Origin of the sequence: Streptomyces capillispiralis (genome assembly GCF_007829875.1) — a bacterium.
In the GTDB taxonomy this organism is placed as follows: Bacteria; Actinomycetota; Actinomycetes; order Streptomycetales; family Streptomycetaceae; genus Streptomyces; species Streptomyces capillispiralis.
In genome coordinates, this window is sequence record NZ_VIWV01000001.1 from 1,823,783 (window position 1) to 1,881,453 (window position 57,671).

General features: G+C 72.9%; 46 protein-coding genes and 1 pseudogene (2 of these 47 running past the window's edge). 25 read left to right on the plus strand and 22 right to left on the minus strand.

Annotated elements, in window-relative coordinates; all coding sequences use genetic code 11:
* The 4 genes from FHX78_RS07390 to FHX78_RS07405 all read left to right on the plus strand — a co-directional run.
* Positions 1-333, plus strand: partial view of an NAD-dependent epimerase/dehydratase family protein gene (locus FHX78_RS07390; RefSeq protein WP_145866660.1) — the end only. It extends 690 nt beyond the left edge of the window; only the last 333 of its 1,023 coding nucleotides appear in the window; the start codon falls outside the window, past its left edge; it ends in the stop codon at positions 331-333.
* A 9-nt stretch (positions 334-342) separates the two neighbouring features.
* Entirely contained in the window at positions 343-1,269 is a 927-nt protein-coding gene (locus FHX78_RS07395; RefSeq protein WP_229923964.1) for a UbiA prenyltransferase family protein, read from the plus strand.
* Positions 1,270-1,340: 71 nt separating this feature from the next.
* Complete coding sequence (locus tag FHX78_RS07400; protein WP_145866661.1) at positions 1,341-2,345, plus strand: glycosyltransferase family 2 protein; 1,005 nt, start codon at positions 1,341-1,343, stop codon at positions 2,343-2,345.
* Positions 2,342-3,556, plus strand: coding sequence for an endonuclease/exonuclease/phosphatase family protein (locus tag FHX78_RS07405; protein ID WP_145866662.1), 1,215 nt, complete (start codon positions 2,342-2,344; stop codon positions 3,554-3,556). The genes FHX78_RS07400 and FHX78_RS07405 overlap by 4 nt, the downstream gene beginning before the upstream one ends.
* 66 nt (positions 3,557-3,622) lie before the next feature.
* Here the strand turns inward: FHX78_RS07405 and FHX78_RS07410 are convergent, their stop codons facing one another.
* On the minus strand, positions 3,623-4,390 hold the full coding sequence (locus FHX78_RS07410) for an AfsR/SARP family transcriptional regulator (protein ID WP_145866663.1): 768 nt from the start codon (positions 4,388-4,390) through the stop codon (positions 3,623-3,625).
* 345 nt (positions 4,391-4,735) lie between these two features.
* On the opposite strand from FHX78_RS07410, the gene FHX78_RS07415 reads away from it, so the two are divergent.
* The 11 genes and pseudogenes from FHX78_RS07415 to FHX78_RS07460 all read left to right on the plus strand — a co-directional run bounded on the left by FHX78_RS07415 (position 4,736) and on the right by FHX78_RS07460 (position 15,818).
* Positions 4,736-6,259, plus strand: coding sequence for a glycoside hydrolase family 3 protein (locus FHX78_RS07415; RefSeq protein WP_145866664.1), 1,524 nt, complete (start codon positions 4,736-4,738; stop codon positions 6,257-6,259).
* Between the two features lie 118 nt (positions 6,260-6,377).
* Positions 6,378-7,409, plus strand: a complete 1,032-nt coding sequence (locus FHX78_RS07420) for a phytanoyl-CoA dioxygenase family protein (RefSeq protein ID WP_145866665.1) — start codon at positions 6,378-6,380, stop codon at positions 7,407-7,409.
* Positions 7,406-8,737, plus strand: coding sequence for a DUF6271 family protein (locus FHX78_RS07425; RefSeq protein WP_229923965.1), 1,332 nt, complete (start codon positions 7,406-7,408; stop codon positions 8,735-8,737). Before FHX78_RS07420 ends, FHX78_RS07425 begins: the two co-directional genes overlap by 4 nt.
* Positions 8,734-9,897 (plus strand): annotated as a pseudogene (locus tag FHX78_RS07430) (type III PLP-dependent enzyme); the annotation flags it as partial. The gene FHX78_RS07425 and the pseudogene FHX78_RS07430, both read left to right, overlap by 4 nt.
* Before the next feature lie 15 nt (positions 9,898-9,912).
* Positions 9,913-10,431 (plus strand): GNAT family N-acetyltransferase, encoded by a 519-nt coding sequence (locus FHX78_RS37360; RefSeq protein ID WP_229923975.1) that lies wholly within the window; start codon positions 9,913-9,915, stop codon positions 10,429-10,431.
* 6 nt (positions 10,432-10,437) lie between these two features.
* Entirely contained in the window at positions 10,438-11,640 is a 1,203-nt protein-coding gene (locus FHX78_RS07435) for an MFS transporter (protein WP_145866667.1), read from the plus strand.
* A 36-nt stretch (positions 11,641-11,676) separates the two neighbouring features.
* Complete coding sequence (locus tag FHX78_RS07440; protein ID WP_145866668.1) at positions 11,677-12,306, plus strand: DUF4291 domain-containing protein; 630 nt, start codon at positions 11,677-11,679, stop codon at positions 12,304-12,306.
* 242 nt (positions 12,307-12,548) lie between these two features.
* Positions 12,549-13,064, plus strand: coding sequence for a toxin-antitoxin system HicB family antitoxin (locus tag FHX78_RS07445; protein ID WP_145866669.1), 516 nt, complete (start codon positions 12,549-12,551; stop codon positions 13,062-13,064).
* 84 nt (positions 13,065-13,148) lie between these two features.
* Complete coding sequence (locus FHX78_RS07450) at positions 13,149-13,985, plus strand: DUF4097 family beta strand repeat-containing protein (protein WP_145866670.1); 837 nt, start codon at positions 13,149-13,151, stop codon at positions 13,983-13,985.
* Between the two features lie 64 nt (positions 13,986-14,049).
* Positions 14,050-15,033: an ATP-binding cassette domain-containing protein gene (locus FHX78_RS07455; protein ID WP_145866671.1), complete on the plus strand. Its 984-nt coding sequence runs from the start codon at positions 14,050-14,052 to the stop codon at positions 15,031-15,033.
* A complete protein-coding gene (locus tag FHX78_RS07460) occupies positions 15,030-15,818 on the plus strand; it encodes an ABC transporter permease (RefSeq protein ID WP_145866672.1) in 789 nt (262 codons plus the stop codon). The genes FHX78_RS07455 and FHX78_RS07460 overlap by 4 nt, the downstream gene beginning before the upstream one ends.
* Before the next feature lie 84 nt (positions 15,819-15,902).
* Here the strand turns inward: FHX78_RS07460 and FHX78_RS07465 are convergent, their stop codons facing one another.
* The 4 genes from FHX78_RS07465 to FHX78_RS07480 form a co-directional block, all read right to left on the minus strand.
* Complete coding sequence (locus FHX78_RS07465; protein WP_145866673.1) at positions 15,903-17,321, minus strand: Nramp family divalent metal transporter; 1,419 nt, start codon at positions 17,319-17,321, stop codon at positions 15,903-15,905.
* 96 nt (positions 17,322-17,417) lie between these two features.
* On the minus strand, positions 17,418-18,377 hold the full coding sequence (locus tag FHX78_RS07470) for a phosphoglycerate dehydrogenase (RefSeq protein ID WP_145866674.1): 960 nt from the start codon (positions 18,375-18,377) through the stop codon (positions 17,418-17,420).
* Positions 18,374-19,153 (minus strand): HpcH/HpaI aldolase family protein, encoded by a 780-nt coding sequence (locus FHX78_RS07475; RefSeq protein ID WP_145866675.1) that lies wholly within the window; start codon positions 19,151-19,153, stop codon positions 18,374-18,376. Before FHX78_RS07475 ends, FHX78_RS07470 begins: the two co-directional genes overlap by 4 nt.
* Before the next feature lie 50 nt (positions 19,154-19,203).
* Positions 19,204-20,241: an aldo/keto reductase gene (locus FHX78_RS07480; RefSeq protein WP_373313038.1), complete on the minus strand. Its 1,038-nt coding sequence runs from the start codon at positions 20,239-20,241 to the stop codon at positions 19,204-19,206.
* A gap of 301 nt (positions 20,242-20,542) precedes the next feature.
* On the opposite strand from FHX78_RS07480, the gene FHX78_RS07485 reads away from it, so the two are divergent.
* The 3 genes from FHX78_RS07485 to FHX78_RS07495 are packed head-to-tail and all read left to right on the plus strand — an operon-like array spanning position 20,543 to position 23,812.
* Positions 20,543-21,979: a four-carbon acid sugar kinase family protein gene (locus tag FHX78_RS07485; RefSeq protein ID WP_229923967.1), complete on the plus strand. Its 1,437-nt coding sequence runs from the start codon at positions 20,543-20,545 to the stop codon at positions 21,977-21,979.
* Positions 21,976-22,980: a 4-hydroxythreonine-4-phosphate dehydrogenase PdxA gene (gene pdxA, locus FHX78_RS07490; RefSeq protein ID WP_145866676.1), complete on the plus strand. Its 1,005-nt coding sequence runs from the start codon at positions 21,976-21,978 to the stop codon at positions 22,978-22,980. Before FHX78_RS07485 ends, pdxA begins: the two co-directional genes overlap by 4 nt.
* Positions 22,981-23,005: 25 nt before the next feature.
* Positions 23,006-23,812, plus strand: a complete 807-nt coding sequence (locus FHX78_RS07495) for a DeoR/GlpR family DNA-binding transcription regulator (protein WP_145866677.1) — start codon at positions 23,006-23,008, stop codon at positions 23,810-23,812.
* Between the two features lie 55 nt (positions 23,813-23,867).
* Here the strand turns inward: FHX78_RS07495 and kdpC are convergent, their stop codons facing one another.
* The 11 genes from kdpC to FHX78_RS07545 form a co-directional block, all read right to left on the minus strand.
* Positions 23,868-24,500 carry a K(+)-transporting ATPase subunit C gene (kdpC, locus tag FHX78_RS07500; RefSeq protein ID WP_145866678.1) on the minus strand — a complete coding sequence of 211 codons (633 nt, stop codon included), beginning with the start codon at positions 24,498-24,500 and terminating at the stop codon, positions 23,868-23,870.
* Positions 24,501-24,506: 6 nt separating this feature from the next.
* Complete coding sequence (gene kdpB, locus FHX78_RS07505; protein WP_145866679.1) at positions 24,507-26,636, minus strand: potassium-transporting ATPase subunit KdpB; 2,130 nt, start codon at positions 26,634-26,636, stop codon at positions 24,507-24,509.
* Positions 26,636-28,297: a potassium-transporting ATPase subunit KdpA gene (gene kdpA, locus FHX78_RS07510; protein ID WP_145866680.1), complete on the minus strand. Its 1,662-nt coding sequence runs from the start codon at positions 28,295-28,297 to the stop codon at positions 26,636-26,638. Before kdpA ends, kdpB begins: the two co-directional genes overlap by 1 nt.
* 8 nt (positions 28,298-28,305) lie before the next feature.
* Positions 28,306-28,395 carry a K(+)-transporting ATPase subunit F gene (gene kdpF / locus FHX78_RS07515; RefSeq protein WP_145866681.1) on the minus strand — a complete coding sequence of 30 codons (90 nt, stop codon included), beginning with the start codon at positions 28,393-28,395 and terminating at the stop codon, positions 28,306-28,308.
* On the minus strand, positions 28,392-28,535 hold the full coding sequence (locus tag FHX78_RS36715) for a hypothetical protein (protein WP_167531646.1): 144 nt from the start codon (positions 28,533-28,535) through the stop codon (positions 28,392-28,394). Before FHX78_RS36715 ends, kdpF begins: the two co-directional genes overlap by 4 nt.
* Positions 28,536-28,691: 156 nt before the next feature.
* The gene (locus FHX78_RS07520) at positions 28,692-29,615 is read right to left on the minus strand and encodes a class I SAM-dependent methyltransferase (RefSeq protein WP_145866682.1); all 924 of its coding nucleotides are present in this window, start codon (positions 29,613-29,615) and stop codon (positions 28,692-28,694) included.
* Between the two features lie 121 nt (positions 29,616-29,736).
* On the minus strand, positions 29,737-30,306 hold the full coding sequence (locus tag FHX78_RS07525; protein ID WP_189908593.1) for an XRE family transcriptional regulator: 570 nt from the start codon (positions 30,304-30,306) through the stop codon (positions 29,737-29,739).
* 297 nt (positions 30,307-30,603) lie between these two features.
* Positions 30,604-31,581 (minus strand): NAD(P)H-dependent flavin oxidoreductase, encoded by a 978-nt coding sequence (locus tag FHX78_RS07530; RefSeq protein ID WP_145866684.1) that lies wholly within the window; start codon positions 31,579-31,581, stop codon positions 30,604-30,606.
* A 9-nt stretch (positions 31,582-31,590) separates the two neighbouring features.
* The gene (locus tag FHX78_RS07535) at positions 31,591-32,733 is read right to left on the minus strand and encodes an acyl-CoA dehydrogenase family protein (RefSeq protein WP_145866685.1); all 1,143 of its coding nucleotides are present in this window, start codon (positions 32,731-32,733) and stop codon (positions 31,591-31,593) included.
* 35 nt (positions 32,734-32,768) lie between these two features.
* Entirely contained in the window at positions 32,769-33,389 is a 621-nt protein-coding gene (locus FHX78_RS07540) for a TetR/AcrR family transcriptional regulator (protein ID WP_194734454.1), read from the minus strand.
* Positions 33,390-33,427: 38 nt separating this feature from the next.
* On the minus strand, positions 33,428-35,245 hold the full coding sequence (locus tag FHX78_RS07545) for an AMP-dependent synthetase/ligase (RefSeq protein WP_145866686.1): 1,818 nt from the start codon (positions 35,243-35,245) through the stop codon (positions 33,428-33,430).
* Between the two features lie 344 nt (positions 35,246-35,589).
* Here FHX78_RS07545 and FHX78_RS07550 point away from each other — a divergent pair, with 344 nt between their 5' ends.
* From FHX78_RS07550 to FHX78_RS07575, 6 genes are all read left to right on the plus strand, one after another.
* Positions 35,590-36,798: an acetyl-CoA C-acetyltransferase gene (locus FHX78_RS07550; protein ID WP_145866687.1), complete on the plus strand. Its 1,209-nt coding sequence runs from the start codon at positions 35,590-35,592 to the stop codon at positions 36,796-36,798.
* Positions 36,799-36,864: 66 nt separating this feature from the next.
* Positions 36,865-39,030, plus strand: a complete 2,166-nt coding sequence (locus FHX78_RS07555; protein ID WP_145866688.1) for a 3-hydroxyacyl-CoA dehydrogenase NAD-binding domain-containing protein — start codon at positions 36,865-36,867, stop codon at positions 39,028-39,030.
* A 202-nt stretch (positions 39,031-39,232) separates the two neighbouring features.
* Positions 39,233-40,462, plus strand: a complete 1,230-nt coding sequence (locus tag FHX78_RS07560; RefSeq protein ID WP_145866689.1) for an oxygenase MpaB family protein — start codon at positions 39,233-39,235, stop codon at positions 40,460-40,462.
* A 68-nt stretch (positions 40,463-40,530) separates the two neighbouring features.
* Positions 40,531-41,754 carry an oxygenase MpaB family protein gene (locus FHX78_RS07565; protein ID WP_145866690.1) on the plus strand — a complete coding sequence of 408 codons (1,224 nt, stop codon included), beginning with the start codon at positions 40,531-40,533 and terminating at the stop codon, positions 41,752-41,754.
* 104 nt (positions 41,755-41,858) lie between these two features.
* Positions 41,859-44,222, plus strand: a complete 2,364-nt coding sequence (locus tag FHX78_RS07570) for a molybdopterin cofactor-binding domain-containing protein (protein ID WP_145866691.1) — start codon at positions 41,859-41,861, stop codon at positions 44,220-44,222.
* Positions 44,223-44,238: 16 nt separating this feature from the next.
* Positions 44,239-44,715, plus strand: coding sequence for a (2Fe-2S)-binding protein (locus FHX78_RS07575; protein WP_145866692.1), 477 nt, complete (start codon positions 44,239-44,241; stop codon positions 44,713-44,715).
* Positions 44,716-44,769: 54 nt separating this feature from the next.
* Here the strand turns inward: FHX78_RS07575 and FHX78_RS07580 are convergent, their stop codons facing one another.
* The 6 genes from FHX78_RS07580 to eccD all read right to left on the minus strand — a co-directional run bounded on the left by FHX78_RS07580 (position 44,770) and on the right by eccD (position 54,121).
* Positions 44,770-48,936, minus strand: coding sequence for an AAWKG family protein (locus tag FHX78_RS07580; RefSeq protein ID WP_145866693.1), 4,167 nt, complete (start codon positions 48,934-48,936; stop codon positions 44,770-44,772).
* A 128-nt stretch (positions 48,937-49,064) separates the two neighbouring features.
* Positions 49,065-49,535 (minus strand): type VII secretion system-associated protein, encoded by a 471-nt coding sequence (locus FHX78_RS07585; protein WP_145866694.1) that lies wholly within the window; start codon positions 49,533-49,535, stop codon positions 49,065-49,067.
* A 252-nt stretch (positions 49,536-49,787) separates the two neighbouring features.
* The gene (locus FHX78_RS07590) at positions 49,788-50,096 is read right to left on the minus strand and encodes a WXG100 family type VII secretion target (protein ID WP_145866695.1); all 309 of its coding nucleotides are present in this window, start codon (positions 50,094-50,096) and stop codon (positions 49,788-49,790) included.
* A gap of 92 nt (positions 50,097-50,188) precedes the next feature.
* On the minus strand, positions 50,189-50,524 hold the full coding sequence (locus tag FHX78_RS07595) for a hypothetical protein (RefSeq protein WP_142192605.1): 336 nt from the start codon (positions 50,522-50,524) through the stop codon (positions 50,189-50,191).
* Positions 50,525-51,056: 532 nt separating this feature from the next.
* The gene (eccB, locus tag FHX78_RS07600; RefSeq protein WP_145866696.1) at positions 51,057-52,667 is read right to left on the minus strand and encodes a type VII secretion protein EccB; all 1,611 of its coding nucleotides are present in this window, start codon (positions 52,665-52,667) and stop codon (positions 51,057-51,059) included.
* Between the two features lie 44 nt (positions 52,668-52,711).
* On the minus strand, positions 52,712-54,121 hold the full coding sequence (gene eccD / locus FHX78_RS07605) for a type VII secretion integral membrane protein EccD (protein ID WP_145866697.1): 1,410 nt from the start codon (positions 54,119-54,121) through the stop codon (positions 52,712-52,714).
* 455 nt (positions 54,122-54,576) lie between these two features.
* Here eccD and eccCa point away from each other — a divergent pair, with 455 nt between their 5' ends.
* On the plus strand, positions 54,577-57,671 hold the 5' portion of the coding sequence (gene eccCa, locus FHX78_RS07610) for a type VII secretion protein EccCa (RefSeq protein ID WP_145866698.1). 910 nt of this gene lie beyond the right edge of the window; 3,095 of the gene's 4,005 nt are visible here — the first part of the coding sequence; its start codon is at positions 54,577-54,579; its stop codon lies off the right edge, out of view.

Sequence of the window (57,671 nt, forward strand, 5' to 3'; positions counted from 1 at the left end):
GCCGTCCTGGACGCCGCCGGCCACGGCAAACGGGTCGTCGGGCTGCCCGCCCGGCCCGCGCTCGGGGTGCTCGCGGCGCTGCAGAGGGCCAGGCTGTCCCCGGTGTACGGGCGGCTGCTGCACAAGCTGATGGACGACTCGTACGTCAGCATCGACAAGGCGTCGCGGCGGCTGGGGTTCACGCCCAAGTACTCCAACCGGGACGCCGTCCTGCTCACCTACGAGTGGTGGCGCACCGCCCGGCACGAGACCCCGGCGGGCGGGGCCACCGGCCGCACCAGCCGGGATCCGTGGCGCCAGGGCGTGCTGTCCGCGGCCAGAGTCTTCTTCTGAGGAGGGGCCATGACCTTCGTCGACGAACGGGCGAAGTCCGCCCCCGCCGGGAGCACGGGCGCGCGGACCGGGGCGCGGCCGGCGCGGGGCGTGGCGGCCGGGCTGGCCGCCCTGACGCGCCCCGGCCAGTGGCCGAAGAACGTCCTGGTGGTGCCGCTGCCGCTGCTCGGCGCCCCGTGGGACTGGGGCACGGCCGGACGGGTCGCCCTCGCCACCGCCGCCTTCGTACTGGCGTCCTCCCTGGTGTACCTGGTCAACGACCTCGCGGACCGAGAGCGCGACAAGCGCCACCCGGTGAAACGGCACCGGCCCCTGGCCTCCGGGCAGGTGCGGCCGCCGGCCGCCGTGGCCTTCGGCGGTGTGCTGGCCCTGGCGCTGGTGGCGCTGCTCGCCCCGCTCGGCCCGGAGGGCACCTGGACGGTCCTGCTCTACCTGGCCGTGAACGCCGCCTACAGCTGGCGGCTGAAGCACCTGCACCTGCTGGACGTGTTCATCGTGGCCACCGGGTTCGTGCTGCGGCTGCTGGGCGGGTACGAGGCGAGCGGCCGGCCGGTGGCGGGCTGGCTGGTGCTCACCGTCCTGACCCTGTGCCTGCTGCTGATCCTGGGCAAGCGCCGGCACGAGCTGGGGGTCTCCGGCACCGGGCACCGGCCCGCGCTGGCCGGCTACTCCGCGCACTTCCTGGACCTGGTGCTGGTGATGTGCGCCGCGCTCACCATGGTCAGCTATCTGCTCTTCCTGCGCACCGAGTCCGGCTACGCGCCGGCGGCCCTGCTCACCGCCCCCTGCGCGCTGTTCGCGCTCTTCCGCTATCTGCAGATCGTGGTCGTGAAGAGCGAGGGCGGCAGCCCGGTGCGGGTCCTGCTGCGGGACCCCGTCATGCTCACCAACTCCTCCGTGTGGGCCGCGCTGCTCGTGGTGTTCCAGGCCGTCTGACCACTCCCCCCGTCCACCCCCGTCACGTACCGCGCGTCCCGACCGAGGACCCGAAGGACACAAGGACCCCCATGGCCGCACCTCTCGTGTCGGTGGTCGTCCCCCTCTACAACGACCGCCGCACCGTCGACCTCTGCCTGCGCTCCGTCCTGGAGCAGACCTACCGGAAGCTGGAGGTGATCGTCGTCGACGACGCCAGCACCGACGGCTCCGCCGAGATCGCCGCCCTGCACCCCGTCACCGTGGTGCGGGCCGGGCGCAACGGCGGCCCCGGCGCCACCCGCAACCTGGGCGTGAGGCACGCCCGGGGGGAGATCGTGTTCTTCCTGGACGCCGATGTGACCCTGCACCCCGAGGCGGTGGCGCGGGCGGTGGAGCTCTTCGAGGAGAAACCGTCGTACGGCGCCGTCTTCGGCATACCGGACAAGGAGCCGTTGTTCGACGAGGGACCGGTCTGCGACTACCGCATCCTGCAGTACCACTACTGGCGCAAGAGCGCCGAGGGCCTGGTCAGCGGCGGCTTCTACGCGCTGGGCGCGGTGCGCCGGTCCGCCTTCCTGGAGGCGGGCTGGTTCAACTCCGCGCTGCGGCAGACCGAGGAGATCGACCACGCCGAACGGCTCGCCGCCCGCTCCCCGATGCTGCTCACCTCCCGCGTCCGCGGGCGGCTGTCCGACGAGACGCGGATGCGGCCGCTGCTGCGCAAGGCGTTCGTCCGCAGCCGGCTGCGGGTGCCGTTCTACCTGGACCGGGGGCGGGCGATGCAGGGCATGGAGACCGGCGGCCGGGCCGCCGCCTCCGTGCTGGCGGCCCTCGCCCTGGTGACGCTGCCCCTCGCCCTGGTGTGGCCGGCGACCGCGCCGGTGCCCCTGCTGGCGCTGGCCGCGTGTGTCCTCGCCGACCTGGGCCAGTACGTCTTCGTCGCCCGCGAACGCGGCCCCGCGTTCCTGGTGTTCTTCACCGGCTGCCACCTCCTGATGAACACCGCGGTGGTCGCCGGGCTCGCCGTGGGCCTGGTCCAGTGGGCCGTCAGCGGGCGCTTCCGCCGTATGTACCGCACGGAGGTGGCCGCATGACGACCCAGTCGCCGCCCGCCGGACCGCCGACGCTCCCCGTGCCGGACGGGGTGGGGCGGACGGCGGGCACGCCGGGACGCGCCCGCCGGACGGCCCGGGCCCTGCGCCTGTGGTACGGACGCGTGCTGGTGGCCGTCACCGGCGTCTGGCTGCTGTACGCGGTCGTGCGGTGGCTGGTCAGCGGCCGCTGGCACTGGAGCATCCTGCTGGACGCGGCCCCGCCGGTGCTGCTGGTGTCCGTCCCGGCGGTGCTGCTCCTCGCCGGTGCCGCGGCCTGCGGGCGGCGCCGGCGGTGGAGCGCGGGGCTCGCCTCGGCGGCGCTGCTGCTGGCGCTCACCACCGGGTCCGGCATCAACTGGCCCGCGCTGTGGCGGGATCCCGGGCCGGTGCCGCCGGGCGCGCTGCACGTGGTGTCGCTGAACACGCAGTACTGGGGCCAGAACTCCGGGACGGACAAGGTCTACGAGCTGCTGCACGAGCACCCGGCCGACGTCTATCTGCTCCAGGAGCACGTGGCCTGGCGGGCGGGGCTCGGTGAGGAGGGGTACAGCGAGGTGGACGACGACGACCGGCTGCGCGCCGAGTTCCCGGGGTACCACATCGCCCGCCGCGGTGAACTGCTCACGCTGTCCCGCTTTCCCGTCGTGGCGAGTCCCCCGGTGGGTCCCGCCGTCGAGCTGGACGCGCGCCCGGACACCACGTTCAAGCGGGTCTTCGAGCGGGACAAGGTGATGCGCACGGACCTGTCGGTCCACGGCCGGGTGCTCAGTGTCTACAACGTGCACATCACCGTGCCGCTGGCCGTCGACAACCTCGACCTGTTCTCCGGCTACGACCACGACTCCTACTTCAAGCGGAAGTTCGACTGGCGCCTCGAGGAACTGCGCGGTCTGGAGGAGGACCTGGACGACAACCCGTACCCGACGCTGATCTCCGGCGACTTCAACTCCACGGAGTCGATGCGGGAACTGGACGGGATCCGCGAGCGGGCCGACGACGCGCTGCGCGCCAACGACGAACTGCTGCCGATGACCTGGAGGTACGCCGCCCCGGCCGCCTTCGAGTGGGACAGCGTGTTCAACCGGCCGCTGCCGCTGTGGCGGGTGGACTGGAGCTTCACCGTCCACGGCGTGCGAGTGCACCGCTACGACCTGCTGTCCACCGGCGGTCTGTCCGAGCACCGGTTGCAGGACCTGTGGGTGTCGCTGTGACCCCCGGGCGGGCGCACGGCCGGGGCGGGGCGGTCCTGGCCGCCCTCCCCGGCGCGGGCGCCGCGCTCAGGCCACCCCGCGCACCGGCTGGTTGCGCTCTGTGCCCAGCAGGATCGCCTGTTCCAGCTCACCGAGTTCGGGGCCGGGCTCGATGCCCAGCTCCTCGACCAGGGTCGAGCGGATGCCGCGGTAGACCTCCAGGGCCTCCGCGGTGCGCTGCGACCGGTACAGGGCGAGCATCAGCTGGGCGTGCAGGTGCTCGCGGTAGGGGTGTTCGGCGGTCAGCTGCATCAACTCGCCGATCAGGTCCTGGTGGCGGCCCAGTTCGAGGTCGAGGCGGATCCGTTCCTCGGTGGCGCGCAGCCGTGCCTCCTCCAGGCGGCGTGCGCCGGATTCGACGGGTCCGCCGGACAGGCCCGACAGGGCGGGACCGGTCCACAGGGACAGGGCCCGGCGCAGGGTGTGGACGGCCTCCTCGGTCAGCCCGGCCTCCGTGAGGGTGCGCGCGCGGCGTACCCGGGCGTCGAAGACGGAGGCGTCGAGCTGGTTTTCGTCCAGGCAGAGCCGGTAGCCCTGCGGATGGGTTTCGATGAGGCCGGCCGGACCGGCGGCCGCGAAGCCCCGGCGCATGGTGGAAATGCAGATGCGAATCTGCGTACGCGCGCTGGCGGGCGGCGAGCCACCCCACACGGCGTCCACGAGATCGTCGATGGGCACCACCCAGTTGACTTCCAGGGCCAGCACCGCGAGGACGATCTTCGTTCGTCTGCCGCCGAGCGGGACCTCCTTTCCGTCGCAGAGGACACGCAGCGGCCCGAGAAGGTGGACTAACACGCCAGAAACCCCCGTTAGCTTTCTTCGCGCATCGCACCGGTCCACCCGACGACTGAAGTCCCCACACCCCCGGGCGGTGATGACCGTGCGCTGTTCGAGAATGACCGTGAGCCACCTTGGTATGGACCAAGCAGGGTGTCAAGAAGAATTCACACTCTCCGAAACCGCCGGGAATCACCGTCGCTTCTGCAACGGAAACCGCTCCGAAATCGGGCCACTTGGATTCCACAATTCCTTGACATCGTCTATTGGTATAGGCCAATATGCGGTCTGGTCTGAACCAATCCTGGCGCGATCCCGCCCGTCCGGGGAGCGCGTGCTCGACATCTGTCCGGAGGTCCCCGCATGGCCGAGAGCAGCCACCCGCGCCTGTCGCGGCTGGCCCACACCGTGCTCCAGCCGGGCTTCGAGGGGACCACCGTGCCGGACTGGGTGCGCCGCCGGATCTCCGAAGGACTCACCTCCGTCGTCCTGTTCGCCCGCAACATCCACGGCCCCGAACAGGTCGCGGCGCTCACCACCGCCCTGTACGCGGAGAACCCCGCCCTCGTCGTCGCCGTCGACGAGGAGGCGGGCGACGTCACCCGCCTCGAAGCCCGCACCGGGGCCTCCCGCCCGGGCAACCTGGCACTGGGCACCCTCGACGACATCGATATCACCGAGCAGGTCGCCCGGGACGTCGGACGGGAACTGCACGGCCTCGGCATCACCCTGAACTACGCGCCGAGCGCCGATGTCAACACCAACCCGCTGAACCCGGTCATCGGGGTGCGCTCCTTCGGCTCCCGCACCGACGTCGTCTCCCGGCACGCCGCCGCGTGGGTGCGGGGGCTGCAGTCGGCGGGCGTCGCCGCGTGCGCCAAGCACTTCCCCGGCCACGGCGACACCGTCGTCGACTCCCACGACGGACTGCCGCAGGTCTCGGCGGACGCCGGCACCCTGGCGCTGACCGCGCTGCCGCCGTTCATCGCCGCGATGGACGCGGGCGTACGGGCCGTGATGACCGCGCACCTGCTGGTCCCGGCCTACGACAGCCGGTGGCCGGCGACCCTGAGCCGCCCCGTCGTCGGCGACCTGCTGCGCGGCGAACTCGGCTTCACCGGGCTGGTGGTGACCGACGCCGTCGAGATGGGCGCCGTGGCCGACCGCTACGGCCTGACGGGCGCGGCCGTCCGGGCCGTCGCCGCCGGTGCGGACGCGGTGTGCGTCGGCGGCGCGCACGCCGACGAGGCGACCACGGCCCGGCTGGCCGACGCCCTGGTGGCCGCCGTGACCGACGGACGGCTGCCGGAACGGCGGCTCGCCGAGGCCGCCGCGCGGGTGACGGAGTTCGCCGGGTGGGCGGGCGCGCTGCGCCGCCGCGCGCCCGGGCCCCGCGACAGCCCCGGCATCGGTCTGACGGCGGCCCGGCGGGCCGTCCGCGTCCACCACGGGCCGGACCGCGCCACCGAGTTCCCGCTCGTGGGCACCCCCCACGTGGTGGAACTGTCCCCGGCCACCACCCTCGCCATCGACCCCGGAACCCCGTGGGGCGTGGCGGAACCGCTGAAGACGCTGCGGCCGGGCACCACGTCCGTCCGGCTCGGCGAGCGCCAGCTCCAGGACGGCGACGAGGTGCTGGAGCGGCTGGCACTGCGCCCGGCGGACGGCCGTCCGCTGGTCGTGGTGGTCCGGGACGCCGTCCGCTACGGCTGGATGGCCCGCGCGCTGGCCGGCCTGGTCCGCCGGCGCCCCGACGCCCTCGTCGTCGAGATGGGCGTCCCCGCGGGTGAGCGCCCCGGAGCGGTGTACCTGGCCACGCACGGCGCCACGCGGGTGTCGGGCATCGCCGCGGCCGAGGTGCTGGTGGGCCGCACCGGGCCGTCGTAGCACCACCCGGCGCCCTTTCCTTCTCCTCCCTTCCGTCCGTCCTTCCTTCCTTCTGTCCTTCCGTCCTTCCGTCCTTCTGTCCGCATGCCGTGAGTGAGCCCGATCTCCGGAGTACCGCATGACGACGAACCACCGCTTTTTACACCGCGCCGCCTCCGAGCGCCCCTACTTCAGCGCCGACGGGGAGACCTACCTCGCCGAGACCCAGTTGCGGCACCTGCGCAAGGACCTGCCCCTGCGGGTGCTCTCCGAGGAGCAGTTCGCCTCCTGGCAGAACCACGGCTACGTGGTGGTCCCCGAGGCGATCTCCCCCGACGCGGCCAAGCTGCTGCTGGAGTTCGCCTGGGAGTTCCAGGGCCTCGACCCGCAGCGCCCCGACACCTGGTACCCGGAGCGCGTCTTCCGCTCGGACCTCGACCGGGACCTGTTCGTCTACGGCTTCGTCGAGGCGTACCACCACCAGCTGATGTGGGACAGCCGGCAGAGCCGACGCGTCTACGACGCCTTCGTGGACGTGTGGGACTGCGAGGAGCTCTGGGTCACCCTGGACCGCCTCAACCTCAATCCGCCCAATGTGGGGAACCGTTCGCGCTCGTTCATCGAGCCGACGGACGAGGGCTTCGACATCGAGCTGCACTGGGACGTGGACACCACGGCGAGTGTGCCGCCGCAGCGGGTGCAGGGCATCATCGCGCTCACCGACACGGAGGCGGACCACGGCGGCTTCCAGTGCTCCCCGGAGCTGTTCCGCCGGTTCGAGGAGTGGAAGGTCGCCCAGCCCGTCGGCCGGGACCCGATCCGGCCCGGGACCGACCGCGCGGAGTTCCCCGTGATCCGGCCCCGGCTCAAGGCCGGTGACCTGCTGATCTTCAACGGGATGCTGGCGCACGGCGTGGCCCCCAACACCTCCGCCGACGGGGTGCGGGCGGTGCAGTACCTGTCGATGATGCCCGCGCTGGAGGAGCACGAGGAGCTGCGCCGCTCCCGGGTGGAGTCCTGGCGCACGCTCGGCACCCCGGAGTGGAACGCGACGCTGCTCGGCGACGCGGTCCGGCACGAGTCCCTGCGGTACGGCACCGCCGAACTCGACGACCTGGGCCGCCGCCTGCTCGGTCTCACGCCCTGGCACGGGCCCGAGCGGACACGATGAGACGGGGAACCGACGTGCACCGGATATGCCTGACGCTCCCGACCAACCGGGAGTGCTCCGCGACCATCACGGCCGTCGCCGCCGAAGCCGACCACGCGGCACGGCACTTCGACGTCGAGGTGCATCTGCTGATCCTCGACTCCTCCGACGAGGCGACCCTCGCCGCGCACGCCCGGACGGTCGCCGCACTGCCCGGGGCGCCGCACGTGGTGGTGCACCACCTCGACGAGTCCGCGCAGCGGGACTTCCTGCGCGCCGCGATCGCACGGGCCGCGCTGCCCGATCCGGAGCGGGTGCTCGGCCTGATGCTCCCGGACGCGGTCTCCTACGGCGCCTGCACCAACCGCGCCTTCCTGATCGCGGCGGCGCTGGGCTGCCGCTCGGTGCACCGCCGGGACTCCGACTCGCGCTACCAGCTGTTCGACGGCGAACCGGTCTACCCGGTCCACCACGAGCTGACCTCCCTGGGCAGGCGGGCCGCGGACGCCGCCGCCGGGGTGTCGGAGGTGGTCCTCGACCCGGCGGTCGCGCACCGCCCGGTGTCGATGGTCGGCGCCTCCTTCATCGGGGAACTCTCCGTCGACATCGGCGGCATCCAGGAGCTCGACAAGGAGGTCTACGACGAGGTCGTCGGCCTGTGGGCGCCCGGCCACTGGTCGGACGAGCAGCGGCGGGGCCTGGCCGAGGAGTCCTTCAAGGGCGCCGGGCTGCTGCCCTTCGCGGGTGACCACGCGACGCTGACGGTGGTCGACCCGATGCGTGTCGACATGTGCAACATCGCGTTCCTCGGGGACGTGTACGAGCGGCTGCCGCTGCCGCCCGCCACCGCGACCATCGGCAGCGACTACTTCCTCATCCACGCCGTGCACGACGCCGCGCTGCCCGGTGTGCTGCACAACCGGCACATCGAGAACTACTACACCGGGGAGCGCCGCACCCACGCCGGCTTCCTGGCGTACCAGACGCGGTTCGTGAAGTTCCTGCTGTCGATGCTGTACTTCCACTTCGTCTACGACCGGATGGCCGAGGCGGGCGCCGGGCTGCTGGACGGCGACGGGCGGCTGGACCCCGCGCCGTTCGCCGCGTTCCTCGCCGAGAGCGTGGGGCTGGACCGCACGGAGAACGAGCGCCGGCTGGACACGGTCGAGGCCGCGTACCGGCGGCTGGGCGGGAGGTACGCCGAGTTCGCGCGCGCCGTGGCGGCGGACCGGCAGCGCCTGCTGGACGGGGCCGCGCGCGACACCGAGGACTTCGTGCTGCTCATCGGGGCCTGGCGGGCCCTGGTGGACGCGAGCCGGGACGCCGGGCCGCGGAGCGCCCTCCGGTGAGGCCGTCCCTGCGCGCCGCTCTCGCGGCCGCCACCGAGGACGCGCTCGTCTACGACCTGGACGGGATCGCCGGCCGGTACGACGCGCTGACCGCTGAACTGCCGGGCGTCGACGTGCGGTTCGCCATGAAGGCGTGTCCCGTGGAGGAGGTCCTGGCCTGCCTGGCGGGCCGGGGCGCCGGCTTCGACGCGGCGAGTCCCCGGGAGGTCGCCCGGGCACTGGCGACCGGTGTGCCCGCGCGGCGGATCCACTACGGCAACACCGTCAAGTCCGACCGGAACATCGCGCAGGCGTACCGGCTCGGCGTCCGCGACTTCGCCACCGACAGCGTGGAGGACGTGGCCGCGCTCGCCGGACACGCCCCCGGGTCACGGGTGTTCTGCCGCCTGGCGACCAGCGGCGAGGGGGCGCTGTGGGGACTGAGCCGCAAGTTCGGGTGCTCGGTGGACGACGCCGTACGGGTCCTGGAGGCCGCGCGGGACGCGGGGCTGGTGCCCGCGGGGCTGTCGGTGCACGTCGGCTCGCAGCAGATGACCACCGAGGCGTGGCAGCAGGTCTTCGCGACCCTGGCCGACGCGCTGACGGCGCTGCACGGCCGCGGGATCGTGCCGGACCACGTCAACCTGGGCGGCGGGCTGCCGGCGCTCGGCTACGTCGACCGCCGGGGCAGGCGGCTGGAACCGCCGCTGGACAAGATCTTCGCCGTGCTGCGCGAGGGCATGGAACGGCTGGCGGACCTCTCCCCCCGTCCCCTGGACTTCGTCCTGGAGCCGGGGCGCCATCTGGTCGCCGACCAGGGCGCGGTCCGGGCGCACGTGTCCCGGCTGACGTCCCGCCGGCAGCCGGACGGGGAGCGCGCGTACTGGCTGTACCTGAGCTGCGGCAAGTTCAACGGCCTGTACGAGATGGACGAGGTGCAGTACCCGCTCGTCTTCCCCTCCCACCCGGACGTCTCCGACGACGACCTGGTCCCCGCCGTCGTCGCGGGTCCCACCTGCGACAGCGACGACGCCTACGCCCACGAACACCGCCGGGTGCGCGTGCCGAGGGCCCTCGTGTCGGGCGACCCGGTGTGGGTGCTGTCCAGCGGCGCCTACGCCGCCAGCTACATGACCGAGGGGTTCAACGGCTTCGCCCCGCTCCCCCGGGTCTGCGTCCGCGGTGACGCCCCGGACGTGCGCGTCCGCACCGTCGCCGAGGACGACTGGCCGCGCATCGCCGCCCTGGAGGCCGAGGTGTACGCGCCGGCCTCGCTGTCCGAGGGGATCGAGGCGCTGCGCTCCCGGGGCCGGGCCTCCCCGTCGACCTGCTTCGTGCTGGAGACCGGCGGCCGCGTCGCCGGGTACGTGCTCGCCCTGCCCTACCCGCGCTTCCGCTCCCCGGACCTGGCCCGGCCGGAGGAGGGGACCTTCGACTCGCGCAACCTGCACCTGCACGATCTGGTGATCGCCGGCGACCTGCGCGGCCGGGGGCTGGGCAGCAGGCTGCTGCGGCACCTCACGGCGACGGCGGAGCGGTCGTCCTTCGAGCGGATCTCCCTGGTCGCCGTGGGCGGGACGGAGAGCTTCTGGGCCGGGCACGGCTACCGGCCCGACCCGGGCGCGCACCTCCCCGGGGGGTACGGCGACGGCGCCGTCTACATGTCCTGCCCGGTCCAGTCCCACCGCCACGGCGGCCCGGAAGAAGGGTCCTGACACCTGATGCTGCCCACCCTCGGCGACTTCCGCCGCGACCAACTGGCCACCGCCGCCCTGTTCTTCTTCCTCGGCTTCCAGTACGCCACCTGGGCCTCCCGGCTGCCCGCCCTGAAGTCCCGCTTCGGCCTCGGGGAGACCCAGCTGGGTCTGCTGCTGATGATCTGCGGGGTCGGGGCAGCGGTGGCCTTCCCGCTGATCGCCCACCTGATGCGCCGGCTGGGCTCGCGGCGGCTGGCGCTCTGGTCCGCGCTGGGCCTGGTGGCGGTGCTGCCGGCGCTGTCGGCGGCCGGGGGTTACCCGCTCGTGCTGCTGGTGATCTTCCTCGACGGTGTGGCCGTCGGCTGTCTGAACGTCGCCATGAACGCGCAGGGGGCCGCCCTGGAGTCCCGGCACGGGCGGGCCGCGATGGCCCAGTTGCACGCGTCGTTCAGCGCGGGGTCGCTCGGGGGCGCGCTGCTGGCCTCCGGCATGAACACGGTCACGCACTCCCTGACCGCGCACTTCACGGTGGCGGCGGTGCTGTCGGTGCTGCTGCTCGCCGGTGCGCGGACCCGGCTGTCGGCCGACGACCCGGCGGCTCCCGGACCCGGGGAGGAACAGGCCGCGCAGAGGAAGAAGGGCCCCGGGATCCTGAACGGCGCTTCCCGCGCGGCTGTGGTGCTGGGCTGCGCCATGGTGTTCGGCACGGTCACCGAGGGCGCCATGAACGACTGGTCGGCGCTGTACCTGACGGAGGAGACGGGTGCCTCGGGGCAACTGGCGCCGCTGGGCATCGCCGTCGTCTCGGTGATGATGGTGCTGGCCCGCCTGGTGGGCGACGGCTGGCGCAACCGCTGGGGCGACGCGCGCATGGTGCGGGTGGGCAGCACGGTGGCGGGGACGGGCCTCGCCCTCGCCCTGCTGACGGGCGGCACCTGGCCCGCGCTCATCGGCTTCGCCTGCGTCGGCCTGGGCATGGCGACGGTGACCCCCTGCCTCTACGTCGCCGCCGCCGCTCAGGGCCCGAACGCCCTCGCCCTGGTCGCCGCCATGGGCACCACCGGCCTCCTCGCCGGCCCGGCGCTGATCGGCTTCGTCGCCGGGTACGCGGACCTGACGGTCGGCATGGCGGTGGTCGCGGCGTCCGCCGTGCTGGTGGCGGTGTGCGCGCGGTGGATCAGCTGGACGGAACGGACGAGCGGGGCCTCGGTCGCCTCGGGGGCGTGACCCCGGCCCGGCGACGGGCCGCTCCCCGGTAATTCGATGGCGCACGCGAGGACGGGTGACCACTCTGATCCGGTGACAGAACCCACGTACCGGATCAGAGCCCTGCACACGGACCGCACGATCACCGTCTACCAGGCGTACGCGCCGGCGATCGGCCTGGCGGCGGCCCGGGACGGCCGCTTCCCGGCGGAGTGGAAGCGGGACCGGATGACGTGGATCAAGCCGTCGTTCCTGTGGATGATGCACCGCTGCGGGTGGGGCGGCAAGGAAGGGCAGGAGACGGTCCTCGCCGTCGAGATCACCCGGGACGGTTTCGAGTGGGCGCTGCGCCGCGCCTGTCTGTCCCACTACGAGCGGGGACTCCACACCGACCGCGCCACGTGGCAGCGCCTGTTGAGGCGAGCTCCCGCCCGCGTGCAGTGGGACCCCGAACGCGACCTGCGCCTCCAGCCGCTGGCCCACCGTTCGCTCCAGCTCGGCCTCACCGGCGAAGCCGCACAGCGCTACGCCGACGAGTGGATCGTCTCCATCGCCGACGTCACACCGCTGGCCCGGGCGGTCCACGCCCATGTGCGGGACGGAGAGCCGGACCTCGCCCGGCAGCTCCTGCCGCGCGAGCGGCCCTACCCCGTGAGCGGGGACGCCCTGGCCCACCTGCACCGGTAGGCCGGCGCCACGCCGGACGCCGTATGGCGCCACCTGACACCGTCCCGCACCATCAGGTGCCACGTGGCGCCACTGCGGCGCCATTCCGTGCCATCGAGAGCGGATACCGGCGTCTGGGATCGCACCGCACCACCCGAATCCCCGCACGTTTCCGCAGCTCAGGGCGGTTGAGGACCAGTTCGACACCCCCGAGACGCCAAGAGGGCTTGCATGTGGCGCCACGATGGTGCCATGATGGCGTCATGGACCTCACCCCGTATGTCGACACCCTCCGCCGCGAGCTCGCGGTGGCCGCCGAGGCCGGCGGCGAGGACGCCCGTGAGCTGGCCGAGCGGCTGACCGCCCCCCTGGAGTCGGCGGCCCGGCTGACCATGCTGCACGTGCTCTCCGCCGCGATGGACGAGATCACCCGCGAACTCGCCCCCGGCTCGGTCGACGTACGGCTGCGCGGGCTCGACCCCGACTTCGTCGTGACACCGCCGCCCGTCGACGGCGGTGCGCACACCGAGCCGCAGGCCGCGCCCGTCGAACCGTTCAGGGCCCCGGCGGAGGGCGACGAGGGCGGCACCGCCCGCGTCAACCTGCGCCTGCCGGCCCACCTCAAGGCCCGGGCCGAGGAGGCCGCGAGCCGCGAGGGCCTGTCGGTCAACGCCTGGCTGGTGCGCGCCGTGTCGGCCGCGGTCGACGGCGGCACCAGGCCGCGGCCGGCGGAGAAGACCCGCACCGTCGGACAGAGCTTCACGGGCTGGGTGCGCTGACCGCGCCCCACCCGCACCACTCCACCCACCACATCACGTCCCCACCTGCGGGGACGCCCCAAGACCCCGGAGGACGGGACAGCCATGCCTTCTTTCGACACCCCCGAACCGATCTCGGCCACGACCCACGTGGAGGCCGGATCCCTGCAGTTCACCGCGGGCGACCGCGCCGACACCGTGGTCGAGGTGCGGCCCCGCGACCCGAAGAAGGACCTGGACGTGCGGACGGCCGACCAGACCGAGGTCACGTACACGAGCGGCGTACTGACCGTCAGGACGCCCAAGCCCAACCTGTTCGGCCGCACCGGCGTCGTCGACGTGACGGTCGAACTGCCCACGGGCTCGCACATCGACATGACCGGTGCCTGGACCCAGGTGCTCGGCGAGGGCCGGCTCGGCGACGTCCGCGTGAAGACCTCGTCCGGCGACGTCCGCCTCGACACGACCGGCCCGCTGCGGCTGACCGCCTCGCACGGCTCCATCACCGTGGACCGGGTCGAGGGCAGGGCGGAGATCACCACCAGCTCCGGCAGCCTGCGCGTCGGCGTCGTCGACGGCCCCGCCGTCCTGAAGAACTCGCACGGCACCACGACCGTCGACGCCGCGACCGGCGAGCTGCGGGTGAGCGGCGCCAACGGCGACATCGAGATCCGGCGCGCCGAGGACTCGGTCACCGCCACCACCGCCCACGGCACCCTGCGCGTCGGCGAAGTGGCGCGTGGCACCGTGCAGTTGGAGACCAACTACGGCGCCATCGAGGTCGGTGTCCGCGAGGGCACGGCCGCCTGGCTGGACGTCGACTCGGGCTCGGGGCAGGTGCGCAACGCCCTCACCGCGTCCGGCACCCCGGAGCAGACCGAGGACACCGTCGAGGTCCGCGCCCGCACCCGGCACGGCAACATCGACATCCGCCGCGCCTGAGCGCCCGCATCGCCGAAGCGACCCCACCTCCCACACCCCCTCAGCCCTTCCACCGGAGGACCCCATGCCTCTTTCTGTCATGCCCATGCCCGCACACGGGGCGTCGTCCGCCGCCGTCTCCGCCCTCGGACTGCGCAAGTCCTACGGCGACCGGACCGTCCTCGACGGCGTCGACCTGACCGTCCCCGCCGGATCGGTGTTCGCCTTACTCGGGCCGAACGGCGCCGGCAAGACCACCACCGTCAAGATCCTCTCCACCCTCGTCACCGCCGACGGCGGGCAGGCCCGGGTCGCGGGGCACGACCTCGCCACCGACCCGCAGGCGGTGCGCGCCGCGATCGGTGTCACCGGTCAGTTCTCCGCCGTGGACGGGCTGATCACCGGCGAGGAGAACATGCTCCTCATGGCCGACCTGCACCACCTGTCCAAACGGGAGGGGCGGCGCGTGGCGGCCGGGCTGCTGGAGCGCTTCGACCTCACCGAGGCCGCGCGGAAGCCCGCCTCCACCTACTCGGGCGGCATGAGGCGCCGCCTCGACATCGCCATGACCCTCGTCGGCAGCCCGGAGGTGATCTTCCTCGACGAGCCGACCACCGGTCTCGACCCGCGCAGCCGCCACAGCGTGTGGGAGATCGTCCGTGAGCTGGTCTCCGCCGGCACGACCGTCCTGCTCACCACCCAGTACCTGGAGGAGGCCGACGAACTCGCCGACCGCATCGCGGTCCTCGACGACGGAAGGATCGTCGCCGAGGGCACCGCCGAGGAGCTGAAGCGGATCGTCCCGGGCGGGCACGTCCGGCTCCGCTTCAGCGACCCGGCCGCCTACCGGTCCGCCGCCTCCGCCCTGCGCGAGGCCGGCCGGCACGACGACTCCCTCACCCTCCAGGTGCCCAGCGACGGCAGCCAGCGCGAACTGCGCTCCCTGCTCGACTGGCTGGACGCGGCCGGCGTCGAGGCCGACGAGCTGACCGTGCACACCCCCGACCTCGACGACGTCTTCTTCGCCCTCACCGACCGGACCCACCAGACCGAGGAGACCGCCCGATGAGCTCCCTCTCCCTCGCCGTACGCGACTCGCACACGATGCTGCGCCGCAACCTCCTGCACGCCCGGCGCTATCCGTCCCTCACCCTGAACGTGCTGCTCACCCCGGTCATGCTGCTACTGCTCTTCGTCTACGTCTTCGGCGACGTGATGAGCGCCGGCATCGGCGGCGAGGCGGACCGCTCCGCGTACATCGCCTACCTGGTCCCCGGCATCCTGCTGATGACCATCGGCGGCACCACGATCGGCAGTGCCGTCTCCGTGGCGATGGACATGTCCGAGGGCGTCATCGCCCGCTTCCGCACCATGGCGATCCACCGCGGGTCGGTGCTCATCGGGCACGTCGCCGGCAGCGTGCTGCAGTGTGTGCTGAGCGTGGTCCTCGTGGGGGCCGTCGCCGTGGCGATCGGGTTCCGGACCACGGACGCCACCGTCCTGGAGTGGATCCTGGCGGTCGGCCTCCTCACCCTGGTCTCCCTGGCGCTCACCTGGATCGCGGTCGGGATGGGCCTGTCGGGCCCCAACGCGGAGGCGGCGAGCAACAGCGCGCTGCCGCTGATGATCCTGCCGCTGCTGTCCAGCGCCTTCGTGCCGGTCGACGCGATGCCGGGCTGGTTCCGGCCGTTCGCCGAGTACCAGCCGTTCACCCCCGCCATCGAGACCCTGCGCGGACTGCTCCTCGGCACCGGGATCGGCCACAACGGATGGCTCGCCGTGGCCTGGTGCCTGGGGCTGGCCGCCCTGGGGTACGTCTGGTCCCGCTCGCTGTTCGACCGCGACCCGAAGTAGCGCCCGCGCACGAATTGGGGGCGGCGTACACCGACACCACGTCGGTGTACGCCGCCCCGTCGGCGCGTCCGCGGGGGGCGTCGGCTACTCCGGCACCGCGCCCAGCGTCTTGAGCACGCCGTACACGCCGACGCACAGGATGGCGACGCTGCTCAGGACGAGCGCGGCGGTCAGCCACGGGTTGCCGCGGAAGCGCTTGGGCACTCCGGTGTGGCGCAGCCGCCAGACCGCGACGACCACGGCGAGCAGGAAGACGCCGCCGCCGATGCCGCCGATCTGCACCATCAGCACGGGCGACTGCATCCACAGGAAGAAGCAGGTCCACAGCAGCGGCAGGCACCAGGTGAGGATGCGGATGGTGCGGGTGCGGGCGCGGACGTCGCTCCAGTCGATGACGCCGAGCAGGCCGAGCGTGTTGGTCCACAGCCGGGGGACGGAGGCCGTGGAGCCGATGAGGGTGGAGAAGAGGACGGCGAAGGCGCCGACGAGGAACAAGTACTCGGCCCAGGGGCCCATCGTGTCCGTGTAGATGCGGGACAGCGTGGTGATCATCTCGTTGCCCTCGGGCACCAGTCCCTGCGGGTGGAGGACGGCCGCGCCGATGACGTAGAAGGACAGGGTGCACAGCACGCAGACGGCGAGGCCGGTCAGGGCGTCCAGGCGCATCACCTTGATCCAGCCCTCGGCGCGGCGGGCCCGCTCCTCGCTGCCGTCGTCGGGACCGGTCCAGCGGGCGTAGCCCTTCTCCATGCACCAGTAGGTGTACGTCGTCATCTCGTCGGCGCCGACACCGGTGATGCCGAACACGGCCAGGGCGATGCCGACGGTGCCGGCCGGGATCTCGAAGCCGAAGCCGCTGCCCAGTTCGCTGCCGCCGTAGCCGAACTGGGTGCCGGGCAGGCCGACCGCGAGGCTGACGGTGACCAGGGTGAACACCACGACGGAGACCAGGCAGGCGCGTTCCACCAGGCTGTACTTGCCGGACTGCAGCAGCAGGATCGCGGCGACGGTGACGACGACGGCCCACAGCGCCAGGGAGCCCCAGCTCAGCGGTTCGCCGATGATCGGCCACAGCACCGAACAGGCCGCCGCCGTACCGCCGATGATGCCTCCGCGCTGGAACATCTTGGCGAAGTCCATGCCGATCCAGAGCCAGTTGATCCAGCTCAGCCGGCCGATGCGCGGGCCGACCTCGCGGTAGCCCTCCAGTGCGGTGCGCCCGTTGAGGATGGTCCACTGGGCCAGTTCCATCTGGACCCAGACCTTGACCGCGGTGGAGACGATCACGAGCCACAGCAGCGCGAAGCCGGCCTGGGCGCCGAGCGCGGTGGTGGTGATCAGCTCCCCGGAGCCGACGACGGCGGCCGACAGCACGAAGCCGGGGCCGAGATGGCGGATCCGGTCCCGGAAGGCCGTCGGCGCGGGACGGGCGTCCTCGGGGCGCAGGGCGTACGGATCGGCCTGCGCGTGCTCCGCCGCTGGGGCGGTGGCGGTGGTCGACATGGCGGTGTTCCTTTGCTTGTTCCGGCGCCGTCGCCGGAGCGGAAGGCAGTGAGGGCGGGAGAAGGCAATGGGGGGTGACGTGGGTGGGGGCCGGGGTCAGCCGGCCGCGTGGTGCGGGGGCTCGCCGGCGAGGACGCGCAGGACGTCCTCGGCGACCATCAGGCCCATCGCGCGGTTGGCCTCCGGGGTGCAGGCGGCCATGTGGGAGGTGAGGGTCAGCCGGGGTGCGGCGCGCAGGACGTGGCCGTCGGGAAGGGGTTCGACGGCGAAGGCGTCGAGCGCGGCCGCGGCCAGGTGCCCGGAGTGCAGGGCGGCGGCGAGGGCGGTGTCGTCGATCAGGCCGCCACGGGCGGCGTTGACGAGGATCGCGCCGGGTTTCATCGCCGCCAGCCGGGCGGCGTCCAGCAGCGGCTGCCCGGCGGGCGGCAGGTGCAGGGTGACGACGTCGGCGCGGGCGAGGAGGGCGTCGAGCGCGGCGGGTTCGGCGTCGGCCGCGGTGACCGCGTCGTCGGGGACGTACGGGTCGTGGGCGAGGACGTGCATGCCGAAGGCGCGCGCGTAGCCGGCGACCAGCCGGCCGATCCGGCCGAAGCCGACGACGCCGATCGTCCTGCCGTGGAGTTCGGGACCGAAGAGCTTGGGCCAGGCGCCTTCGGTGACGGCGGTGTGGGAGGCGCTGATCCGGCGGGCGGCGTCGAGCACCATCCCGAAGGTGAATTCCGCGACGGCCCGGGAGTTGGAGCCGGGCGCGAACACGACGGGGATGCCGCGCTCGCGGGCGGCGGCGACGTCGATGGTGTCGGTGCCGACGCCGTGCTTGGCGATGACCTTCAGGCGCGGGGCGGCGTCCATGACCTCGGCGGTGACCGGGTCCATGCCGGCGATGAGCGCGTCGGCGCCGGTGATGCGCTCCAGCAGTTCGGCGTGCGGCAGGGCGCGGTCGTCGTACGGGCGGACCGGGCCCGCGCCGCCGTCGGCGAGCAGGGTCCAGGGGTCACTGGAGTGCCGCGCGAAGGTGGGGGTGGTGATGAGGGTGGTGCGGGCCGGAGTGCTCATGCCCGGTCCTCCCCGCGGGCGGCGGCCAGGTGGGCGGTGGCGACCTGCTGGAGGTGGACCACGTCGGCGGCGACGGAGGCGAAGGTGAAGCCCTCGTCGAGCCGGCGGGCGGCGCTCGCGCCGTCGCCGTTGTGGATCCCGGCGGCGATGCCGGCGGCCTCGGCGGCCTCGCGGATGCGGGTGAGGGCGTGCTCGAACTCCTCGGCGACGTCCGGGTCGGTGGAGGTCCTGCCGCCGATGGCCAGGCGCAGGTCGGACGGGCCGACGTAGATGCCGTCGAGGCCCGGGACGGCGCAGATCTCCTCGACGTTGGCGAGCCCGTCGGCGGTCTCGATCATGGCGAGGACGGCGGTCTGCTCGTGGGTGTCGGCCGGGTTCGGTCCGATGCGCAGCTGGGCGCGCATCGGGCCGTAGGAGCGGCGGCCGTGCGGCGGGTAGCGGACGGCGGCGACCGCGTCGGCCGCGTCCCGCGCGGTGTCGACGAGCGGCACGATGACGGCGGCGGCGCCCGCGTCGAGCGCGCGGCCGATGTACGTGGGGTCGTTGGCCTCGACGCGGACCATGCCGACGGCGGTGGAGCCGCGGGTGTCGGTGGCGATGAGGTTGTTGAGCAGGCCCTGGTAGCCGAAGAGGCCGTGCTGGGCGTCGAAGGCCAGGTAGTCGTAGCCGAGGCGGGCCAGTCGCTCGGCGGCGACGGGCGAGTCGAGCAGCGACCAGTAGCCGATGAGGCGCTGACGGTCGCGCAGTGCGGCGGTGAAGTGCGCGGCGGTGGTCATGAGGGGTCTCCGGACTGCTGGGGTGTGCGGGTGCGGGCGGCCGTACGGGGTCAGCGGTTGTAGGCGGGCATCGGGCCGCGCAGCGTGGCGCCGACGGCGTCGCAGGCGGCGGTCACGTCCGCGGGCAGCGGGCCGGCCTGGGCGGCGGCGATGTTGGCCCGCAGGTGTTCCGGCCGGGAGCCGCCGAGCAGCAGCGCGTCGGTGGAGGGGCGGTCCAGCAGCCAGCGCAGGGCGAGTTCGGTGAGCGGCAGGCCCGCTTCGTCGGCGATCGCGGTGAGCTGGGCGACGGCGGCGAAGAGGTCCTCGTTCCAGTAGCGCTCCCGGTACATCGCGGCGAGCTTGGAGTCGCCGAAGCGGCCGGTGGCGGGGTCGGCCTCGAAGCGGTGCCGGCCGGTGAGCAGGCCGCCGCCGAGCGGGTTGTAGACCATGGTGCGCAGTCCGCTGACGGCCGCGTACTCGACGTACTCCTCCTCGACGCGGCGGGCGAGCAGGTTGTGCAGCTGCTGGGCGACGACCGGGCGCGGGGCGCCGGTCTCGTCGGCGGCGCGGGTCAGCTCGGCGATCTGCCAGGCGGCGAAGTTGGAGACGCCGAGCGCGCGGATCTTCCCCTCCGCGACGAACTCGGCGACGGCTCCCAGGGTCTCGGCGAGCGGCGTACGGCGGTCTGGCTGGTGCAGGTAGAAGAGGTCGACGTGGTCGGTGCCGAGCCGCTGGAGGCTGCCGTCGAGGGCGGCGCGCAGGCCGGCCGGGGAGAGCGGGGCGTGCTCGCCCTGGTCGGGGTGCGGGATGCCGGCCTTGGTGGCGAGCACGATCCGGTCGCGGCGGCCGGGCAGCAGCTCGGCGAGGATGCGCTCGCTCTCGCCGCCCGCGTAGCCGTTGGCCGTGTCCACTCCGGTGAGCCCGGCGTCGAGGGCGGTGTCCAGCATGGCGGCGGCGCCCGCGCGGTCCACGGTGTCGCCGAACGTCATGGTGCCCAGGACCAGCCGGGACAGCGGCACGGGGACGTGCGGGAGCTCGATTCCCTGCGGGCTTCCCTGCGGGCCTCCCTGCGGGCTTTCGTGCGGGCCGGGGCGGGTGCCGGTGCTCACGAGCGGTTCCTTCCGGTACGGGTGCCGTGCTGCCGTCGTGCCGTCCGGGGAGCGGCGGTGCGGGGCGACGTGCTTCTCGGTGGTTCTCGGTGGTGCGGGGTGTCTTCAGGTGCTGCTCGGTGGTGCGGGGTGTCCCTGGTCTCTCTCGGTGGAGGAACGCTCGCACGAACTGCGCGTTACGCGCAAGAGTCTCGCGCGAATCACGCAAGCTATGCCATCATCGGAGCACTGCGGGCGCCCCGACGAGGGGACGCCGCGCGGCCCGTGCACGCCGGTGCCGGGCTCTGTGGAGGAGGTTCGCGTGTGCCGTCGGGACGACACCTCGGTCGTTGCGCTCGCCGATGACCTGTCGGGCGCGGCGGAGGTCGCCGCGCTGCTCCGGCTGCCCTCGCGGCTCCTGCTGCACCCCGCCGACCTCGCGGTCTCCGGCGTCCCCGGGGAGTGTCCGGTGGTGGACCTGGATTCGCGCTACCTCGGCGACGCCGCCGCGGCCGAGGCCGTACGGGCCGCGCTGGCCGGGGCGGGCGCGGCCGACGGGACGCCCGCCGACGGGCACCGCGGCGCAGCCGGCGCACCGGCGGACGGACCGGAGCGGCCCGGTGCGGAGCCCGCCCGCTCCGGTGCGCACGAGCCCGGAAGCCGCGCGTTTCGCGCAGTCAACTCCCTCCGGGGGGAGGGCCGTACGCTCTGGTACAAGAAGTGCGACTCGCTGCTGCGCGGACCGGTGGGCGCCGAGGCCGCGGCCTTCGCGGAGGGGGCCGGGGTCGTGGTGATCGCGACCGCCCTGCCCGCCGCACGGCGCGTGGTGCGCGGCGGCACGGTCCTGGCCGACGGGGTGCCGCTGCACGAGCACCCGGCCTGGCGGGCCGAGGAGCGCCCCGCGCCCCGGTCGGTCGCCGAGGCCCTGGCACCGCTGCCCACCGCCGACGTACCGCTCGACACCGTCCGTCAGGGGCCCATCGCACTCGCCGGACGGTTCCGGGAGGTGGCGGCGCTCGGGCGGCACCCCGTGTGCGACGCGGAGACCGACACCGACCTGACGGTGATCGCCGCCGCCGCGGCCCTGCTCGGCCCGGACACCCGGCTCCTGGGCAGCGGTGGTCTGGCCGCCGCCCTCGGCCGCCGGCTCGGCTCCCCCGCGCCGGGGCCCGCGCGGCACTCACCCGCGCCGGGGCCCGCGCGGCACTCACCCGCGCCGCCCGTGCGGTCCGAGCCGCCGCTGCTCGTCGTGGCGGGGAGCGCGGAACCCGGAGTGGTCGAGCAGGTGGCGCGGCTGGTCGCGGCGGGGGCACAGCATGTGGCACTGTCGCCCGGCCTCTTGGCCGGGCCGGACCCCGTCGCCCTGCCCGAGCCCGCCCCCGGCACGGTCACCGTGGTGTCCGTCGACGGGTCCGGTGGTGTGCGGCCCGGTTCCGCGCGCCGCATCGTCGCCGGACTGGCGCGCACCGTGTCGGCGCTGCCCGGCCGTCCCGACCTCGTCCTGACCGGGGGCGAGACGGCCCGCCGGGTCCTCGACGCGATCGGCGTCACCACGCTGTGGCCGGCCGGCGAGATCCACCACGGCGCCGTGCACAGCCGGACCGCGGACGGCCGCTCGGTCGTCACCCGCCCCGGGAGCTTCGGCGGCCCGGACTCGTTCCTCCGTATCGCGGCGGCGCTCCGCCCCCGCCTCCTGTCCTCGCCCCCGCCGCCGGCCTCCGCCGCCACGGCACCCTCTCAGCAAGGAGTCACCCAGTGAACGCGCAGCAGCCCCTCCCCCTCATCGGTGTCACCATGGGCGACGGCGCCGGTATCGGGCCCGAGGTGATCGTTCCCGCGGTGCTGGACGCCGCGACCCTCGGCCGCTGCCGGCCGGTGGTGATCGGTGACGCCGCACGGCTGCGGGAAGCGGCCCGGATCCTCGGGACCGACTGCGAGATCGTGACCGTCGAGGCGCCGGCCGCGGCCGAGTCCGTACCGGGCCGGATCAACGTCATCGACCTCGGTCTGCTGCCCGCGGACCTGCCCTGGGGCGTGCTGTCCACCGAGGCGGGCAACGCCGCCTACGAGTACATCCGGCTGGCCGCCCGGCTGGCCCTCGCGGGCGAGATCGACGGCATCTGCACCGCGCCCCTCAACAAGGAGGCGCTGCACGCCGCCGGGCACGTCTTCCCCGGGCACACCGAACTGCTCGCCCACTTCACCGGGGTGGAGGAGGTGTCGATGATGCTGTCCACCGAGAAGGTGAAGGTCATCCACGTCACCACGCACATCGGTCTGATCGACGCCGTCAACCGGATCGAGCCCGGCCTGGTCGAGCGGACCGTGCGCCGCGGCCACGAGGCGATGGTCCGGGCGGGGGTGCCCGAACCGGTCATCGGCGTGTGCGGCATCAACCCGCACGCGGGCGAGAACGGCCTGTTCGGGTACGGCGAGGAGGAGGAGAAGATCGTCCCGGCGCTGGAGACGGTGCGCCGCGACGGCATCGACGCCCGCGGCCCGCTCCCCGCCGACACGGCCTTCTTCCTGGCCTCCCGGGGCGACTACGACCTCATCGTGGCGATGTACCACGACCAGGGGCACGGCCCGGTGAAGGTGCTCGGCATCGAGGCGGGCGTCAACCTCACCGTCGGCCTGCCGGTGATCCGCACCTCCGTCGACCACGGCACCGCCTTCGACATCGCCGGTACCGGCAAGGCCGAGGCCGGTAGCATGATCGAGGCGCTGCGGCAGGCCGCCGAGATGTCCACCGCCCGCTGAACCGACGTACCGCGAAGGACACTTGATGCCGCCCAACGGATCCCAGGCTCGGCGCGAGGAGATCCTCCGACTCGCCACCACCACCGGCCTGGCCAGCGTCGAGGAGCTGTCACGGCACTTCGGCGTGACCGCCTCCACCATCCGCCGTGACCTCGCCCGGCTCACCGCGGACGGCCGGCTCGCCCGCACCTACGGCGGGGCGATGGCGCTGACCGCGCATCCGGAGGCGTCGCTGCGCCAGCGCACCACGGAGGCGTACGCGCAGAAGCGGGCGATAGCCCGCTGGGCGGCGGCACAGGTCCAGCCGGGCGAGACGGTCCTGCTGGACGCCGGGTCGACGGTCGGGGCGCTGGCGCACGAGCTGCGCACGGCGCGGGACCTGACCGTCGCCACCACCGGTCTGACCGCGCTGCACGAGCTGGCCGACGTGGAATCCGTCCACGTGGAGTGCCTCGGCGGGACGCTGCGCCCGCTCAGCCAGGCCTTCGTCGGCCCGCTGACCGAGGCGGCGCTGGAGCGGATGACGTTCGACCGGGTCTTCCTGTCCGCGGACGGGGTGACGGCGGACGGCGGGATCTGCGAGGCGGACCTGCGCCAGACCCGCCTCAAGGAGCTGATGGCCCGCCGGGCCGCCCACGTCTACGTCCTGGCCCACGCGGCGAAACTGGGCCGGGCCCCGTTCCACGCGTGGGCCACGCTGCCGTCCGGCTGGACGCTGGTCACGGACACCGCGGCGACGGACGCCGACGTGGCGGCGTTCACCGCGCGCGGTACGCGGGTGGTGCTGGCGGAGCCGGCGGACGAACCGGCGCCGGCGGCGGGCGAGGACTGAGGGGCGGTCCCGCGCGGGGCGGCACCGGCCCCCTCCTCCCGGGAGCCGGAGGCCGTCACCCGTGCCGCACGAGGTCCCCGAGGGCGATGTTGAGTGCGAGGACGTTCACGCGGGGTTCGCCCAGGAAGCCCAGGGTCCGGCCCTCCACGTGGTCCTCGACCAGCTGCTCCACCCGGGCGACGGGCAGGCCGTTGCGCGCGGCGACGCGGTGGACCTGGAGCCGCGCGTAGGCCGGGGAGATGTGCGGGTCGAGGCCGGAGCCGGAGGAGGTGACCGCGTCGGCGGGGACCTGCGAGGCCCTGACCGGATGGCCGGGCACCGAGTTCTCCTCGACGACCCGCGCCTTCGCCTCCTGCACCCACCGGAGCAGCTCCGGGTCGTCGGCGGAACGGTTGGTCGCGCCGGACAGGAGCAGCCGGTACCGCGTGTTGGCCGAGTTCTCCCCCAGCCCCCGGGCCGGGCGGGGCTGGAAGTGGTCCAGGCCGAAGCCCTGCTGGCCGATCAGGGAGGAGCCGACGACCGTGCCGTGCGCCTCGATCCGCGATCCGTTCGCCTCGTCGTGAAAGAGCGCCTGCGCCGCACCGGTGACGGCCAGCGGATAGAGGACGCCGGTGAGAAGGGTCAGGGCGAGCAGCGCGCGCAGTCCCGCGCCCAGCGGCCGGCCGGTGGTGCGGAGGAAGTCGTTCATGGTCCTTCACCCGATCCCGGGGATCGAAGAGACGATCAGGTCGATGAGCTTGATGCCGGCGAAGGGGGCGATCAGCCCGCCGAGGCCGTAGACGGTGAGGTTGCGGCGCAGCATCCGGTCGGCGCCGACCGGCCGGTAGCGCACGCCCTTCAGGGCCAGCGGCACCAGGGCGACGATGACCAGGGCGTTGAAGACGACGGCCGAGAGGATCGCGGAGTCCGGTGAGGACAGCCGCATGACGTTCAGCCTGTCCAGGCCCGGGTGGACGGTGGCGAACAGCGCCGGGATGATCGCGAAGTACTTGGCGACGTCGTTGGCGAGGGAGAACGTCGTCAAGGCGCCCCGGGTGATGAGCAGTTGCTTGCCGATCCCGACGATCTCGATCAGCTTGGTCGGGTCGGAGTCGAGGTCGACCATGTTGCCGGCCTCCTTGGCGGCCGACGTCCCGGTGTTCATGGCCACGCCGACGTCGGCCTGTGCGAGCGCGGGGGCGTCGTTGGTGCCGTCGCCGGTCATCGCGACCAGCTTGCCGCCCGCCTGCTCCTGTTTGATCAGGGCCAGTTTGTCCTCGGGAGTGGCCTCGGCGAGGAAGTCGTCGACGCCGGCCTCTTGCGCGATAGCCCCGGCCGTCAGCGGGTTGTCACCGGTGATCATGACGGTTCTGATGCCCATGCGGCGCAGCTCGTCGAACCGCTCCCGCATCCCCTGCTTGACGACGTCCTTGAGGTGGACGACGCCGAGGACGCGGGCGCCGCCGGTGTCCTCGACGGCGACCAGCAACGGGGTGCCGCCCGTCGCGGAGACACGGGCGACGATCCGGTCCGCGTCCGCGGCGACCGTGCCGCCCCGCTCCCTCACCCAGGCGGTGACCGAACCGGCCGCCCCCTTGCGCACCTTGCGGCCGTCCACGTCCACCCCGGACATCCGGGTCCGCGCGCCGAAGGCGATCCACCGGGCGCCGCTCAGCTCGTCCCGGTGCCGCTCCGGCAGCCCGTACGCCTCCTGGGCGAGGACGACGACGGAACGGCCCTCCGGCGTCTCGTCGGCCAGCGACGACAGCTGCGCGGCGTCCGCCACCTCGGTCTCCGTGACGCCTCGCACCGGCACGAACTCGGAGGCCCGGCGGTTGCCGAGGGTGATGGTGCCGGTCTTGTCCAGCAGCAGCGTGGAGACGTCGCCGGCGGCCTCGACCGCACGGCCCGACACGGCCAGCACGTTGCGCCGCACCAGACGGTCCATGCCCGCGATGCCGATCGCGGGGAGCAGGGCGCCGATGGTGGTCGGGATCAGGCACACCAGCAGGGCGACCAGCACCACCAGGGACAGCCGGGTGCCGGCGTGGTCGGCGAAGACCGGCAGTGTGGCGCAGGCCAGCAGGAAGACGACGGTCAGCGACGCCAGCAGGATGTTCAGCGCGACCTCGTTGGGCGTCTTCTGCCGGGCGGCTCCCTCCACCAGCCCGATCATCCGGTCGATGAAGGTCTCACCGGGCTTCGTCGTGATCCTGACGACGATGCGGTCGGAGAGGACCTTGGTGCCGCCGGTGACCGCCGAGCGGTCGCCGCCGGATTCGCGGATGACCGGCGCCGACTCACCGGTGATGGCCGACTCGTCCACCGCCGCGACCCCCTCGACGACGTCGCCGTCGCCGGGGATCACGTCCCCGGCCTCGCAGACCACACGGTCACCGATGCGCAGCCCGGTGCCGGGGACCCGCTCCTGCGAGCCGTCGTCGCGCAGCCGGCGGGCGACCGTGCCGGACGTGGCCCGGCGCAGGGTGTCGGCCTGCGCCTTGCCCCGCCCCTCGGCGACCGCCTCGGCGAGGTTGGCGAAGAGCACCGTCAGCCAGAGCCAGGCGCTGATCGTCCAGCCGAACCCGTCACCGGGTTCCGTCAGGGAGAACACGGTGGTCAGCACGGCCCCGGCCCACACCACGAACATCACGGGCGACCTGGCCATCACCCGCGGATCGAGTCCGCGGAACGCGTCCGGCAGCGCCCCGGCCAGGTGCCGGGGGGCGAAGAGGCCGGCCGCGGTGCGCGGTGGGGAGGGCCGGCGGCCGGTGCGGGCGTCGCCGTGCGGTGCGCGCCCGGTGGTGGACGGGGAGTCCTGCGGCTTCTGTGTACGGGTGGTCATCACGCCAGTCCTTCGGCGAGCGGGCCCAGGGCGAGGGCGGGGAAGTAGGTGAGTCCGGCGACGATCAGGACGGCGCCCGCCAACAGGCCGGAGAACAGCGGTTTGTCGGTGCGCAGGGTGCCCGCGGTGACGGGGACCGGCCGCTGCCCGGCGAGCGATCCGGCCAGAGCCAGGACGAAGACCATGGGCAGGAAGCGGCCGAGCAGCATCGCGAGTCCGGTCGTGGTGTTGTACCAGTCGGTGTCGGCGTTCAGGCCGGCGAAGGCCGAGCCGTTGTTCTGGGCGGCGGACGTGAAGGCGTAGAGCACCTCGGAGAAGCCGTGCGCGCCGGAGTTGAGCACCGAGTGCGGTGGTGTCGGCAGAGCCAGGGAGGCGGCGGTGAGCACCAGCACCAGCGCCGGGGTGATCAGGAGGTAGCAGGCGGCGAGCTTCATCTCCCGCGGGCCGATCCTCTTCCCCAGGTACTCGGGGGTGCGGCCGACCATCAGGCCGGCGACGAACACCGCGACGACCGCCATCACCAGCATGCCGTAGAGGCCGGAGCCCACGCCCCCGGGCGCGACCTCGCCCAGCATCATGCCGAGCAGGGTGATCCCGCCGCCCAGGCCGGTGAGGGAGGAGTGGGAGGCGTCCACCGCGCCGGTCGAGGTGAGCGTCGTCGACACCGCGAAGACCGACGAGCCGCCGATGCCGAAGCGCACCTCCTTGCCCTCCATCGCACCGCCCGCGGCCTGCGGGACGGGGCCGTGGTGGGCGAACTCGGTCCACATCATCAGGGCCACGAAGCCCAGCCAGATGGTGACCATCGTGGCGAGGACGGCGTGGCCCTGTCTGACCGAGCCGACCATCACGCCGAAGGTGCGGGTCAGCGAGAAGGGGATGACGAGGATCAGGAAGATCTCGAAGAGGTTGGTGAAGGGCGTCGGGTTCTCGTACGGGTGGGCGCTGTTGGCGTTGAAGTAGCCGCCGCCGTTGGTGCCCAGCACCTTGATGGCCTCCTGGGAGGCGACCGCGCCGCCGTTCCACTGCCGGGCGCCGCCCGTGAACTGGCCCACCTCGTGGATCCCCGAGAAGTTCTGCACGACACCGCAGGCGACCAGCACCAGGGCGGCGACGGTCGCGGCGGGCAGCAGGATCCGCACGGTGCCGCGCACCAGGTCGGTCCAGAAGTTGCCGAGTTCACCGGTGCGGGAGCGGGCGAAGCCGCGCACCAGCGCGACGGCCACCGCCATGCCGACGGCCGCGGAGAGGAAGTTCTGCACGGCCAGCCCGGCGGTCTGGACGACGTGCCCCATGGTCTGTTCACCGGCGTACGACTGCCAGTTGGTGTTGGTCACGAAGGACACGGCCGTGTTGAACGACTGCGCCGGGCCGACCGCGCCGAAGCCGAGGGATCCGGGCAGGACGCCCTGCGTCCGTTGCAGCAGGTACAGGAGGAGGACACCGGCGGCCGAGAAGGCGAGGACCCCGCGCAGATAGGCGGGCCAGGTCAGCTCGGCGTCGGGGTCGGCACCGATGCCCCGGTAGATCCACCTCTCCACCCGCAGATGCCGGCGGGAGGAATAGACCCGGGCCATGTAGGCGCCGGCGGGGGCATGGACGAGGGCCAGCGCGCCCGTCAGGGCGAGGAGTTGGAGCACGCCGGCGAGTACGGGACCCATCGGCGTGCTCAGAACCTCTCCGGGAAGAGCAGGGCGAGGACGAGAAGGCCCAGCAGGGCGACGGCCACGATCAGGCCGACGGTGTAGGCGGCGGTCACAGCTTCGTCACCCCCTTGGCGACGAGTGCCACCAGCGTGAAGACCGCGAGGACGGTGACGACGAAGGCCGGATCGGCCATCGTGAGCTCCTGGGATGATGTGCGGAGGGAAACGGACGCGTCCCAGGAAAGCCCCTCCACGGCCGGAAACGACCGCCGTTGACGTCTCTCTTACGGCGGTCCCTCCGCCTTTGACGGGGTCCTTACGGTCTTCCGTCCCGTCGTTGACGCGACCCTTACGGCGTTCCCTCCCGCCTTGACGGCTCCCTTACGGCGGCCACTCCCCCGGGCCCGTGCTCACCGGTCGCGGCGGGCGGCCCAGACGCTGCGCCGGGTGCGCACCGCGAGGTCGTCCCGGCGCAGGATGCTGTGCGGGCCGTCGGTGTCGAGCAGCCGGTCGAGGGCGGCCAGGTCCTCGGGCGCGAGCGTGCCGGCGACGCCGTCGCGCAGGCGGCGCAGGCCGCCGAGGGCGTAGGCGCCGACCGACGCGTCGCGGGCGCCCTCGATGTGCACGGTGAGGGTGCGTTCGCCGGCCAGGGTGAATCCGGCGGCGGTCAGCTTCGGTCCCCAGTCGGCGCCGCGGTGGGGCAGGTGCCCGGCGTGGCGGTGCTCGCCCGCGCGGTGGCAGCGCTCCTCCAGGCCGGGCCGGTCCTCGGGGGCGTTCTCGGGGAGGAAGCGGGGGAAGCCCGCCAGTTCGACGACCGCGCACAGTCCGCCGGGGGCGAGGACGTCGTGGACGGCGCGCAGCGCGCGGCCGGGATCGGCCAGGTGGTGCAGCGAGGCGGAGGCCCACACCAGGTCCGGGGTGCCGAGGCCGGGCCAGTCGGGGTCGTCGAGGTCGGCCCGCAGGGTGCGCACCCGCTCGGCCGCGCCCCGGGCCTCCGCCTTCTCTCGCAGGCGGCGCAGGTGCGCGGCCGAGGAGTCGACCGCGGTGACGTGCGCCCCGGGGAAGCGGTCGAGGAGGGCGAAGGTGCCCGCCCCGGTCCCGCAGCCCAGGTCCACAATGCGGCGCGGGGGCGTCTCGACGGGCAGCCACCCGGTGATGGCGTCGAGGTGTCCGGCCAGGACCTCGGCGTCCAGGTCGAGGAGTTCGGCCTGATCACCGGCGCGGTGCCGGTGGTCGTGGTCGTGGTCGTGGTCGCCGTCGTGGTCGTGGCGACCGTGGTCGTGGTCGTGGTCGTGGTGGGCGGGGTGGGGCGTGGGCGGGGGTGTGCTGGTCATGCCGTCACGGTAGGGGCGTCCCGCGCGGGCACCGCGGCCGTTTTCCGTCTGCGCAAGGCGATGGCCGTGGGGGCTGCGCGACGCGCAAGGCGGGCGGTGGTGCCGTCGCCGGTGCGGCCTCTCAGTCGTCGCCGTCCGGGCGGTGGCCGCGTCGGGCGTCGCGGTCGAAGATGCCCAGAATCTCGCACGGGCCGCCCTCGGCTCCGATCGCGTGCGGCAGCATCGTGGGGAACTCGGCGGCCTGGTTGGTCTCGACGCGGATGCGCCGGTTGCCGAGCATCAGGACCGCGGTGCCGGACAGGACGACCAGCCATTCACGGCCCGCGTGGGCGCGCATGCGGGCGGGGTTGTCGGGGGGCGGCTCGGTCATCCGCCGGCGCACGACCGACATGCCCGGGTCGCCCTTCACGGGCCAGCGCATCGATCCGCGCGCGGCGTCGATCATCGGACTCGTGACGACGTCGTCCGAGGCGGTCTCGACGAGCTGGTCCAGCGTGGTGTCCAGGGCGCGGGCCAGCGTGACCAGGCTGTCCAGCGCCAGCCGGCGCCGGCCGTTCTCGATGCGGCTGAGCGTGGAGGGACTGAGCCGGGCGCGCACGGCCAGCTCCTCCAGGGACCAGCCCTGCGCCACCCGCAGGGCGCGGATCCGCTTGCGCACCAGGCCGTCCAGATCGCCATCGTCTTGCGTCATGAGCAACACCGTATGCCATGGGCGCAAAGTGCGCTTAGCGTCGGCCCCGGAGGCGACGGACCCGGTCCGGCCTCCGAGCCCCCGCACGCCCTCGGTGAGAGGACCCCATGAGCACCCCGACCGGCGGACGGGGACGCGGACGGGGACGGGGACGCGGACGGGGACGCGGACTCTGGGGGCGTCGCCTCCCGGCAGGGGCCGGGTCCGCGCCGTACGGGTGCCGGGGCCGGCGTCGACGGGTGACCCCGGCCGGCCGGTCCGGGGCCACGACGCCCGCCTGCCGTCGGCGTGCGGCGGTCAGGGGCGGCGGCAGGCGGCGGCCAGACGGCCGGTGATCAGTTCGCCGGCCTCCGCCACGATGCGCCGCACCAGGTCCCCGACGGTCGGGATGTCGTCGATGAGCCCCTGGGCGAGGCCGGCGCTCCAGATGCCGGCGTCGAGGTCGCCGTCCTCGAACACCTTCCGCCCGCGCGCGCCGGTCACCAGGTCCCGTACGTCGGGGAACTCGCCCCCCTCGCGCAGGATGTCGACGACCTTCCGGCTGACGGAGTTGCTCGCCACCCGTGCCGTGTTGCGCAGCGGCCGGAAGATCAGCTCGGTGTCGAGTTCGCTGTGGGCGACGATCTGCTCCTTGACCCGCCGGTGCACCGGCGCCTCCACGGTGCACAGGAACCGGGTGCCCATGCTGATGCCGTCGGCGCCCAGGGCGAGGGCGGCGACCAGGCCGCGCCCGTCGGTGAAGCCGCCGGACGCGACGACCGGGACGGTGAGCCGGCGGGCCGCGGCGGGGATGAGGACCAGGCCGGGGATGTCGTCCTCGCCGGGGTGGCCGGCGCACTCGAAGCCGTCGATGCTCACCCCGTCCACGCCGATCCGCTCGGCCTTCACCGCGTGCCGGACGCTGGTGCACTTGTGCAGCACCTTCACGCCGTGGGCGCGGAACTCCGGCAGGTGTGCCTCGGGGTTGAAGCCGGCCGTCTCGACGACCTTCACACCGGACTCGATGATCGCGCGCCGGTACTCGTCGTACGGGGGCGGGTTGATCGACGGCAGGATGGTGAGGTTGACGCCGAACGGCTTGTCCGTGAGCTCCCGGCACCGCGCGATCTCCGCGGCGAGCGCCTCCGGCGTCGGCTGGGTGAGCGCGGTGAGGAAGCCCAGGGCGCCGGCCTCGGCGACCGCCGAGACCAGCTCCGCCCGGCCCACCCACTGCATGCCGCCCTGGACGATGGGGTGTTCCACCCCGAACGTGTCACAGAACCGTGTGGTCAGCATGGCCGCCGCCTACAGACCGTAGGTCTTGCCGATGATCTCCCGCTGGATCTCGCTGGTTCCGCCGTAGACCGTGGAGACGACGGTGGAGCGGAGCAGGGCCTCCATGCCGTACTCCGTGGCGTAGCCGTAGCCGCCCATCATCTGCATGCCCTCCAGGGTCACGTGCTTGGCGAGTTCGGTGCACTTGAGCTTGGCCATGGACGCCTCGCGGGCGAACACCCGGTCCGGTTCGGCGTCGATGGCGGCGGCGACGTCGTCCAGGAGCAGCTGGGCGCACTCGAGTTCGGTGGCCATGTCGGCGATCCGGTGCTTGAGCGCCTGGAAGGAGCCGATGGGCCGGCCGAACTGCTCGCGCTGGCGCACATAGGTGAGGGTGTCGTCGAAGGCGCGCTGTGCGACGCCCAGCATCAGGGCGGCCAGGATCATCCGTTCCAGGTTGAGTCCGGCCATGAGCTGCTTCCAGCCCTCTCCCGGGGTGCCGACCACCGCCGAGTCGGGCACGAAGCAGTCGGTGAAGTGCAGGTCGTTGACGTCCTTGCCGCCCATGGTGTCGATGCCCCGGATCTGCAGGCCGGCGGCGTCGGTCGGCACCATGAACTGGGTGAGCCCGTCGTGTTTCGACTCGCCCTGCCCGGTGCGCGCGATCAGCAGGACGTGGTCGGCGAAGTGGGCGTTGGAGCACCAGGTCTTCTGGCCGTTGACCAGGTAGCCGCCGTCGGTGCGTTCCGCGCGGCAGGTCAGGGCGCCCACGTCGGAGCCGGCGCCCGGTTCCGACATCGAGACGGCCTCGACGCGTCCGTCCACGATGCCCCGGAGGACGGTGCGCTTCTGCTCCTCGGTGCCGAACTTCTCGTAGGCCGCGGCCGCGATGATGGTGGTGCCGAAGCCGCTGATGGGCGCCAGGCCGTAGGAGGTCTCCTGGAGGAACAGGCAGAGGTCCGTCATGCCCTGTCCGGCGCCGCCGTACTCCTCCGGGACGGCGATGCCGAGCCAGCCCAGCGCCGCCATCTTCTCGTAGAGCTTCTGGTTGTGCTGCTCCTGACCGTCGGCGGTGAGTTTGTCGCGCTGTTCCTTCGTGCCGCACTCGCGGCGGCAGAAGTCGGCTATCGCCTTGACCAGATCACGGCGTTCGTCGGACAGCACTCGGGGCATGACGTTTCTCTCTCCTTGTGGATCCGGTAACGGGTTCAGCCGTCCCTCAGGGCGGGGAAGACCGTGTGCACCAGGTGGAGCACGGTGCGGGTCAGCATCACGTGCAGGTCGCTGCGGCTGAGGGTGCCGCGCACCAGCCACTCGCGGGAGGCGGCCTTCAGCATGCCGCTGTGCGCCCGGATCATCGCCCGGAGCTTCTCGCGGCCCTCGGTGACGTCGGTCATCATGGCGGCCTCGAGGACGCGGTCGGTGGCGATCTCGTCGGCATCGAGCATGATCCGGTCGATCTCCGGGTCGTTGCCCAGGGCTTCCAGACCGATCGCGGACAGCCACATCTCCCGGTTGCGTTCGACGACTTCGAGCCAGCGGTCGACGCAGATGGAGATCCGCTCCTCCGCGGTGGTCGGCGGGAGCCGTGCGGAGACGGACGCCGGGACGACCATCATCTGCCGGACCACCTCCAGGTAGAGCTGCCGCTTCCCGCCGAAGTAGTGGCTGACCAGGGCCCGGGCCACGCCCGCCTCGGCGGCGATGTCCGCGATGGACACGGTGCTGTAGCTCCTGGCCCCGAACAGCCTGCGTGCGACGCCGAGGATCTCGGCGCGCCGGGCGTCCGGCTCCATCCTGCGGCGCGGGGCCTGGCGCTGAACGCCCATGTCGGTGGTTCCTTCCGTGGTCGCGGTGTTACCGGGACCTATGTGTACATCGACTCGATGGCGGCGGCGTGCAGTTCGTCGATCGCACGGCGCCTGAGGCTCAGCTTGGGCGTCAGCTCGCCCGTCTCCGCGGTCCAGGGGCCCGCCAGGACCCGGTGCTTCTTGACCTGTTCCGCCCGGGAGAGCACCGCGTTGGCCTCCGCGACCGCCCGGTCGAGGGCGGCGAGCACCTCGGGGTGGCGGGTGAGGGCCTGGAGGCCGGTCTCCTCGATGCCGTGGTCCCGCGCCCACAGGGGCGCGGTCTCCTCGTCGAGGACGAGGAGCGCGGTCAGGTAGCGCCGGCGGTCGCCGATGGCCACGGCGTGGGCGATCAGGGGGTGGGCCCGCAGCAGGGACTCGACCCTGGTCGGGGCGATGTTCTTGCCGCCGTCGGTGATGATGATCTCCTTCTTGCGGTCGGTGACGGTGACGAAGCCGCGGGAGTCGACCGTGCCGACGTCACCGGTGGCCAGCCAGCCGTCCGCGTCGGTGCCGGGCTCGATGCCGCCGTCGGCCCGCAGGTAGCCGGCGAACACCACCGGCCCGCGCACCAGGAGTTCGCCGTCGTCGGCCACCCTGACCTCGATGCCGGGGCCGGGCCGGCCGACCGAGCCCAGCGCGTACGCCCCGGGGGTGCTGACGGTGGCCGCGCCGGTGGTCTCGCTCAGCCCCCACACCTCGTACACGGGCAGTCCCACGCTCGCCAGGAACTCCAGGACGGCGGCCGGGACCGGTGCCGCGCCGCTGAACGCCCGGTGGCACTCGTCGAGTCCGACGGCGGCCCGGAAGGTCCGCATCACCTGCGCGTCCAGCTGCTCCAGCGGTTCGGCCAGTCCCGCCGGCAGGTCCTTGCCCTCGGAGCGCAGGCGGTGGACCTCCAGGGCCGTCTTGCGGGCCTGTGTCACCGCCTCGGCCTGGTCGGGGGGCAGCGCGGCGAGCCGCGCCCGCAGTCCCGCGGCGAGCTTCTCCCACACCCGGGGCACGCCGAAGAAGCCGTGCGGGCGGACCGCGCGGAGCGTGGGCAGCAGTTGGTCCGGTTCCGGGCAGATGGTGACGTGCCCGGCGTTGCAGAGGGGCATGTAGATGCCCAGGACGCGCTCGGCGATGTGCGCCAGCGGCAGATAGGCCACGGATCTCGGGTGCTCGGGGACGGGCACGAGCCGGTCCTGCATCAGGGACTCGTAGATGACGTTCCGGTGCGAGAGGACCACGCCCTTGGGGTCACCGGTCGTGCCCGAGGTGTAGACCAGGGTCAGCGGCTGGTCGGGGGTGACGGCGTCGGTCAGCTCCTCGAACGCGGCGTCGTCGGGGGGCGTCGCGCCGCGTACGGCCGCGTAGCTCACGAAGCGCGGGTCGTCGGCCGGGGCGGCGTCCCAGTCCAGGACGACGACGGCCCGCAGGTTCGGCAGGTCGTCCAGGACCGGTCGCCAGCGCCGGACCTGTTCCTCGCCCTCCAGGACGAGGACGGTGGCCCCGCTGTGCCGGGCGACGGCGCCGATCTGCTCGGTGCTCAGCGTGTCGTACGTACTGCAGGGCAGGGCGCCGGCGTGGACGGCGGCCAGGTCGGCGACCCAGTGCTCCGCCCGCCGGGTCATCGCGATGAGCATCCGGTCGCCGCGGCGCAGTCCGAGGACGGTGAGTCCGCGGGTGAGGGCGGCGACCTCGGCGCGCAGCTGCGCCCACGACAGGGTTCCGGCGTCCGGGCCGGGTCCTGTGGTGAGGGCGGGGCGGGCGGCGAACCGCCGGGCGTTCCGTCGCAGCAGCCCGGGGATCGTCAGTCCCTCGACGGACTCGTGCAGTTGCTCGGGTGTGGCCACGGCGGGCTCCCTCCATCGCGAACCGTGAGCGGAGTCGTTGAGCGAAGTCGCTGAACGCAGTCGTCGAACCCAGTCGTCGAACCCAGTCGTTGAGCGGGCCTCCACAGTGGGACCGTTCTTGGCGATGTGTCAATAGGTCGCACCGCGCGGGACTCCGCCACCCCCGCACCGACGATCTCCGACACCAACTCCATTGCACTGCATGCCGATTGAATCCGCACCCCTCTCTATTGACACATAGCCAATACGTGCCCTTACCTGTTCCCGCCGAATGCACCACACGCGCCGGGCGCGCCCTCGAACGGCAGGACGACGCCTGCTTGCGGAGAGGAAGTGCGAGGACAGTGACCGAAGTATTCATCTACGACGCGATCCGCACCCCACGCGGCCGGGGCAAGCGCGGCTCGCTGCACCACGTCAAGCCGGTGTCCCTGGTCGCGGGTCTGATCAAGGAGCTCGGCGGCCGTCACCCGGACCTGCATCCGGAGCGGCTGGACGACGTGGTGCTCGGGGTCGTCTCCCCGGTCGGCGACCAGGGCATGAACATCGCCAAGACGGCCGCCCTGGTGGCCGGACTGCCGGACCACGTGGCCGGGGTCCAGCTCAACCGGTTCTGCGCCTCGGGCCTGGAGGCCGTGAACACCGCCGCGCAGAAGGTGCGTTCCGGCTGGGAGCACCTGGTGATCGCGGGCGGTGTGGAGTCGATGTCGCGCGTGCCGATGGGCAGCGACGGAGGTCCGATGGCCGCCGACCCGGAGACCGCGTACGACACGTACTTCGTCCCGCAGGGCATCGGCGCCGACCTGATCGCGACGGTCGAGGGCTTCTCCCGGGAGGACGTCGACGCGTACGCGGTGCGCTCGCAGCAGCGGGCCGCGCGGGCGTGGTCCGGCGGCTACTTCACCAAGTCCGTGGTGCCGGTCCGGGACCGCAACGGGGTCACCGTGCTCGACCGGGACGAGCACATGCGCCCGGAGACGACGGTGGAGACGCTCGCCGGGCTGAAGCCGTCGTTCGCCGACGCGGGCACGGTGGCGGGGTTCGACGCGGTGGCGCTGCAGAAGTACCACTGGGTCGAGCGCATCGAGCACGTGCACACGCCGGGCAACTCCTCGGGGATCGTGGACGGCGCGGCGCTGGTCCTGGTCGGCTCGGAGCAGGCCGGCGCGGCGTCCGGCCTGGTGCCCCGCGCGCGGATCGTGGCCACGGCGGTCAGCGGCGCCGATCCGACCATCATGCTCACCGGCCCGGCCCCGGCCACCCGCAAGGCGCTGGAGCTCGCCGGGCTCGGGGTGGACGACATCGACCTGTTCGAGATCAACGAGGCGTTCGCCTCGGTGGTGCTGCGGTACGTCAAGGACCTCGGCCTGCCCTGGGAGAAGGTCAACGTCAACGGCGGTGCCATCGCCATGGGGCATCCGCTGGGCGCCACCGGGGCGATGCTCGTCGGCACCGTGGTGGACGAGCTCGAACGCCGCTCCGCCCGCCGGGCCGTGGTCAGTCTCTGCGTCGGCGGCGGCATGGGCATCGCCACCGTCGTCGAACGGCTGTGACCGCCGCTCCCCCGCCCTCCCCCGACACCGGACGCGCACGTCCTCGTGGAAAGGAACGCCGTACCCATGCCCGAGAAGAACATGATCCGCTGGGAGCAGGGGTCCGACGGTGTCGTCGTGCTGACCCTGGACGACCCGGACCAGCCGGTCAACACGATGAACCGGACCTATGTGGAGTCGATGGAGGTCACCCTCGCCCGGCTGGAGGCCGAGCGGGACACCGTCCGGGGGGTGGTCCTCGCGTCCGCCAAGAAGAGCTTCTTCGCGGGCGGTGACATCGGCTTCATGAGCAAGGCGCGGCCGGAGAACGCCGAGGAACTGAGCGAGCTGTGCACGGTGCTGAAGTCGCAGCTGCGCCGGCTGGAGACACTGGGCCGGCCGGTGGCCGCGGCGCTGGGCGGCACGGCGCTGGGCGGCGGTTACGAGATCGCGCTGGCCTGCCACCACCGGATCGCGCTGGACGCGCCGGACAGCCGCTTCGGCCTGCCGGAGGTGACGCTGGGGCTGCTGCCCGGTGCCGGCGGGGTCAGCCGTACGGTACGGCTGCTGGGGCTCCAGGACGCGCTGACGGACGTGCTGCTGCAGGGGCAGCGGTACACGCCCCGGCAGGCGCTGGAGAAGGGGCTGGTCCACGAACTGGCAGCGGACCGCGCGGAGTTGATGGACAAGGCCCGGCAGTGGGTGCTGTCCCACCCGGAGTCCGCCCAGCCGTGGGACACCGAGGGCTTCCGCATCCCCGGCGGCACTCCCGCGCACCCGAAGGTCGCGGCGATGCTGCCGGTCATGTCGGCGCGCCTGCGCAAGCGGCTGCGGGGCGCGAACCTGCCGGCGCCGCGCAACATCCTCGCCGCGGCGGTGGAGAGCGCGCAGGTCGGTCTGGAGGCCGGGCAGAAGGTCGAGACCGGCTACCTCGTCGAGCTGATGACGGGCCAGGTGTCGGCCAACATGATGCAGGCGTTCTTCTACGACATGCAGCACATCGACTCCGGCGGCAGCCGCCCCGACGGGTACCCGCCGCACCGGGCGCGTCGGGTGGGTGTGCTCGGGGCGGGCATGATGGGGGCCGGGATCGCGTACGCGTGCGCCCGCGGCGGCCTGTCCGTGGTGCTCAAGGACGTCTCCCTCGACGCCGCGAGGAGGGGCAGGGCGTACTCGGAGCGGCTGGTGGAGAAGGCGGTGTCCCGGGGGCGGCTCGGCCGGGAGAAGGGCGACGAGCTGCTGGCGCGGATCGTGCCGACCGACGATCCGGCCGCTCTGGACGGCTGCGACCTGGTGATCGAGGCGGTCTTCGAGGACCCGGCGCTCAAACAGCGGGTGTTCGCGCAGATCGAGGACGTGGTGGCGCCGGACGCGGTGCTGGCGTCCAACACCTCCACCCTGCCGATCACCGGTCTCGCCGAGGGGATCGCCCGCCCGGAGGACTTCATCGGCCTGCACTTCTTCTCGCCCGTGGACAGGATGCCGCTGCTGGAGATCATCGCCGGGGAGAAGACGAGCCGGCACACGGTGGCCAAGGCGGTCGACATCGCGCGGCAGATCGGCAAGACGCCCATCGTGGTCAACGACAGCCGGGGCTTCTTCACCAGCAGGGTGATCTCCAAGTTCATCGACGAGGCGGTGGCCATGGTCGGTGAGGGCCTGCACCCGGCCTCCGTGGAGCAGGCCGGCTCCCAGGCCGGCTATCCCGCGCCGCCGCTGCGACTGCTGGACGAGCTGACCCTCACCCTGCCCCGGAGGATCCGCGAGGAGACGAAGGCGGCCGTGCTCGCCGAGGGCGGGCAGTGGCGGCCGCACGGTTCGGAGCCGGTCGTGGACCGCATGATCGACGAGTTCGGGCGGGGCGGCCGCGCCGCGGGCGCCGGGTTCTACGAGTACGCCGACGGCGGCCGCACCCGGCTGTGGCGGGGGCTGTACGAGCACTTCACCGTGCCGGGGCGCGAGATCCCGTTCGAGGACATGAAGGAGCGGATGCTGTTCGCCGAGGCCCTGGACAGCGTGCGGTGCCTGGACGAGGGCGTGCTGCGGTCGGTGCCGGACGCCAACGTCGGCTCGATCCTGGGCATCGGCTTCCCCGCCTGGACCGGTGGCGTGCTGCAGTACGTCAACGGCTACCCGGGCGGGCTGCCCGCCTTCGTCGCCCGGGCGCGGGAACTGGCCGGCCGGTACGGCGAGCGGTTCCAGCCGCCCGCCTCGCTGGTGGCCCGGGCCGGGCGGAACGAGCCCTACGCCTGACCGGAGTGCGGGAACCCGTCGGGCCCACCGCGCTCGGCGGCGACCTCGGTGACGACGGGAGACACGGACTCTGTGCGGCCTCTGGCGTTCACGTCGCGTCTGTGCTCCCCTGATGAAACAGAGATGCGCAATGTGTTTCATCGTATCAAGCGAGCGGGCAAGGACAGCGGAACCACGGAACTCGAGGAGGAGTTCGAAAGCGATGGACGGACTCAGCAGGCGCAGGATGTTGGTGGCGGGCGGTGCACTGGGGGCGTTCGGGACGCTGAGCCTCGCGTCACCGGCCCGCGCCCGGTCGTTGTGGACCTGGTCGCCGAGCGCCTCGGTGGCGGGCGCGGGAGCGGGCCTGGACCCGGAATGGGTCTGGGACGAGGAGGTGGACCGGCTGGTCGCCGCCGTGATCGAGCGCGGTGACGTGCCCGCGGTCAACGAGCGGCTGCGGCAGTGGACCCGCAACGACCAGCCGCTGCCCTCCGGACTCCCCGGCGACCTGCGCGACTTCATGGAGCGGGCGCGCCGCCTGCCGTCCTGGGCGGACCGGGGCAGGCTGGAGACCGCGGCCGAGTTCAACAAGTCCCGCGGCGTCTACCTCAATCTGCTCAACGGGGTGGGCGGCGGCATGCTGAGCACCGCCATCCCCCGCGAGGCGCGGTCGGTGTACTACTCCAAGGGCGGCGCCGACATGGAGGACCGGGTCGCCAAGACCAGCCTGCTCGGCTTCGCCGTCGGCGACCTCAACGCCTTCCGGCCCGACGGCGACGTCGTCGTCCAGGCCGTCAAGACCCGGCTGGTGCACGCGGCCGTACGGCACCTGCTGCCGCGGTCGCCGGGCTGGTCGGCCACCAGCGACGGGCAGACGATCCCCATCAGCCAGCAGGACATGCTGGTCACCTGGCACAGCCTGCCCACCTACACGATGCGCAAGCTGCTGGAGTGGAAGGTCCCGGTGTCCGCCGCGGACTCGGCGGCCTATCTGCACCTGTGGCAGGTCACCGCGCACCTGCTGGGCATCCGCGACGAGTACATCCCCGGCACCTGGGAGGCGGCCGAGGCCCAGTACCGGCAGGTGCTCGACCCGGTGCTCGGCCCCACCCGCGAGGGCGTGGAGCTGACCGACATCCTGCTGCGCCAGCTCGCCGAGCAGACCAGTCCCGGCGGCGTCGACCGCCCCCTGGTCAACGCGCTCGCCCGCTATCTGGTGGGCGATCGGGTGGCCGACTGGGACGGCATCCCCCACGAGCCGTTCTGGGAGAAGGCGATCGCGGCCGCCTGGCCGAAGCTGGTCGCCTTCCGCGAGAAGCTGATCCCGCTGCCGCTGGTGCCGCCGCTGGCCTGGACGATCGACGAGGCCGCCCGCCAGTACATCCTCTTCTACCTCACCAAGGGACGGGGGACCCACATCGAGATCCCCGACACCAACCGTCCCGCCTGAACCACCGTACGGCCCGCGTGTGCACGACGTTCCGATCACGGCACCCCTCACGAAGGAGTACAGGACAGATGGACGGACTCAGCAGGCGCAGGATGTTGGTCACGGGAGGAGCGCTGGGAGCGCTCGGGGCACTGGGGGCGGCCTCGCCGGCCCGGGCCAGGTCCCTGTGGACCTGGGCGCCGAGCGGTTCGGTGGCGGGCAAGGGAGCGGGGGTCGACCCCGACTGGGTCTGGGACGAGGAGGCCGACCCGGTGCTCGCCGCCGTGATCGAGCGCGGTGACGTGGCCAAGGCCAACGAGGCGCTGCGCAAGTGGACCCGCAACGACCAGCCGCTCCCCGACGGCCTCCCCGGCGACCTGCGCGACTTCATGGAGCACGCGCGCCGGCTGCCCTCCTGGACGGACAGGGACAAGCTGGCGGCCGCCGCCCGGTTCACCAAGAAGAAGGGCATCTACACCGGCGCCCTGTACGGGCTGGGCAGCGGGCTGATGAGCACGGCCATCCCCCGGGAGGCGCGCGCCGTCTACTACTCCAAGGGCGGCGCGGACATGAAGGACCGCATCGCCAAGACGGCGCGGCTCGGGTACGACGTCGGGGACCTGGACGCCTACCAGCCGCAGGGCGGGATGATCGTGACCGCCGTGAAGACCCGGCTGGTACACGCGGCCGTACGGCACCTGCTGCCGCAGTCGCCGGGCTGGTCGGCCACCAGCGGCGGGCAGACCATCCCGATCAGCCAGGCCGACGTCATGGTCACCTGGCACAGCCTGGCCACGTTTGTCATGCACAAGATAAAAGACTGGGGCATCCCGGTCAGCACCGCCGAGTCGGACGGCTATCTGCACGTGTGGCAGGTCACCGCCCACATGCTCGGCGTCCTCGACGAGTACATCCCCAACTCGTGGGACGAGGCCAACGCCCAGTCCCGGCAGGTCCTCGACCCGATCCTGGCCTCCACGCCCGAGGGCGACAAGCTGACCGAACTGCTCCTCGACATCGTCGCCGAGCTCGACGCCGGACTCACCCGCCCCCTGATCAACGCCTTCTCCCGGTACACGCTCGGCAACCGGACCGGCGACCTGATCGGACTGGACCGGGAGCCGTTCTGGCAGCCGCTGATCAGCGCCGCCTGGCCGCTGCTGGTGGCCTTCCGCGAGGGCCTCATCCCGCTGCCGCTGGTCCCGGAGGCCGCCTGGACCGTCGAGGAGGCCATCCGCCGGTTCGTGCTGCTGTTCCTGTCCGAGGGACGCGGCATCCACCTGGAGATCCCCGAGACGAACCGCCCCTCCTGAACCACCCGCACCCTGGCGCGCGGGGCCCCGTCTGGCCCAGGCTGGACCCCGCGCCACCGCGACGGCACCGGACACGACCGACCGAGACCGACCGAGACGGGACGATGACGACTTCGCGCAGTGACGGAACGACCGGACCGCCCCCCGCCGGGGCCGGCGGACAGGAGGAACCGCGCACCCTCGGCAGACGCCGGTTCCTCGGCTACGTACTGGCGGCACCGACGCTGACGGCCGCCGCCGAACTCGGCCCCGCGACCGGGGCGCACGCCGCCGTCCCCGCGGCGGACGGTCCGGCGTCCGGGATCCCCTCGCCGGAGATCACCGAACTCGTGGACCTCAACGACGTGATGACGGCGGCGGCCCTGCCCACGTCCGGCCTGATCACGGTCGAGGTGAACCAGGACGGCACGGTCTCCTTCGCGCTGCCGCGCGCCGAGGTGGGCCAGGGCATCACCACCTCCACCGCCATGCTGATCGCCGAGGAACTGTCCGTGCCCGTGGACCGGGTGCGCGTCACCCTCGCCGACGCCCGCCCCGAGCTGCTGTTCAACCAGCTCACCGGCGGCTCCAACACGACCTTCTCCACGTACACCCCGATCCGGGTGGCCGCCGCCGTCGCCCGCGGCCGGCTCCTCCGGGCGGCGGCCGCCGCCTGGGGCACGGACGTCACCGGACTCGCCCTGAAGGACGGGACGGTGACGGGTCCCGGCGGCCGCAGCGCCGGCATCGGCGCGCTGTCCGCGCGGGCGGCGAGCACACGGACCCGGCAGGTGGCCGTGGACCTCAAGCCCCGCGAGGAGTTCACCGTCATCGGCCGGCCGCACACCCGCGTCGACGCCCTCGCCGCGGTCACCGGACGCAAGACGTTCACCATGGACCTGAAGGTGCCGGGCGCCCTGCCGACCATGGTGTGCCGGCCGCCCACCATCAATGGCAGGGTCGGATCGGTGGCCAACCTCGACGAGGTGCGCGGCATGCCGGGCGTCACCGACGTCGTCGTGATCTCCACCGGGGTGGCGGTGCGGGCGCGCACCTTCGGCCGGTGCGTCGACGCCGTGCGCGCCCTGCGCGTGGACTGGCGGCCCGGCACCGCGGCCGGCAAGTCCGACGCGTCCGTCCTGCGCACCCTGCGCGCCGCCGAGATACCGCTCGGGCCACCGCCGTTGACACCCCACGTGGAAGGCTCGTTCACCTTCCACTTCCGCAGCAACAGCGCCCTGGAACCCAACTGCGCCATCGCCGACGTACGCCCCGACCGCGCCGAGGTGTGGGCGAGCCTGAAGGCGCCGATCGTCGCCAAGGAGGCCATCGCCGCCCGGCTCGGCCTGCCGCTGAACGCGGTGACCGTCCATGTCACCGAGGGCGGCGGCTCGTTCGGCCGCAAGCTGTTCCACGACGCCGCCCTGGAGGCCGTGGAGGTCTCCCGGAGGACCGGCAAACCGGTCAAGCTGATGTGGCACCGCGCCGACGACTCCCGCCAGGGCCGCACCCACCCCATGGCCGTCTCCCGGGCGCGCATCGCCTACCTCGGCGACACCGTCCTCGGCTACCGGCAGCGGCACACCAGTGTCGCCACCGACCTCGGCCACGGACTCGGCGAGATCTTCACCGCCCTGGCCGCGAGACTCCCGGTGGGCGACATCGGCTTCTCCGAGACGTTCTTCCAGCTGTCCCAGTCGATGCCCTACGACTTCGGCGTCCACAGCCGGCTGCTGAGCGAGACCGACAAGAGCTTCAACACCGGCAGCATGCGCAACGTCTACTCCCCCGACGTCACCTGCGCCCGTGAACTCCTCGTCGACCGGGTGGCGGAGCGGATGGGCCGGGACCCGTACCGGTTCCGGCACGACTTCCTGCGCGACGACCGGGCCCGCGCCGCGCTGGACAAGGTCGCCGAGGTCGGGCAGTGGGGCCGGACCATGCCGGAGGGCACCGCGCAGGGCATCGCGTTCCACTCCGAGTACCACTCGGTCAGCGCGGTGCTGGTGGAGATCGACTGCCGCCCCGAGACCGTGAACCGGCCGGTGCGCGACGGGGTGGCCGGGCCGCGCGTGACCCGGGCCGTCCTCGCCGTCGACGCCGGGCTCGCGGTCAACCCGCGCGGTCTGGAGGCCCAGATGATGGGCTGCGTCATGGACGGCATCGCCCTCGCCCTCACCTCCAGCCTCCACCTGCGCGACGGGTACTTCCTGGAGGCCAGCTGGGACAACTACTTCTACACCCGGCAGTGGAACACACCGCCCGAGCTGGACATCGTCGTCATGCCGCCCAGCACCGGGAAACCCGGCGGCGCGGGAGAGCTGGGGGTCGCCGCGTCGATGGCCGCCGTCGCCTGCGCCCACGGCCGGGCCACCGGGACCATGCCGACGGTGTTCCCCATCAACCACGGCACGCTGTCGTTCGAGCCGAAGCCCACCGTCCCGCCCGTCCCCGCGTCCCCCGTCGACGGCCTGGACCACGTCCGCTGACCCTCCTGGAGAACCCGTGCCCGAGCACACCTTCCGCCTCAACGGCGAACAGGTCACCGTCGACGTCGACGACGACGAGCGGCTGCTGTGGGTGCTGCGCGACGTCCTCGGCGTCACCGGCCCCAAGTACGGCTGCGGCATCAACGTCTGCAAGGCGTGCACCAGCCACCTCAACGGCCGGGCCGTCAACCCGTGCGCGGTCCCGGTCGGCGACCTGCGGCCCACCGACGAGGTGACCACCATCGAGGGGCTGCCGGCCACCGTCGGGGCGGAGCTGCACCCGATGCAGCAGGCGTGGATCGACCGGGACGTGGCCCAGTGCGGCTACTGCCAGCCCGGCCAGATCATGGCCGCGGTGGCCCTGGTGCGCCGGGTCGCCGAGGAGGGCCGCGAGATCACCGACGCCGACCTCGACGGCCTGCGCAACATCTGTCGCTGCGGCACCTACGTCCGCATCCGCGAGGCGATCAGGGCCGGGGCCGCCCGCATGTGAGCCGGGCGGGGGTGGTGCGGGCGGGGCGGCGGGGGAGGCGCCGCCCCGCGCCGGTCATCGTCCGATGACGGCCGGGGTGCCGCCGTCCTCGGTGCCCCACACGTCGGCGTCCTCCTCCAGGTAGTCGGCGGAGGTGGTGGCGTTGCGGCGCGGCTCCGCCTCCTCCTCCTGCGAGTCGCCGCCGGTCGTCGACACCCGGGAGGCCGGCGACAGGAAGGTGTCGCTGTCCTCCTGGCGGTGCCAGGGGTTGCGCCGCCTGCGGTTGCGGCGCTCGCTCTCCTCCGCGGCGTCGACCAGGACGGCGCGCACCCGCTCGCCGTTGCCCCGCTCGCCGCCCGCGCCGGCCCCCATACCGCCCATGCCGCCCATGGGCATGCCGGGTGAGCCGGGCATGCCGGGCGCGCCGGGGGCGCCGGCCACCGGGGCGAGCGGCGCGCCCGTGCCCGGGGTGGAGGCGCTGTCGGAGAGCGGGGCGACCCCGCCGGCTCCCAGGCCGTCCGGGGAGGAGCCCGACCCGGTGAGTCCGCCGCCGATGCCCGCGCTGCCCGCACCGCTCCCGCCGCCCACGCTGCCGGAGCCGAGACCCAGTTCGGACGCCGACACCTGCTGGGAGGTGATGCCGTCGCCGCCTCCGCCGCCGCCCGTGCCGAGGCCGTCGAGCAGGCCGGAGCTGTCGAGGCTGCCGAGCGAGCCGAGGCCGGAGGTGTCGGGACCGGAGGTGTTGAGGTCGTTCAGGTCCACCCGTTCGGTGTTGCCCTGCGGGTCGGTGACGGTGGCGATGCCGGTGTCCGGGTCGATCACCTGGGTGCTGCCGTCCGGGAAGGTGGTGGTCAGCATGCCGTTGTCCAGGACGGTGGTGGAGCCGTCCGGGTTGGTGACCTTCGCCCCGTGGGTGAGGTCGGTGGTCGTGGTCTCGCCGTTGGCGTCGGTGGTGGTCAGCGTCCCGTTCTCCGGGTCGAACGACGCCTTGCTGCCGTCCTCGAACAGCGTGGAGAAGTCGCCGTCGTCGAGCATCGTGCGGGCGCCGGTCGGTGTCTCCAGGCCGGACCGGTCGGCGTTGAAGCCGCCGAGGTCGCCCAGGTCGCCGATGGTCTCGGTGATCACGTCGTCGTTGATGCCCCCGAGGTCGCCCAGGTCGCCGAGACCGCCGTTGAGGTTGCCCAGGTTGCCCAGGTTCTCGGTGGTGACCTTGCCGTCCGGGTCGGTGGTGGTGGCCTGCCCGGTCGAGGGGTCGACGGTCTGCGTGGAGCCGTCGGGGAACGTCGTGGTCAGCTTCCCGTCGTCGCCCAGGGACGTCACCGAACCGTCCGGGTTGGTCACCTTCGCCCCGTCGCCCAGGTCGGCGGTGGTGACCGAACCGTCCGGGTGCGTCGTCGTCATCACTCCGCTGTCCGGGTCGAACGTCGTGCTGCCGCCGTCGGGGAAGTCCGTCGTCAGACCGCCGCCGCTGGTCAGCTCCGTGCTGCCGCCGGTCGGCGTGTCCAGCACCCCGTCCCCGCCGAGGCTGCCGTTGAGGTTGCCCAGGTTGCCGAGGCTCTCGGTGGTGACCTTGCCGTCCGGGTCGGTGGTGGTGGCCTGCCCGGTCGAGGGGTCGACCGTCTGCGTGGAGCCGTCCGGGAACGTCGTCGTCAGCTTCCCGTCGTCGCCCAGGGACGTCACCGAACCGTCGGCGTTCGTCACCGTGGCCCCGTCGCCCAGGTCGGCGGTGGTGACCGAACCGTCCGGGTGCGTCGTCGTCATCAGCCCGCTGTCCGGGTCGAACGTCGTACTGCTGCCGTCGGGGAAGTCCGTCGTCAGACCGCCGCCGCTGGTCAGCTCCGTGCTGCCGCCCGTCGGCGTGTCCAGCACCCCGTCCCCGCCGAGGCTGCCGTTGAGGTTGCCCAGGTTGCCCAGGTCGGTCGTGGTGGTGGAACCGTCGGGATCGGTGGTGGTGGCCTGGCCGGTCGAGGGGTCGACCGTCTGCGTGGTGCCGTCCGGGAAGGTGGTCGTCAGCTTCCCGTCGTCGCCCAGGGAGGTCACCGAACCGTCCGGGTTGGTCACCTTCAGGCCGTCGCCCAGGTTTTGCGTGGTGACGGAGCCGTCCGGGTGGGTGGTCGTGAGGACCCCGCTGTCCGGGTCGAAGGAGGTGCTGCTGCCGTCCGGGAAGTCGGTGGTGAGCTGGCCCCCGTCGAGCTGGGTGCTGCCGCCGGTCGGGGTCTTCAGACCGCTGCCGCCGGTGCCGTTGTTGAGGCCGCCGAGGTTGCCGAGGCTCTGTGTGACCGCGTCGTTCGCGGAGTTGTTCGTCCCGCCCGGGCCGCCGCCCAGGGCACCGAGACCGCCGAGGGTCTGGGTCAGCGGCGCACCGTCGCCCGTGACCGCCTGCCGGTCGTCGCCGCTCTGGCCGTTCACGTCACCGAGGTCGCCGAGGCTCTCGGTGGTCACGGCGTTGTTCTGGTTCAGCAGGTCGTCGAGGTTGCCGAGCGACTGCTCGTTGACCGCGTTCGGGTCGTTGATGCCGCCGAGGCTCTCCTCCATCGCCCTGGCCTGCTCCTCGGCCTCGCGCTTGGCCTCCTCCTGCTCGCGGCGCTGCTCCTCACGCAGCTCGTCCTGGTACTTCTTGTCCTCCTCGCGCTGCTGGTTCTGCTCCTCGCGCAGTTCGTCCTGGTACTGCTTGTCCTCCTCGCGCTGCTGGTTGGCCTCGTTACGCAACTCGTCCTGGAGTTTCTGCTCCTCCTCCTTCTGCTGGTTCGCCTCCTCGCGCAGCTCGTCCTGGTACTTCTTGTCCTCCTCGCGCTGCTGGTTCGCCTCCTCACGCAGCTCGTCCTGGTACTTCTTGTCCTCCTCCCGCTGCTGCCGCTGCTCCTCGCGCAGCTCCTCCTGGTACTTGCGGTCCTCCTCGCGCTGGCGCTCCTGCTCCTCGCGCAGCTCGTCCTGGTACTTGCGGTTCTCCTCGTTCTGCCGGTCGATCTCCTCCTTCTCCTCCTCCAGCTTCCTCTCCTCGTACTCCTCCGAGGCCGTGCCGGTGGACTTGGGCTTCGGTACGTTCTCGGTGAAGTCCTTGCTGAGGTCGAGGAAGTGGTTGTTCAGGTCGGACTGCACCTGCGCGGCCGGCTTGCCCAGGTACTCGTCGACGCCCTGGCTCCAGATCTTGACGGCCTTGTCGCCGACCTTCGCCCAGTTGGCGATGTCGGTGAGGTCGCCGTACTCCGGGTGGGTCTGCGAGAAGCCGACCTGCGGGCTGTGGCGGACGGTGGTGCCGTAGCGGGTGGTGGTCGAGGTGATCTCCGTCCTGGCGACGTTGTCCGTGTCCACCCACTGGGCGAGGTCGTCCAGGACGTAGCGCAGCACCCGGTGCGGGTCGTAGTACGGGGACTTGGCCCAGGTCATCCAGGCCTCCAGCAGCTTCCTGGCGGACTCCTCCAGGTACTGGCGGCCCATCGACAGGGCGCGCGAGTACACCGTCTGGCCGGTGCCGCCGCCGGTGACCTCGGAGTTGAAGGTCTCGACGTAGGCGTCGTAGTTCTCGCGGACCTTCTTCAGCAGGCTGCGGAAGACCTCCGCCGCCTCGCCCTTCCAGCTCGCGTCGTCCCGGCCGAAGCGGTCCTCCCAGTCCTTGAGGACCGTCGCGTGGTCCTTGAAGAACTTGGCCGCGAAGTCGAAGGACTCACCGGTGGTGTTGAAGGAGTTCAGGTCCACCACGTCGGATCCGCCCACGCCCAGGTTGCTGAACCGCGCGTTCTGCGTGCCGCCGCCGAGCAGTTCGAGGAGCGCCGTCCGCGGCCCGTTCATGTACCGGGCGAGCGGGATGGTGCTCATCTTGTCCTTGTTGTAGTCCGTGAACTCGTTGCCCTCACGGACCTGGGCGTCCTCGACGCGGTCGGCGTTGATGTCGGCGAAGAGGACCTCGTCGCCGGCCTTCACACGGCCCTCGAAGACGATCCGGGCCTGCATGATCGACCGCTTCTTGCCGCCGTCGAAGAACCAGATGTCGTAGTCCTCGCCCTTGTTCTGCAGGAAGCCGGAGTCCTTGACGAGCAGGCCGAGGCTGCGCTCCTTGATGTCCATCCGGAACAGCTTGCCGCCGTGGTCGGAGCGGAGCGTGTCGAAGATGGTGCTGCGGTCCGGCACCGGATAGCCGGTGATGTGGGTGACCAGAGTGGCCCAGGTGTCGCTCGACGGGTCACCGGCGTTGTCGAACTTGTCGAGGTTCGTGCCGGAGTTGGGATCGTACCGATCGGCCACCGGGCGCCCTTTCTGGTCGTTTGTCGTCCGTTCCGGCGCACCGCTTCCTCGTACGGGGGTGCTGCCGGGGTTGTCTCACACGGGTGCGCCGGGCGGCCGTGGCCCCCGTCGGCGCGTGCGGCGCGGGGTCAGGAGCCTTCGGCCGGGTCGTCGGTGCTGCCGGAGGTGAGGGTGTCGACCTCGTCGAAGGTCTGGAGCAGCGTCTGGGCGTCGATCGCGCTCAGGTTCTTGTCCTTGGTCTTGTTGGCCTCTTCGATGGTCTCGGTGAGGGCCTCCTGCAGCTCCTTGAAGAGCTCCATCTGGTCGCCGAGCAGCTTGTCGACGGCCTCGGCCGCGGTGCGGATGCCCTCGATCAGCTTCGGCCCCGAGACCAGGGGCTCGGTGACCATCTTGCCGATGCGCAACAGCTGCTTGTCCTGGGCGAGGTTGTCCGGGGTGGTGTGCCCGTCGATGAGGTGGCCGAGCGGGCGGATGTGGGCGCCGTCGCCGTCCTCGCGGTGCTTCTTCGCCGCGGTGTACACCGGCTGCACCTCGTGGTCCCGGAAGTTCTCCATCTGCTTGAGGTCGAAGTGCTTGACGTCGGCCTTTTCACCGGCCATGGGACGTTCTCCTGCCGCTTGGTGCCGGACGGACGGGGTGGGGGCGGCCCGGCGGCCGCCCGGGGGACTGCAACACTGCGGGGCGCCCGGGGCCCTTCGGGCGGGGCGCCCGGGGGAGCCTGCCGGGCGGGGCGCCCCGGAACGGGGGCCGAGCCGCCCGCACGGACCGCCGTGCGGGCGGCTCGGCGCCTTCCACTCGCACGCTCCGGACGCCGGGGCCTGCTCCCGGAGCGGCGAGCGGGAGGACCGGGCCTAGCGGGCCCGCACGCTGCCCCAGTTGTCGGCGCTCCTGCGCTCGTCACGGGAGTGGTTGTCGTGGATGGTGCTGATCAGCTCGCCGTTGTCACCGAGGAGCAGGGCCATGTTCTTGGTGGCCTGGTCCCACTCCGCCTGGACCTCGCGGTACGTCTGCTGGTCCGCACCCTCCCAGGACATGACGAGCGGCTTCAGCTCGTCCTCCAGGTTGTTGAGGGTCTTGATGATCTGCTGGGTCTGGTCCATCAGCTCTTCGACCGCCTGCCGGACCTTGGGGTACTGCACGTCGATGATGCCGTCGGCCATGACGTCTCCTCTCGGGGGCCCGGGCGCGGGGCCCGGGGAAGCTCACGGGTACGGCCTCACCGCAAGGGGGCCGGCGCCGCGTGGGGGGTGGGTCAGCGCAGCGCTTCGAAGACGCCCTGGCTGGTCTTGCTGTTGAGGACCTCGGTCAGGTCCTGGTTCTCCTGCGCCAGGCGGTTGGCGGAGGTCACGTTCTCCTGGAGCGCGTCGACCATCTTGCTGATCTGGACGACGACCTTCTGCGCCTCGGCGTTCCAGCTGCGGAAGAGCTTCAGCAGGGCCTGGCCCTCGTCACCGCCCACGCCCGAACGCGCGGCGATCTCGGCGACGTTGTTCTGGATCTTCTCGACCTGGTCCCGGGCCGACTCCAGGGACGAGACGCCCCCCAAGCCCTTGGCATAGTCCGCTTTCCTCGCGGCACTGTCCGCCATGACGTGTTCCCTTCGTTCGAGCTCTCGTCGCACCGTTGCCCGCTGAGGCTAAAGAGAACCGAGGGTTCCGCGCAACGCGTGCCGGGAACATTTGAGCATCGGTCAGCCCGGCGGAATTGTCGTGTGTGGCAATGCAGTTGTGATCAGGTTGCAGGGGGATGAACACGCACGCCGGGCCGCCGCGGAAGCGCGACGTGCAGGTTCCCGGGTTCGCGCGCGATACGGGCGGAGAACGGGCACGGAAAGAGACCGAACGGTCATCGTGAAGCCCGTTTCGGGTGCGTGCGCGCCCGCCGCATTCCACGGTGCGGCCACCCGCAATTCTTGAGCTTCATTTGAGGATTCGCCTTCCCTGCCGATGCGGTTCGCCTTCCTGTCCGCGCGCACGCCGACTCCGCCGAACGGCGCCGTCGGCGCCCGAGTTCGGTCCGCGCTTATACCGCCCCGGTTCCTTTTCGCTTTCCGCGGCGCCCTTCGGGTCCCTCGCCTTGTTCCGTTCCGAAATGTCGGCTGTTCCGGAGTGCCGGCTGTGTCAGCCGCGTGAAGCGCCGCCCGCGGTGTCCGCCGCGTCCGCCGCCTCTTCCTTGTCCGCCCCGTCCGTCTTCCCGGCGGCCTCGCGCTCCTCCGCCTCGCCGTCCCCGGTCCCGCACTCGGGAGCCGTGACCCCGGGCTCCGCGGCGCCGGAGGCGGCCGCCGGGTCCAGGTCCGCGCCGGTCGGGAGGGTCGCGAGCAGGGGGGCCGGGACCGAGCCGATGTCCGCGGTGCCGTAGCCGAGCGCCTGCAGCGCGTCCTTCCCGGGGACGCGGTACTTCACCCCGTTCTCCGCCACCAGATAGGTGGTGCCGGCGTGCGCGGCGCCGCTCGCGTTCAGGGCCCGTACCAGGGCGCCGTGCCCCGGCCGTACGACCGTGGCGTCCGTGGGCACGCAGGCCTCCTCCAGCGGCTGCGCGGTGCCCTCGGACACCGCGACCGGGGCCAGCCCGGTCAGCGGGACCAGGACCGACCTGATCCGGGCGCCGCCGTCGCCGCCGTCCACCTGCGCGCAGAGCGCGGTGCCGCGCGGCGTGGACTGCGGGACCGGCGGCGCGTCCGGCAGCTCCGCGGAGCCGGCGGTGCCCGAGTCCTTCGCGCGGTGCTCGCGCAGGGCGTCCGCGCCGACCGTGCGCACCTCGGGCGAGCTGCCCTGGTAGGCCTTCTCCTGGGTGGCCGGGTCGCCGAGCACCAGGGCGGCGCCGAGCCGGGTCAGCGGCACCAGGCCGTCCTCGCGCAGCAGGTGGTAGGTGCTGCCGCCGCCGGGCACGCTGACCTTGAAGAGCTGGCCGATGCGGCTGGCCTCGCCGCCGATCTCGGGGCCCTCCTCGCCGCGCCCCGGCACCTCGGGCGACTTCAGGGCGGGTCCGGGCGCCAGCGCGTCGAGGAAGGCGGCGGAGACCGGCATCGGCCGCTCGGAGCCGTAGCCGAGGGCGTTGCGGGCGTCGGAATCGCCGTCCAGCGGCAGCCTGCTGCCCCGCCACACCAGGTACTCGGTGTCGTCGGGGCCGCTCACCAGAACGCCGCGGTCGCCGCCGATGCCGCGGGCGTCCACGGGCGCCCCGGCCACCACGGTGGTGGCGCCCGGCTTGTCCACGCCCGTGCCGGACACGGCACCGGAGGTGTCGGGCAGCGCGCCCTCGGGCCCGGTGACGCACATGTGCCAGGCGCCGTCGTCGAGCGAGCCGGGCTCGGGCACCGCGTCCGGGGCCCCGGGGATGCCGACCGGGGTGCCCACCGGGACGTCCTTCAGGGAGGGGGTGCGGACGTCCGCGGTCGGCAGCTCGGCACCGCCGATCAGCCGGGCCGAGGCGTAGTTGCGCACCGGGTGCAGGACACCGTCGGTGCCGGTCCACACGTACCGGGCGCCGGTGTCGCGGTTGACCACCAGGTGCTCCCCGTCGCGCCAGCCGTCGTTCCCGCCGGGGCGCAGCAGACCGTACACGGTGGCTCCCGCGCCGATCAGGACGGTGACCAGGACGCCGAAGACCACACCGCGGGTGGTCCGCCCGAGCGGGCTCTCCGGGGCGTCCGGGTCTGCCATCAGCAGGCCCGAGCTGAGCCTGCCCATCATGAAACTGTGGGCGTGTACCTGGTCGCGTTTGGACTGCACGGCCTCTCCTCAACTCCTTCTACGTGTCGCGGCGTCAGGGACGGTCAGCCGAACAGGCCGCGCAGCCAGCCGAACAGCCCCGCCACCCAGAGGGCGAGCGGCAGCAGCGCCACCGCGAGGCCGGTGTGCGCCAGTTCCGCGGCACGGCCCCAGTACGGCAGCACCCGGCGGCCGGGCACCGTCCAGGCGGCGACGACGAGGGCGGCCGCGCAGCCCAGCAGCACCGCGAAGACCACCACGCGCCCGTCCCCGTCGCTGTCCACCGCCCAGGCGCGGGCGAGCAGCAGCAGCCCCCAGAGGCCGGGCACCGTCAGGGTGAGCCGCTGCCCGATGTGCACCAGGCCGCGGGAGTGCAGGAGCAGCAGCAGGCTCAGCGTGAGGGAGGTCAGCACCTCGGGCAGGTTCGGTCGCTCGGTGAGCACGACCAGGGCGGCCGCGGCGACGATGCCGGTGACCGCGAAGAGCGCGGTGACCCAGCGTCCGGCCAGTTCGGTGCGCTCGGCGACCTCGTCGCCCGCGTAGGGCTCGATGCCCTCCTGGAGCTGGGCGGCGGAGGACGGCAGCGCGGGCATCCGCATGCCGGCCAGTTTGAAGGCGAACGGTGCCACGGCCCCGGCGGCGAGCGCGACCACCGTGGACACCAGCGCCGCCGCGGCGGGCACGTGCAGGCCGGTGTAGCCGATCAGCGCGCCGGCGATCGCGGTGGCCACCGAGACCACCGCGGTGGCCAGCAGGGCGGGGGCGCCGACGGCGGTGGCGGCGAGCGCCAGGACCGCGCCGCCCGCGCCCGCCGCGCCGGCCGCGAGCAGCCGCGCGCCGGCCACCCGGGCGGCGTCCGGGCCGGTCAGGTCGCCGCCGGGCAGCAGCCAGCCGGCCAGGGCCAGGCAGGGCGCGACCAGCAGGCCGAGCGCGGTGGCGGAGAGCCGGTCGCCGACCGCGCGGCTGGCCGAGCCCGCGCCGGCCAGCAGCAGCAGGCCGGTCACGGCCGCGCAGGCGGCCCGGGAGCCGCCGGAGGCGCTGGTCACCCCGGGCCAGAGCACCAGCAGGAGGGCGGCCGCCACGGTCGCCACCACGGAGCCCACCAGGAAGCCGCGGGCGGCCCCGGGGTGCCAGGTGTGCAGCCGCCGTCCCGCGGTGTCGGCTATGCCGTCCACCAGGTCGTCGAGCCGGGCCTCCGGCAACGCCTCGGTGTGCGGGCGCAGGTAGAGCACCGCGCCGTCGGCGAGCCCGGCGCGGGCCAGGGTGGTCTCCTCGTCGAGCGGGGCGTCACCGAGCCGCTGGAGCACCCAGCCGGCGTGGTCGAGTCCGGCCTCCTCGGCCTCCTCGCCCACGTAGCGCAGCAGGGTGGGCAGCAGGTCGGCGACGGGCACGTCGGCGGGCACGGCCAGGTCGACGGAGACGCTCGGCGCACGTACGGTCAGGCGGCACAGTTCGGCCACCGCGCTGTCGGTCATCAGCAGAACTCTCGGCTTCCGTGGGAGCTTTGACCGGAGGACTTCCCCCGGCGGAGGGGACGTGCGAAGAGTACGGAAGGCCCGTGCGGCCAGGAACCGGGGGGCCGGTGCGGGAATTGTGTTCCCGCGGCCGGCTGCCGCCCATCCCGCGTGGACAGGTCGCGTTCCGTGAATGCAGACTACTGCCTACGCCCGCCGGATCGTGCTGCGGACCGGACCTCTTGTCCGGTATGGAGTTCACCGTCACGGGAGTTGGCCGTCCCCCGCTATCAGCCGGAAACATTCACCCGGCGTTCACCGCCTCAGGTGGGCCTCGGAGAATCAGCGCGGTTCGGTGTTTCCCACCTCCCGCGTGCGCCGGTATTCGGTGCGGGCCGGAAAGCCACTGAAACCGGAGGTTTTGTTCCTTGAGCGTGGTGCTGTTTCGCCGGCCCGCCCGCAGGCGCGGACCGGAGATGCCCGACGGGCAATTGACCCTCCAGGAGCCGCCGGTCCTCGCCGAGACGGTGCCGGACACCTCGGCGATATGGACGTATTTGCCGATGGCGCTGATGTCGGTGTCGATGATGCTGATGTTCCTGCGCCCCGGCGGCGGGAACGGCGTCTTCATGTATCTGGCGATGGGCGTCATGGCGCTCTCCGCCGGTGCCATGCTGCTGGGGCAGCTGATGCGCCGCTCCAGCGAGCGCAAGCAGCGGCTGAAGGGCGAACGCCGTGACTACCTCCGCTATCTGACGCAGACCCGCAAGCGGGTCCGGACGACCATCGCCGAGCAGCAGCGGGCGCTCGCCTGGCGGCACCCCGAGCCCGCCTCGCTGCGCTCCCTGGCCCGCACCTCGCGGCTGTGGGAGCGCCGCCCGGCCGACGAGGACTTCGGCGAGGTCCGGCTCGCGGTCGGTGAGCAGCAGCTCGCGCTCACCCTGAACCCGGTCTCCACCCGCCCGGTGGAGGACCTGGAGCCGCTCTGCGCGCACGCCCTGCGCCGCTTCATCCGCGCCTACTCCACCATCCCCGACCAGCCCCTCGGCCTCTACCTGCGCTCCTCGGCGCGGGTGCAGCTGCGCCCGGAGGACGACGCCGCCGACGAGTCCGCCGAGCCGGGCGCCGCGCCCCTCGGCGAGAACGGCGAGACGGAGGGCGGCGACGACGCGGTACGCGCCCTGGTGCGCGCCATGATCGGCCAGCTCGCGGTGTTCCACGCCCCCGAGGAGCTGTGGATCGTCCTGTGCGTCAGTGACGAGCGGCGGCCCGACTGGGAGTGGGTCAAGTGGCTGCCGCACGCCCTCCACCCGCACGAGGAGGACGGCGCCGGCCAGGTCCGCCGGATCACCGCGGACCTCACCGAGCTGGACGACCTGCTCGGCGCCGAGTTCGCCGAGCGGCCCGGTTTCGACCCGGACGCGCGTCCCGCCCGCGACGAGCCGTACACGGTCGTCGTCCTGGACGGCGTCACCGTTCCCGAGGGGCACCGCTGGGAGGGCCACGGCTACCGCAACGCCCTGGCCCTGGACGTCTCCGGGGCGCTGCGCTGGCGGCCCGGCCGCAACACGCTGCGGCTGACCGTCGGTCCCGACCAGGTGAGCCTGGTGCGCACCGACCGCAGCCGCAAGGAGCGTTCGGTGGCGCTCGGCCGGCCGGACCGGCTCGGCCCGCTCGGCGCGGAGGCGCTGGCGCGGCTGCTCACGCCCCGCCGGATCAGCCTGGCCACCGACATCGCGCAGCCGCTGGACACCGACGTCGAGCTGACCACCCTGCTCGGCATACCCGACCTGCACCGGCACGACGCGCGCGCCCTGTTCGCGAGGAACACCGGCTCCGCCCGGCTGCGGGTGCCGATCGCGGTCGGCGTGGACGGCCGTCCGGTGGAACTCGACATCAAGGAGTCCGCGCAGGGCGGCATGGGCCCGCACGGCATGCTCATCGGCGCCACCGGCTCCGGCAAGAGCGAGCTGCTGCGGACCCTGGTCCTCGGTCTCGCCCTGACCAACTCCTCCGAGACGCTCAACTTCATCCTGGTCGACTTCAAGGGCGGCGCCACCTTCCTCGGCCTGGAGGAGCTGCCGCACACCTCCGCCGTCATCACCAACCTCGCCGACGAGGTCGCCCTGGTGGAGCGCATGCAGGACGCCCTGCACGGTGAGCTCATCCGCCGCCAGGAGCTGCTGCGCGCGGCCGGCAACTACACCTCCGCCCTGGAGTACGAGCGGGCCCGCGCCGCCGGTACCGACCTGGCGCCGCTGCCCAGCCTGTTCGTGGTGGTCGACGAGTTCAGCGAACTGCTGTCCGCGCACCGCGAGTTCATGGACCTGTTCGTGATGATCGGCCGCCTCGGCCGCTCCCTCGGCGTGCATCTGCTGCTGGCCTCGCAGCGCCTGGACGAGGGCCGCATGCACCAGCTGGAGAGCCATCTGTCGTACCGCATCGGCCTGCGGACCTTCTCCGCGATGGAGAGCCGCGGTGTGCTCGGCGTGCCGGACGCCTACCAGCTGCCCGCCCAGCCCGGCAGCGGCTATCTGAAGTCCGGGGTGGAGTCCCTGACCCGGTTCCGCGCCGCCTACTCCTCCGGTACGTACCGGCGCCGCACCGGCGCCGTGGTGCAGGCCCGGGTGGCCTCCCAGGTGGTGCCGTGGACCAGCGGCTGGGTGGTGCCGCGCACGCTGGAGGCGGCTCCCGAGCCGGAGCCGGAGACGGAGGAGACCGGCGACGAGGAGACCCTGCTCGACGTGGCCCTGGACCGGCTGCGCGAGTCCGGGCCCGCCGCCCACCAGGTGTGGCTGCCGCCGCTGGACGAGCCCTCCCCGCTGGACGCCCTGCTGCCCGGTATCGCCCCCGACCCCGAGCGCGGCCTCAGTGCCGCCGGCTGGCCCGGGACGGGCCGGCTGCGGGTGCCGGTCGGCCTGGTCGACAAGCCCTTCGAGCAGCGCCGCGACCCGCTGGTCGTGGACCTGTCCGGGGCGGGCGGTCACGTGGCCATCGCGGGCGGCTCGCAGAGCGGCAAGTCGACCCTCGCCCGCACCCTGATCACCGCCCTCGCGCTCACCCACACCCCCGCCGAGATCCAGTTCTTCTGCCTCGACTTCGGTGGCGGCGGCCTGTCCCAGCTGGCCGGGCTGCCGCACGTCGGCGGTGTCGCGGCGCGGCTCAACCCGGAGCGGGTGCACCGGGCCGTCGCCGAGGTGATGACGCTGCTGGCCCGCCGCGAGCAGTTCTTCGTGGACCACACCCTGGACTCCATGCAGTCCTACCGCCGTCGGCGGGCCGCCGGGGAGTTCCCCGACGAGCCGTTCGGCGACGTGTTCATGGTGGTCGACGGCTGGTCCACGGTCCGCCAGGACTACGACGACCTGATCCCGAAGTTCAACGAACTCGCCGCCCGCGGCCTCAACTACGGCATCCACCTGGTGATCACCACCACCCGGTGGGTGGAGCTGTCCGCGCAGGTCCGTGACCAGGCCGCCACCCGCCTGGAGCTGCGGATGGGTGACCCGATGGACTCCGAGATCGACACCCGCAAGGCCCGCTCGGTGCCGCGCAGCGGCGGCCGCGGCAT

Excerpts from the sequence above, each read along its gene's own strand:
- FHX78_RS07395 (WP_229923964.1), top strand. The coding sequence starts at position 343 with ATGACCTTCGTCGACGAACGGGCGAAGTCCGCCCCCGCCGGGAGCACG.
- FHX78_RS07400 (WP_145866661.1), top strand. The coding sequence starts at position 1,341 with ATGGCCGCACCTCTCGTGTCGGTGGTCGTCCCCCTCTACAACGACCGC.
- FHX78_RS07405 (WP_145866662.1), top strand. The coding sequence starts at position 2,342 with ATGACGACCCAGTCGCCGCCCGCCGGACCGCCGACGCTCCCCGTGCCG.
- FHX78_RS07415 (WP_145866664.1), top strand. The coding sequence starts at position 4,736 with ATGGCCGAGAGCAGCCACCCGCGCCTGTCGCGGCTGGCCCACACCGTG.
- FHX78_RS07420 (WP_145866665.1), top strand. The coding sequence starts at position 6,378 with ATGACGACGAACCACCGCTTTTTACACCGCGCCGCCTCCGAGCGCCCC.
- FHX78_RS07425 (WP_229923965.1), top strand. The coding sequence starts at position 7,406 with ATGAGACGGGGAACCGACGTGCACCGGATATGCCTGACGCTCCCGACC.
- FHX78_RS07435 (WP_145866667.1), top strand. The coding sequence starts at position 10,438 with ATGCTGCCCACCCTCGGCGACTTCCGCCGCGACCAACTGGCCACCGCC.
- FHX78_RS07440 (WP_145866668.1), top strand. The coding sequence starts at position 11,677 with ATGGCGCACGCGAGGACGGGTGACCACTCTGATCCGGTGACAGAACCC.
- FHX78_RS07445 (WP_145866669.1), top strand. The coding sequence starts at position 12,549 with ATGGACCTCACCCCGTATGTCGACACCCTCCGCCGCGAGCTCGCGGTG.
- FHX78_RS07450 (WP_145866670.1), top strand. The coding sequence starts at position 13,149 with ATGCCTTCTTTCGACACCCCCGAACCGATCTCGGCCACGACCCACGTG.
- FHX78_RS07455 (WP_145866671.1), top strand. The coding sequence starts at position 14,050 with ATGCCTCTTTCTGTCATGCCCATGCCCGCACACGGGGCGTCGTCCGCC.
- FHX78_RS07460 (WP_145866672.1), top strand. The coding sequence starts at position 15,030 with ATGAGCTCCCTCTCCCTCGCCGTACGCGACTCGCACACGATGCTGCGC.
- FHX78_RS07465 (WP_145866673.1), bottom strand. The coding sequence starts at position 17,321 with ATGTCGACCACCGCCACCGCCCCAGCGGCGGAGCACGCGCAGGCCGAT.
- FHX78_RS07470 (WP_145866674.1), bottom strand. The coding sequence starts at position 18,377 with ATGAGCACTCCGGCCCGCACCACCCTCATCACCACCCCCACCTTCGCG.
- FHX78_RS07475 (WP_145866675.1), bottom strand. The coding sequence starts at position 19,153 with ATGACCACCGCCGCGCACTTCACCGCCGCACTGCGCGACCGTCAGCGC.
- FHX78_RS07495 (WP_145866677.1), top strand. The coding sequence starts at position 23,006 with ATGCCGCCCAACGGATCCCAGGCTCGGCGCGAGGAGATCCTCCGACTC.
- kdpC (WP_145866678.1), bottom strand. The coding sequence starts at position 24,500 with ATGAACGACTTCCTCCGCACCACCGGCCGGCCGCTGGGCGCGGGACTG.
- kdpB (WP_145866679.1), bottom strand. The coding sequence starts at position 26,636 with ATGACCACCCGTACACAGAAGCCGCAGGACTCCCCGTCCACCACCGGG.
- kdpA (WP_145866680.1), bottom strand. The coding sequence starts at position 28,297 with ATGGGTCCCGTACTCGCCGGCGTGCTCCAACTCCTCGCCCTGACGGGC.
- FHX78_RS07520 (WP_145866682.1), bottom strand. The coding sequence starts at position 29,615 with ATGACCAGCACACCCCCGCCCACGCCCCACCCCGCCCACCACGACCAC.
- FHX78_RS07525 (WP_189908593.1), bottom strand. The coding sequence starts at position 30,306 with ATGACGCAAGACGATGGCGATCTGGACGGCCTGGTGCGCAAGCGGATC.
- FHX78_RS07530 (WP_145866684.1), bottom strand. The coding sequence starts at position 31,581 with ATGCTGACCACACGGTTCTGTGACACGTTCGGGGTGGAACACCCCATC.
- FHX78_RS07535 (WP_145866685.1), bottom strand. The coding sequence starts at position 32,733 with ATGCCCCGAGTGCTGTCCGACGAACGCCGTGATCTGGTCAAGGCGATA.
- FHX78_RS07540 (WP_194734454.1), bottom strand. The coding sequence starts at position 33,389 with ATGGGCGTTCAGCGCCAGGCCCCGCGCCGCAGGATGGAGCCGGACGCC.
- FHX78_RS07555 (WP_145866688.1), top strand. The coding sequence starts at position 36,865 with ATGCCCGAGAAGAACATGATCCGCTGGGAGCAGGGGTCCGACGGTGTC.
- FHX78_RS07560 (WP_145866689.1), top strand. The coding sequence starts at position 39,233 with ATGGACGGACTCAGCAGGCGCAGGATGTTGGTGGCGGGCGGTGCACTG.
- FHX78_RS07565 (WP_145866690.1), top strand. The coding sequence starts at position 40,531 with ATGGACGGACTCAGCAGGCGCAGGATGTTGGTCACGGGAGGAGCGCTG.
- FHX78_RS07570 (WP_145866691.1), top strand. The coding sequence starts at position 41,859 with ATGACGACTTCGCGCAGTGACGGAACGACCGGACCGCCCCCCGCCGGG.
- FHX78_RS07585 (WP_145866694.1), bottom strand. The coding sequence starts at position 49,535 with ATGGCCGGTGAAAAGGCCGACGTCAAGCACTTCGACCTCAAGCAGATG.
- FHX78_RS07590 (WP_145866695.1), bottom strand. The coding sequence starts at position 50,096 with ATGGCCGACGGCATCATCGACGTGCAGTACCCCAAGGTCCGGCAGGCG.
- FHX78_RS07595 (WP_142192605.1), bottom strand. The coding sequence starts at position 50,524 with ATGGCGGACAGTGCCGCGAGGAAAGCGGACTATGCCAAGGGCTTGGGG.
- eccD (WP_145866697.1), bottom strand. The coding sequence starts at position 54,121 with ATGACCGACAGCGCGGTGGCCGAACTGTGCCGCCTGACCGTACGTGCG.